This is a genomic window from Flavobacterium sp. (assembly GCF_028689845.1).
Taxonomy (GTDB): Bacteria; Bacteroidota; Bacteroidia; order Flavobacteriales; family Flavobacteriaceae; genus Flavobacterium.
In genome coordinates this window covers 1-55,252 of sequence record NZ_JAQVCH010000021.1, presented here as the reverse complement: position 1 = coordinate 55,252, position 55,252 = coordinate 1, and the positions used below count along the sequence as shown (strand labels likewise).

Genomic DNA, 55,252 nt, shown 5'->3' with positions numbered 1-55,252 from the left:
ATCCAAATCTTTTACAAAAAACTTTTAAACCAAATAATACAAGAACGTCGCCCTTAAAGCGGGTGCAAAAGTAACACTCTTTTATCGCTTTCCAAATCTTTTTTAAACTCTTTTTTAAAGTATTTTTTAAAGTGCTGATGGTGAACATGAAAGATAGCACATTTTTTTTTATTTTGGAGCATTTACTATTTAAGTGAAGAACTCAATACCTGAAATTTGAAACTAATGCTAACCACTACCTCTCTAGCCCCGGTTGAAATGGAAAGCCTTGTGCCGGATTGTTGTATTTTTTCTTGACAAAAAAAAGCAACCAACGGGAGCTCTTTTATTGACGTAGAAAAAAACAACAAAACCAACAAGCTTGGAATGGAAGACGGGATAAAGCTTCTAAAGATTATTTAACGCGAATGGTCCATTCAAAATCCATTTCAGAAACTTGTTCTCCATTTTGATTCGTACCAATTGATTTCATCCAAACGGTTTGACCTTGCCTCGTTGCTATTGCTTGTTGGACAGTTTTTTCAATTAACTGACCGTCGTGACAAGTAAAGGTAATTCTGCCCGTAGCCTTTTTTGTGAAATTTCCTTTATTATTAGCCACGAGCATGGATATTTTTTGACCACTTTTTTTAATTTGATACATGACCAGGGCTCCAGTGGTCAATTCTGCCGCCATTGCTTGAACGGCAAAATACATGGAATTAAATGGATTTTGATTAAACCAACGGTGTTTGACGGAAGCAACACAGCGATTCTCTTCAATTGACGAGACGCGAACACCACTCCAAAATGCGGAGGGCAATTTGAAAAACAAGTATTTATTCATATTTCCTGCCGTAAACTGCTTCATCGTTGCTATTTTTTGTAAATATAGTGCTAATTCAACTATTTTAAAAAGTTAAAATTATGTTAATATTCAGTACTGTGCGTTACATGATACCTTCTTTTAGCCATATATTTGCATAGGATATTATTATATACTTTTAATTATGACATCACAAAACGAAAAAACCACCGCAGCACTACTCCATTTAAGTGCCTTTGCAAAATACCTCATCCCGTTTGCAGGTATTGTTGCCCCTTTAATTATATGGCAAACAAAAAAACATGAGTCAAATTATATTGATGCAACCGGAAAATCGGTTATCAATTTTCATTTGAGTATACTTGTTTACAGTTTTATTATTGCCGTGGTTATTGCGGTATTATTTTTAGGTACTATCATCAATTATATTGAATTAGAACGTGCCGGGGGTGATATTGTTCCGGTAAACCTCATCACAATTGGCATTGTTTCATTAGTGTTTTTAGGAATATGGACTTTAATCGAATTTATCCTCATCATTCTTGGGTCGGTCAAAGCCAATGAAGGCATTATTTATCGATATCCATTGACCATTACATTTATCAAATAAGGTTTCAATCATCAATCAATCAAAAATCGAACAGTTAATTAAAAAAACAACCCATGAATTATGAACATTGAAAACACGAAAGCTCAGATGCGGAAAGGTGTTTTAGAATTCTGTATTCTTTCTGTCTTAAAAGAAAAAGAAGCCTATACCTCGGAAATTTTAGACACTTTAAAAAACGCAAAATTACTGGTTGTAGAAGGGACAATTTACCCGTTACTAACTAGGTTAAAAAACGACGGATTACTCAGTTATCGTTGGGAAGAATCCACATCGGGTCCGCCCAGAAAGTATTATGGGTTAACCGAGTTAGGAAAACAATTTTTAAACGAACTAAACAGCACTTGGGGAGAATTAGCAAGTGCCGTTGAAACCATCACCAATCAAAACTAAAAAGTCATGAATAAAACAGTCAATATAAATTTAGGAGGTTTATTTTTTCACATCGACGAAGATGCCTTTCAAAAACTAAATCGTTATTTCGATGCTATTAAGCGTTCACTTTCTAACGCTTCGGGGCAAGACGAAATCATGAAAGATATCGAAATCAGGGTGTCAGAACTTTTTTCACAAAATAAAGAGACAGACAAACAAGTCATCACGTTAAAAGACGTGGATAATATGATTTCTGTGATGGGACAACCGGAAGATTATCGTATGGATGAAGAAAACGAACCAACCTCAACAGGAAGATCGAGTTATTCTAAATCAAATAAAAAATTATATCGCGACATCGATAAGAATATTTTAGGCGGAGTTTCCGCAGGATTAGGCCATTATTTTGGCATCGATGCGTTATGGATTCGTTTAGCGTTAGTTTTAATTGTGATTGCTGGTGTTGGATTTCCAATCTTTTTATACTTTCTACTTTGGATTTTAATTCCAAAAGCACAAACAACGACCGAAAAACTTCAAATGACTGGAGAACCAGTTACTATTAGTAATATCGAGAAAAAAGTGCGGGAAGAATTTGCTTCATTTTCCAGTAAAGTAGAAAATGCCGATTATGATAAAATGGGAAACCAAGTTAAAACTGGAGCGGAAAAAGTAGGCTCTGCCGTAGGAGAAGTTTTCATGACGATTTTCAACCTATTTGCTAAAGTAATTGGAGCGTTCATTCTAATCACTTCCTTACTAATTTTAGGCTCCTTATTAATAGGTGGTTTAACTTTTGGCTCAACCACTTTTGTAGACATGCCTTGGCAAAGTTATTATGATGCCGTTATCATTAGTGAATTTCCAATTTGGTTAGTGGTTTTATTAGGAATATTAGCCATCGGAATTCCAACTTTTTTTGTAATGATTTTAGGACTGAAACTACTCATTACCAACATGAAATCGATTGGTAACATTGCCAAATACACCTTGCTTGCCTTATGGTTGATTGCTGTAGGAACCCTCATCACTTTTGGTATTAAACAAGCTACCGAAGTGGCTTATAGTGGTAAAGAAGTGCAAAAAGAAATCTTAGCCTTTACTAGTGCCGATACCTTACAGATTCAATTTAAATTCAACGATTATTATGATAAGGAATTTAGATATAATAACTTTGAAGTAACACAGGATGAAAATGGAAAAGAAATTTTGTACTCTAATGATGTCAGTATTGAATTAATGTATACGGATGAAACCACTCCTTTTTTACAAATAGAACGAAAAGCAGAAGGAAATTCGATGCTAGATGCTAAAAAAAGAGCTTCAAAAATTAAATACAATTTTAAATTTGAAGGAAATAAGTTAATTTTAGATAATTATTTCATCACCGATTTAAAAAGCAAATACCGAAGTCAAGAAGTAGAACTGTTTTTATATTTGCCAAAAGGAACTTTATTTAAAGTGGATAGTAGCGTGAAAGAATATGACGAATCAAATAATGGTTTTTTTAACTTACATTTTAGTTCCGATACATTCCTCTATAAAGTAGCCCCACAAAAAATTTATTGCTTAAACTGTCCCAACGAAGAAAACGAATACAATGACATCGTTACAGATACCATTCCAAATTCATCTACCTCTATAACGATAGATCAAAACGGAATTCAAATCAGAGAAGATAACAAACCCGTTGAAAACAAAGAATTCAAAGGTTTAAAAATTGACGAAAAAGGTATAATCATTAAAACGAATTAAGCTATGATAAAATTTATTATTTACCTCACCAAAACCATCGTGGCTCTTTTAGTTGCTTTATTAGTGAGTTCTTGTCAATATTCATTTGATTTTGGCGACTCGGTCAAAGGAAGTGGAAATGTAACGACGGAAACCCGCCAAATTTCAGAAGACTTCACCAATATAGAAGTAAGCCGAGGTATTGAAGTAGAAATTACACAAAATTCTAGTAAATCTGTGGAAGTCAAAGCGGATGACAACATCATCAACTACATCATCACGAAGGTGGAAGACGGAACCTTACTTATTACCTTAGACAAATCAATTAAAAATTCAAGTACAAAAAAAGTAATGATAACGATGCCATCGATCGAATCACTTCGTACCAGTAGCGGCAGTTCTATCGAAAGCAACAACACCTTAGTTGTTTCAAAAATAGATCTTAGAGCCAGTAGCGGAAGCGAAATTAACCTTAGTATCGAAGCGGAAGACATCAAGTGTGAAAGCAGTAGCGGAAGCGACATTACTTTGGAAGGAAAAGCTTTGAAGTTAGAAACATCCTCTTCTAGCGGAAGCGATATTGATGCTCAAAACTTATTAGCAAATGACGTAGTGGCAAAGTCGTCAAGCGGAAGTAGTATTGAAATTCATCCTATTTTAAGTTTAAATGCCAAAGCATCAAGTGGTGGCGATATCAAGTATTACAAAAATCCAAAGGTAATTAACAAAAAAACGTCTTCTGGCGGAAGCGTATATTCCAATTAATTATAGGTACAAATACCAACAAATAGTACAATATCTTCCTTAACATCCCGTTTTTAATCGGGATGTTTGTTTATATTTGTTCTCTAAAAGCTCAGAAAAATGAAAAAAACGTACTTATTACTTATTCTGATTTTAATTTCTACTGTAACTTGGAGTCAGAAAAAAGAAAAAATCAAAGCCTCTAAAATTGTCACGGTTTCTCAAAAAGAAATCGGCAATTTTGATAGCCTAGAAATTCAAGATGAAATAGATGTTTTTTTGGTAAAAGGAAGTAGTTGTGGTATTGAAATTGAAGCCGATGACAATACACATGAAGTTTTTGAATTTAAATTAAGTGGTTCTGTTTTACGAATTAGCTTAACACATGACATTTCTGGAGCTAAAAAAACTAGTGTTCGAATTACCTATACCGACGATTTTAGAATGCTAGTTGCCAAAGGAGAGGCAGACGTTACTGCACTTGCCGAAGTTAAATTGAACGACATCACCTTTAAATGTTATGACCAGGCGAGGCTGTTTTTAAACGCAGATTGTAAAAATTTCACCTTAATTGCCAATGATAAATCGAAAGTAGAAATCAATCTAAAGGCAGAAGATGCCGTAGTAGAATTGAGCAAAAACAGTAATTTAAAAGCCTTGATTAATACTACGAATCTAAAATGTGATATGTACCAAAAATCTACGGCGATAATAGAAGGCGACAGTGCCGATTTAAAATTGCGTTTGGACAATTATTCTGAATTTAATGGCAAAAAATTAAACACAAAAACAGCAAGTTTGTTGGTAGAAGCCGATTCAAAAAATAGCGTTGCCGTTAGCACAAAAATGACGTTAGAAGCATCTGGAAAATCAGAAACGAATTTATATGGCGAAGGAAAAGTAGATTTAAAAAAATTTACTGACCAAGCGGTTTTGTTTAAAAAATTAAATAAATAAAGTACAACTATTACTAGTTTGTTTTACTATTCAAAAAAGTCCTTGCTATTTACTGGCAAGGACTTTTTTGATTGCGGCATTTCTTTTTTAATCGAAAAAAAGCCACTATTTTATAAAAAAAAAGAGATTCTCACAAGGACAATCTCTTTAGTCGGGGTGGCAGGATTCGAACCTGCGGCCTCCTGCTCCCAAAGCAGGCGCGATAACCGGGCTACGCTACACCCCGAAAAACATTCAAAAAAACAATAAAACTTGTTTTTACTATTTTCCTGTTTTTTGAGGTTGCAAATATAAAACTAATTCTGGGTTTTACAACTTAAAAAGTAAAGAATATTTCAAAATTTAAAAACTGCTAAAAGTAATTTAAAATTGCAACTATTTTTCGATTAAAACTTATCTTTGCACTTCAATTTTCAATAAAATAAGTATGTCTGATACAATAGAAAAAGTAAAATGTTTAATTATTGGTTCTGGTCCAGCGGGCTATACGGCAGCTATTTATGCGGCTAGAGCAAATATGTTTCCGGTTTTATACCAAGGAACACAACCTGGTGGACAATTGACAACTACAAATGAAGTAGAAAATTGGCCAGGAAATCCAGAAGGAATAACAGGCCCAGAAATGATGATTGGAATTCAAGCACAAGCCGAGCGTTTTGGAACCGATGTCCGCGATGGATGGGTAACCAAAGTAGATTTTTCCGGACCAATTCATAAGGTTTGGGTTAATGACACAAAAGAAATTCATTGTGAAACCGTAATTATTTCTACGGGAGCTTCTGCAAAATATTTAGACATTCCTTCTGAACAACATTATTTACAAACTGGCGGTGGCGTTTCTGCCTGTGCCGTATGTGATGGTTTTTTCTACCGAAATCAAGAAGTAGTAATTGTTGGTGCTGGTGATTCCGCTTGCGAAGAAGCACATTATCTCTCTAAATTATGTAAAAAAGTAACGATGTTAGTAAGAAGCGATAAATTTAGAGCCTCTAAAATCATGGAAGCAAGAGTTCGGAAAACCGAAAACATTACTATTTTAATGCACCATGATACGGTTGAAGTGATGGGAGACGGTCAAGTGGTGACTGCAGTAAAAGCACTAAACAAAACAACGAATGAAGAAATCATAATTCCAGCCACTGGATTTTTCGTGGCGATTGGTCATAAACCAAATACCGATATTTTTAAGGCATATTTAAACTTAGACGAAACAGGTTACATCATCAATATTCCGGGAACATCCAAAACAAATGTCGAAGGCGTTTTTGTGGGTGGCGATGCTGCAGATCATGTTTACAGACAGGCCGTAACGGCAGCTGGAACAGGCTGCATGGCAGCATTAGATGCGGAACGTTATTTAGCGGCTAAAGAATAAGCTCACTTGCTCCAAAAATTATAATCCCGATTTAAATCGGGATTTTTTTTGGCTTTCTAAGAAATAAAACACGCTTTTTCATTTCTAAATTGAATCTTATTTCATGAAATCGATTTAGTTAGTAACTCCTTCAAAAAAGATTTGTTTTCCCCAAAATTACTTAGTAAATTTCCTTAAATTTGTAGAACAAAACCAATACTTTAAACCATGTTGATAATAGGGATAGCCGGCGGTACCGGAAGTGGTAAAACAACCGTTGTTCACCAAATCATGAACGAACTTCCTGACACCGAGGTGGCAGTTATTTCTCAAGACTCATATTATAAAGAAACCAATAATTTAAGCTATGAAGAGCGAACAAAAATTAATTTTGACCATCCGAGAGCCATTGATTTTGAATTATTAGTAGACCATCTCAAACAACTCAAAGCGGGCAATATCATTGAACAACCTGTTTATTCGTTTGTGACCCATAATCGAACAGACGATTCCATTGTGACACATCCTAGAAAAGTAATGATTGTAGAAGGGATTTTAATCCTTTCTAATCCTGAACTTCGCGATTTGTTCGATATTAAAGTTTTTGTCCATGCTGATTCGGATGAACGATTAATTCGTCGATTAAAACGTGATATCGCTGAACGAGGTCGCGATATGGACGAAGTACTCAATCGGTATCAAAACACCCTGAAACCGATGCATCAACAATTCATTGAACCAACGAAAGCATACGCAGATATTATCATTCCAAATGACAAATACAATACCGTAGCTATTGATGTGGTTCGTGCAGTCATTAACCAACGAATCTTATAAGTATGAATTTCTTCCAACGTTTTAAAGAAAATAATCCGTGGTTTAAATATGTTGGAAATCGATATGTTTTGGTATTGCTATTCTTTGCGGTGTGGATGCTTTTTCTGGACAATTATTCCTATATCGAACACCGTGTTTTAAACAAAGAGTTGGAAGAACTCGAAACCAATAAAGAATATTACCAAGACGAAATAAAAAAGGATTGTTTAGATATCAAACGACTGAACAATCCGGATCAAATTGAAAAATATGCTCGTGAAAAATATTATATGAAACGAGATAGCGAAGATATTTATATCATCGAATTTGACGAAGAATTGCCAAAAGAAGAAAACAATAAATCACTATAAAAATGGCAAAGCAGCTATTTGACGAATTTGATTCCATTTCTCCTAAACAATGGAAACAGCAAATTCAATACGAACTAAAAGGGGCCGATTACAATGAAACATTGGTTTGGGAAAGCCCAGAAGGAATTAAAGTAAAACCTTTTTATCATGGTGAAGAAGACAATTTAAAATTTGAGAACCTTCATGCCGATGGTTTTCAAATTATTCAAAACATTTATGTTTATGATGTAACAAAATCTAATGCTAGAGCAAATGAAACAATTCAAAGAGGTGCAGAAGCTATTCGGTTTACCCTAGAAAATGCAGAAATTAACCTTAACGAATTAATGCAAAATCTTCCGACTGAAAAAGTTACTTATTATTTTAATTTACTTTTTCTCTCTGCCGATTTTATTAAAAAAGTAGCCGCCTTTGCAACAGAAAAACATTTTATAATAGTGGTTTTAGTTGACCCCATAAGTCAGTTAGCCAAAGACGGAAATTGGTTTGAATCGTTAGAAAAAGATTTCAAGGCTTTACAAACTAGTTCGTCCTTGGGAATTCCGTTTTTAAGCTGTAAAATAGATTTATATCAAAATGCGGGAGCGACTATGGTTCAACAATTGGCCTATGCAATCGCTCAAGCGAATGAATATTTCAATCGATTAGAATCCATCAATTCGCCCATCACTTTTGAAGTGGCCGTGGGAACAAATTACTTCTTTGAAATTGCGAAACTAAGAGCTTTACGATTGCTTTTTCAATCCCTAGCAAACGAATACAATCCTGCTTTAGAATGCCACATCATCGCGATTCCTACCAAACGCAACAAAACCCTTTATGACTATAATGTCAATATGTTGCGAACAACCACCGAATGCATGAGTGCCATTTTAGGCGGAGCAAACGGCGTTTCAAACCTAGCTTACGACGCTCTTTATCATAAAGACAATGAGTTTGGAGACCGTATCGCACGCAATCAATTACTTGTTTTAAAACACGAAAGTTATTTTAACCAAGTACATAATCCAGCAGACGGAGCCTATTATATTGAAAGTTTAACCGCTCAACTCGCAGAGAAAGCTCTGGAACTTTTTAAAGATATTGAAGCTAATGGCGGATTAATTACGCAATTAATTGAAGGCACCATTCAGCGAAAAATCAATGAAAGTGCTCAAAAAGAGCAAGAATTATTTGATTCTGGCAAAGAAGTTTTATTAGGCACAAATAAATATCCGAATAAAAATGACAAGATGAATCACGAATTAGAGTTATTTCCATTCGTGAAAAACAATCCTCGTAAAACATTAATCACCCCAATTATTGAAAGAAGATTAGCAGAGAAATTAGAACAAGAACGGCTAAAAACGGAAGAATAAATGATAATTGGATTTTCTTCAATTCTCTTTTACTAGTTTACTACTAATTATTCTTATCAACTATTTTAAATTTTGTAATTTTAAGAAAAAAAACATGGAAGTAATAAGACAATTTATTAAAGTGAAAAACCATAAAATAAATATCACTTTACCCGACAATTTTACAGCCGATGAAGTTGAAGTTATCATATTTGCAAAAAATGAAAATGACTTTCAAATTACAGAAGATCAAATAAAGCTTTTGGACGATCGAGTTAATGATCCTGAATCGGAATACATTGCATCGGCAGAATCTTTAAAGAAAATTAAAGAAAAATATGGGTTTAAGATTATTGTTTCTAAAAAAGCTCAATCTGAAATTGAAAATGCAATTGAATATTATGCAGAAATAAATTCAAACCTTGCTTTAAATGAAACGTATTCTAAAATTGAAATTAATCCATTCTATTAAATAAAACTTAAAAATTATAGAGCAGTATCACTATCAAAATTTCCTTTTATATTGTTTTTTGTAATTGATGAAGATAAAAAAATTAAAATTCTATCTTGTTTTAACACCTCAAGAAATCCAAAAAAATACCCAAAATAGTTTTATAACTATGAGAAAAAATATCCAACATTTGAAATTAGTCGAAAGTCAAAAGACTAAAGTTGAAAGTAAAGAAAGCTTTCAAACTGCTGAACAAATTGAATTAAAATCAAACTATTCAAAATCTGACTCAGAAAAACTTGAACACCTCAATTTTGCCGCAGGTTTTGCACCTAATCTTCGTGGTCCGTATTCAACGATGTATGTTCGCCGACCGTGGACGGTTCGTCAATATGCAGGATTTTCAACCGCAGAAGAAAGCAACGCTTTTTATCGAAGAAATTTAGCAGCTGGTCAAAAAGGACTTTCGGTCGCTTTTGATTTGGCAACCCATCGAGGCTACGATTCTGACCATGAACGCGTGGTTGGCGATGTTGGAAAAGCAGGTGTTGCCATCGACTCAGTGGAAGATATGAAAGTGCTATTTGACCAAATTCCATTAGGTGAAATGTCGGTTTCAATGACTATGAATGGAGCAGTTTTGCCAATCATGGCTTTTTATATTGTAGCCGCCGAAGAGCAAGGCGTAGCACCCCATTTACTTTCTGGAACAATACAAAATGATATTTTAAAGGAATTTATGGTGCGAAATACCTACATTTATCCACCATCTCCTTCGATGAAAATCATTGCTGATATTTTTGAATATACCAGTAAGCACATGCCAAAATTCAATTCTATTTCTATTTCGGGTTACCACATGCAAGAAGCAGGAGCTACTGCCGATATTGAGTTGGCCTATACCCTAGCGGATGGTTTAGAATATATCCGAACAGGATTAGCAGCAGGAATGGATATTGACACCTTCGCTCCTCGCCTCTCTTTTTTCTGGGCCATTGGAATGAATCATTTTATGGAAATTGCAAAAATGCGAGCGGGGCGAATGTTATGGGCAAAACTGCTCAAACAATTCAATCCAAAAGATGCAAAATCATTGGCTCTTCGAACCCACTGTCAAACATCGGGTTGGAGTTTAACAGAACAAGATCCCTTTAATAATGTGGCTCGTACGTGTATTGAAGCGGCCGCTGCTGCTTTTGGCGGAACCCAATCGTTACATACCAATGCCTTGGATGAAGCCATTGCTTTACCAACCGACTTTTCTGCTCGAATAGCTCGGAATACACAAATCTTTTTACAAGAAGAAACTAAAATTTGCAAAACCGTCGATCCGTGGGCAGGAAGTTATTATGTAGAAAGTCTGACCAATGAAATTGCAGAAAAAGCGTGGGCTTTGATGGAAGAAGTGGAAGAATTAGGCGGAATGACCAAAGCAATAGAAGCTGGAATCCCAAAATTACGCATCGAAGAAGCTGCCGCTAGAAAACAAGCCCGAATTGACAGCAGTCAAGATATTATTGTGGGAGTGAACCACTACCGTTTGGACAAAGAAGACCCGATGGTGATTTTAGATGTGGATAATCAAATGGTTCGAAAACAACAAATCGAACTTTTAGACCAGATAAAAGCAACGCGTGATAACGAAAAAGTAAACACTTGTTTGGCAAAACTAACCGAATCAGCCAAAAACGGAACAGAAAATTTATTATCTTTAGCCATAGAAGCAGCCCGAAACAGAGCAACCTTAGGTGAAATTAGTGATGCCTTAGAAGAAGTTTTTGGTCGCTATAAAGCACAAATTAGAACCTTTAGTGGCGTGTATAGTAAAGAAATAAAAAACAACGAAAGCTTTGAAAAAGCAAAACAATTAGCAAATGACTTTGCGAAAAAAGAAGGTCGTCGTCCGCGAATTATGATTGCCAAAATGGGACAAGATGGCCATGACCGCGGAGCCAAAGTGGTGGCAACGGGCTATGCTGATGTCGGTTTTGACGTAGATATTGGTCCGTTATTTCAAACACCAGCCGAAGCAGCAAAACAAGCAGTAGAAAATGATGTCCATATTTTAGGTGTTTCCTCCTTAGCAGCCGGCCATAAAACCTTGGTGCCGCAAGTAATTGCCGAACTAAAAAAATACGGTCGAGAAGACATTATGGTTATTGTAGGTGGCGTTATTCCTCATCAAGATTATCAATTTTTATTTGATGCTGGAGCCGTAGCTGTATTTGGTCCTGGAACCAAAATTAGCGAAGCCGCAATTAGTATTTTAGAGGTTTTATTAGAAGAATAAAACATACTAAAAAGTATATTTCAAGAAGCAGTTGTAAGATTCATTTTTACAACTGCTTTTATTTTACCTAAAAAAATTTGTTTGCAAAAGGATATTTAAGTGAATTAACCATCGTGAAGTAAAGCTTTTTTTGGTATTTTTACTCAAAATCAATTGGAATGAAAATCATGATCATCAATGGTCCAAATTTAAATTTACTGGGCAGTCGAGAACCTTCTATTTATGGAAATCAATCTTTTGAAACGTACTTCAACGAATTACAATCTAAGTTTCCGCATGTTAATTTAACTTATTTTCAAAGTAATATCGAAGGAGAACTCATCGATAAATTACAAGAAACGGGTTTTGATTATGACGGCATTATTCTCAATGCAGCGGCTTATACGCATACTTCTATCGGAATAGGTGATGCCGTTAAAGCAATTGCGACGCCAGTGGTGGAAGTACATATTTCCAATACGTTTTCACGCGAAAGCTTTCGACACCAGTCCTATTTATCTGCTCATGCAAAAGGAGTCATCATCGGATTTGGTTTAAAAAGTTACGAATTAGCTCTTTTATCTTTTTTAGCCAATTAATTATTTAATATCGATTACATGAAGAATCAATTGTTCTATTTTCTTGCCTTTTTTTTGGTTGGAATTTCATTTGTTGCCAATGCCCAAGTGAAAGGTAAAATTACCGATGAAAAGGGTGAGCCATTGCCTTTTGTGAGTATTTATATTGAAAATACCTATATCGGAACGACTTCTAACGAAAATGGTTTTTATGAACTCAACGTCCAAAATAAAGAACAAGTAAAGTTAGTTTTTCAATATTTGGGCTATAAAACCCAAAAACATATCTTAAACATCACGAAATTTCCTTTCTATTTTGATATTATTTTAGAGGAAGAAAATTATAATTTGAATGAAGTAATCGTTAATTCAAAAGACAATCCCGCCAATGCCATCATTCGAAGTGCCGTGGCCAATCGGAAAAAAAATGCAGAAAAAACAGCTCGTTTTACAGCCGATTTTTATTCTCGCGGAATTTTTAGAATGAAAAACGCCCCTAAAAAAATTCTCGGACAAGAAGTCGGCGATTTTGATGGAGCGTTAGATTCGACCGGAAGTGGTATTTTATATCTCTCAGAAACGGTATCAAAAATTACATTTCAAAAACCAGACAAATTAAAAGAACGAATCATCGCCTCAAAAATTAGTGGAAAAAGCAACGGTTTTAGTTACAATACCGCTCAGGCTACTTCCTATGATTTTTATGATAATTCAGTTGAATTAGGCATCAATATGATTTCGCCAATTGCCGAAAATGCTTTTGCATACTACAAATATACCTTAGAAGGAACTTTTTATGATGACAATAAAAACCTCATCAATCGTATCAAAGTCACACCAAAACGAGATGCTGAACCTGTTTTTGAAGGCTACATTTTTATTGTAGAAGACAGTTGGGCTATTTACGGAATTGACTTAACCACCAAAGGGTATCGGATGAAGGAAGAGTTTTTAGACGATATGAATTTAAAACAGAGTTTTAGTTATAATACATCTAACGCATTGTGGGCAAAAAACTCGCAAAGTTTGACCTTTGAAGCGGGTGCTTTTGGGATTAAATTCAACGGAAAATTCACCTACGTGTATAGCAATTATGATTTTAAAGAACAGTTTGAAAAGAAAACCTTTTCACGAGAAATCCTAAGTTTTGAAGAGGAAGCCAACAAAAAAGATTCATTATATTGGAAGACGATGCGGCCTATTCCGCTTACCGAGGAAGAAAGCAACGATTATATTCGGAAAGATAGTATTCAAACCTTGCGAAAATCAAAACCCTATTTGGACTCTATCGATGCAAAAAACAACAAATTTAATCTCTTAAAAGTCTTATCCGGCTATAGCTATCAAAATTCAATGGAAGATTGGACCCTTCGCTACGACGGGGTACTCAAACTAATTCATTTCAACACCGTTCAAGGTTGGCATATTTCCACCGGACTCTCCTACATCAAACGAAACGAAGAAACACGAAAATATATGAATTTTGGTGTAAATTTTAATTACGGTTTTTCAGAAGAACGTTTTAGAACAACGGGTTTTTTTGGGATGCGATTAAACACCAAAACAAACAGCTTTCTTAACATTACCGGCGGAAGTAAAGCAGCACAATTCAACAGTTCTAATCCAATTAGCAATTTAATCAATACGATAAGCACGCTCGGATTTGAAGACAATTACATGAAATTATATGAAAGTAATTTTACGAAAGCAGCTTATCAGCAAGAAGTTATCAATGGTTTGTATGTAGTTGGCTCTTTAGAATATAGCGAGCGAAAACCACTTTTTAATACAACCGATTATGTTTTTATCAATCAATCAAAAGTGTATACGTCTAATAATCCATTAGATCCGGATGATTATTTGAATCCGGCCATTGAAAAACACAATCTTTTTAAAGCTAATTTAAATGCACGAATTAATTTCGGACAAGAATATTTGTCCCGTCCTGACGGAAAATTTAATATGCGAAATGAAAAATACCCTACTCTTTTCGTAGGCTATGAAAAAGGATTTGCAGGAAATGAAACCGGATATAACTATGATTTTATTGCAGGTCGCCTTTATTACGAAAAAACAGTGGGTAATAAAGGAAGTTTTGCCATCAACCTAAAAGGCGGAAAGTTTTTTGATGCCGAAACCATTTCGTTTGTTGATTACAGACATTTTAATGGAAACCAAACGCATGTGAGCACGGCCGACCGTTATTTAAACGAATTTAATTTGATGCCTTATTACAGTTACAGCACCAACGATTCGTATATGGAAACCCATATTGAACATAATTTTGAGGGTTTTATTATGAATAAAATTCCGTTGTTGAATAAATTGAAATCGACGATGGTTTTGGGCTATCATCAATTGGCAATTCCGCACACAAAACCGTATCAGGAATTCAGTGTTGGTTTAGACAAACTTGGTTTTGGTAAATTTAAAATGCTTCGTGTAGACTATGTCCGTTCGTATAATGGAAGTGCGTATTTGGGTGACGGAGTGATGTTTGGAATGAAGTTTTTGGGGGTTTTGGAGTAGGTTTTTCTGAGCTATGAATTATAAGTTAGGAGTTATGAGTGGCGGTGATGGAGTTAAGAATTATGAGTAGCAGGGAGCGAAAACGATAATTCGGGGCGAAACTGACCTTTTGGGTTGCGAAAATGAAATGGGTTGTTGGTTGATAATTTCCTTTCTTCTGGGGAAAAATTTTTTAGTTTCTTTTAATTTTTTTAGTTTTTTAATGAAGTGTGCCTCGTTGGAGGAGGTTACTTTGTTCCTCGCAATGACGGTATTTTTTTTTATTTTTTTGATTCATTGATTTTATTGATTGTTATGTTGGATTTTTATTTAAGTTTGAGATTTCAAAAATAACTTTCTGCCAATCGGTGGGAGGAGCTCCTTTAAATTTTTTTTATAGTTGTTTGTTGATAATAACTTTTTGACAAGTAAGCAAATTAGTTATTTCAATTTTAGGGTAAAAATAGTATTTTTGTTAATAGTGAAATCTGTGTAGAAAATAATTAATATATGATTGCCAAACCTTTTCTAAAATAGTAAGCATAGCGTTATGAATCTTGAATTCAATTTAAAATTAGCAGAAGGTTATAAAAGCAATTCACAAATTGCGAGAGTTCTAACCGAAAGTTGGGTAAAAGAGAATTCATATTGTCCGAATTGTGGTCGGTTAGCATTAAATGAATTTGAAAATAATATGCCTGTAGCAGATTTTTATTGTTTAGAATGTAAAGAAGAATTTGAATTAAAAAGTAAAAACGGAAAGTTAAGTTCTATCATTAACGATGGTGCTTATGACAGTATGATTACAAGAATTACTTCGAATACCAATCCAAATTTTTTCTTTTTGACTTATGATAAAAATTTAGTCAATAATTTTTTAATTATTCCTAAACAATTTTTCACACCAGCTATTATCATCAAACGCAAACCACTAGCAGAAACTGCTAAACGAGCGGGTTGGGTTGGATGTACTATTGATATTTCTAAAGTTCCGGATAGCGGGAGGATTTTTTTAGTTGAAAATTCTATCGTAGTTGAAAAAGAAAAAGTGCATCGAAAATTAAAAAGTACTGATTTTTTAAAATCTAAAAGCTTAGAAAAAAGAGGATGGATATTAGATATTTTAAATTGTGTTGAAGAAATTAAAAAACAATCTTTTACTTTAGATGAATTATATGCTTTTGAAAATAATTTAAAAATTAAATACCCAAATAATAATCACATTAAGGACAAAATTCGGCAACAATTACAATTTTTAAGAGATAAAGGATTAATAGAGTTTAACGGAAGAGGAAATTATAAAAAAGTGACCTTATGAAAAAATATATATTCATCTCATCTGAAGGAGCAACCGAGGCTCCTAATAATTACTACGAAGTAAACAATCTGCAAGTAATTGGTATTGTAGAAGGTGTTGCTAATGAAGACGAAGCCTTAAAAAAATTGCTAGTAGAAAATGAATGGATATTCGATGCTGAATTTAATGTAGCCGCATTTATTTGTTATGAAATTGTATAATTAGAATAATCCCGTAGGGATAAAATGTTTTTAGCCGTGGGTTTCAACCCACGGAAATTAAATACCACGAAGAACATAATCCCGTAGGGATGATATAAAATGGCAAACACCTATACACAAATCTATATTCAATTTGTTTTTGCAGTAAAATACCGCGAAGGAATTATTCATGATTTATTTAAAGAAGAATTATACCAATATATAGGAGGTATCATTAAAAACAAAAACCATAAACTTCTAGCTATTAATGGTGTAAAAGACCATCTCCATCTATTTATAGGAATGAAACCAACACAATCTATTTCTGAATTAATGCAAGACATTAAAGGAAGTTCGTCAAAATGGATTAATGATAAGAATTTTTTAAAAGTAAAATTTGAATGGCAAGAAGGTTATGGTGCGTTTTCCTATTCAAAATCTCATGTTGATGCTGTGATAAAATATATCGGTAATCAAGAGCAACATCATAAAACCAAATCTTTTCATGAGGAATATTTAGGTTTTTTGAAAGCATTTGAGATTGAATATGATAAACGTTACGTATTTAAAGAACCAATCTAATATCATCCCTAACGGGATTATGTTCTTCGTTATGGTTATTTAACCGTGGGTTGAAACCCACGGCTACCAATATGTCATCCCTACGGGATTATTTCAACAATAAAAATCTGCCTTCTATCCCAGCACTCTTTAAAGCATCTGCATTTTCTTTTCCGTAAGCAATAAATACACTCGGTGCTCCTGGTGTTCCGGCTTGAACACCAGAAACATGATAAAACTTAATTCTACCTTTTACAAATAAAACTGCATCAGCATCATTCAAAATATGTTCAAAAAAACATTTGGTTTCTGTTCTCGCAAAAATTAAGGCAATGCCATTTCCATGATGCTTTAATTTTTCTAACCACAATTCCATACCTCTTCCGTAAGGTGGATTTAAATAAATGCGTCCCTTCCACTCTAATGTTAACCCATTATTTTCAATTGTATAATTTCTTTTGGCATGAACAAATGGTGGATTTATTGGACTACATGGGTCCAAATCAAAGACTCCTAATTTTCTTACTAAGTCTGGTGGGGTTAACCATTCTACTTTCGTATTTTCACTTCTTTCAAATGAGGTATTCATGGCTTATTATTTGTCACAAATATTAGATCAAAATTTTTAAAAAACAAATGTAATATGATCATTTTCAATTTATTACATACAATAAGTGTGATTTAAAAAAACAAGTCTTCAATGAAAATAGTCTAAGCCTCTCTTAAACAAAAGTATACTAATTTTAAGAACTTTAAAAAAGCACCGAATTACTATAATTATGAGTTGATGAAACAACTCAACGGCAATAAACAAATGAAAGACGTTTGGAAATTGCCAGCCATTGCCAAATGGGAAAAATCCTGTGGCAAACACCCAACACAAAAACCATTAGCCGTTTTAACTCGAATAATTTTAGCTTCAACAAAACCCAATGCTTGGATATTAGATCCTTTTGCGGGTAGTTCTACTACTGGCACCACAGCCAATCTTTTAGGTCGTCGCTATCTAGGTATCGATATGGAAACCGAATTTCTAGAAATCAGCAAAAACAGAAAACTAGAAATCCAAAACGAAACCATCGCCGAAACCTATCGCAAAAAAATAAACGGCTTCGAAACTAAAAAACAATTGGAGCTGTACTTAACGGAAGAGCCAAAAGCAAAAGAGAAAGTTGCTCTAGGTTACATAAGAAGTAAAGATTTAGCAAAATTAAAAACACAAAACACTTTTTATTTTCATTCAACAGATAAACAGAATAATTTTTTAGAATTTCCATATGATTTATATAATGCAGAGAAATTAGTTATTTATTCTGGAGGTCGCAAGAAGGCATTTCATCTAACGACTTATTTTGGGAATATTAAATCTATAAAACATAAACATAAATCTAAGATTAAAGGAAAAGAAGATTCTAAAACTGACTATTATTTTGAAGTGAAATTAAAAGATAATTTTTCAGAAGACATTTCCATTGAAAACAACACCAACATAAAAAAATGGATGAAAGAATATAGTGATGAATATAAACTAAAATCTTTAAATTATCTTCCTGTTTTGACTTTTACGGAGAACGTTTTTTAACAAAAAACCCTGCCCCCCAAAATCTTCTATCATAGCACAATATGTCTCTGACTTCAGAGGAAAATAATTAAGGAGATTGCTTCGTGCCTCGCAAAGACAATGCGGATGCCTCGCAATGATAAACAGAACGATTAACGATTTTTAATTTTTTTGGAATAGATAAATGCATAAATGCATCTTAGTACTAGTGACAAAAAAAGCAAAAAAAAAGAGAAGTGCTACGCAGTACTTCTCTTTTTAAGTATATTTTGTGTTTGATTATTCTCTCACAATTTTGGCACCAATGGCTCGTAAACGTTCGTCGATGTTTTCATAGCCTCTGTCAATTTGTTCGATGTTTTGGATGATGCTGGTTCCTTTTGCAGATAATGCCGCAATTAATAAGGAGATTCCGGCACGGATATCTGGTGATGACATGACTGTTGCTTTTAATTCTGATTGGAAGTTATGTCCGATGACTACGGCACGATGCGGGTCACAAAGAATTATTTTTGCTCCCATGTCAATCAATTTATCAACGAAAAACAAACGGCTTTCAAACATTTTTTGGTGAATGAGTACTTCGCCTTTTGCTTGGGTGGCGACCACTAAAACAATACTCAATAAATCGGGTGTAAATCCAGGCCACGGAGCATCGGCTACTGTTAGTATCGAACCATCGATGTCTTTCTTTACTTCATATCCGTCTTTGTGTTCTGGAATAAAAATATCATCGCCTCTTCGTTCCAAAGTGATTCCTAACTTTCTAAAAACACTTGGAATCACTCCCAGGTTTTCCCAACTTACATTTTTAATGGTAATTTCACTTCGAGTCATCGCTGCTAAACCAATCCAACTACCAATTTCAACCATGTCTGGTAAAATGCGGTGGGTGCATCCGCCTAAGGTTTCAACACCTTCAATAGTCAATAAATTAGAGCCTACTCCAGTGATTTTTGCTCCCATAGAATTGAGCATTTTACAGAGTTGTTGCAAATACGGTTCACATGCCGCATTATAAATGGTCGTGATACCTTCTGCCAAAACAGCGGCCATTACAATGTTGGCAGTTCCAGTAACCGATGCTTCATCCAAAAGCATATAAGCACCTTTTAATCTTCCTTCATTTTCAACCCCATAAAAATGGTCTTCACGATTGTATCTAAACTTGGCTCCTAGATTCATAAATCCCTCAAAATGGGTATCTAATCGACGTCTTCCAATTTTATCGCCGCCTGGTTTTGGAATATATCCTTTTCCGAAACGAGCAAGTAAAGGTCCAACAATCATAATAGAGCCTCGCAAAGAACCGCCTTCTTTTTTAAACGCTTCGGTTTCGAGATAAGCAACATTGACTTCATCTGCCTGAAACGTAATGGAACCGGTGCCGTTTTGTTGAATTTTAACGCCTAAATTACCTAATAATTTAATTAATTTATTGACATCAATGATATCGGGAATATTGTTTATGGTTACTTTTTCTGCGGTAAGTAAAACGGTACATAATATTTGTAACGCTTCGTTTTTTGCTCCTTGTGGATGAATAGCTCCTTTGAGACGATGTCCGCCTTCTATCTTAAATGTTCCCATAATTGAATTCCGCGATTATTATTGTTGTTTTTTAAACGGTTTCGATTTTTGTAATTGAATTTTACTTTTCTTTTGAATTAAATTTTTCTGATTCAAAGGGATGTTTTTATTCGAAATTTTCTTGTTCGTTCGCATTAAATCAGAAGTGTTTAGTAATTCTTCTGATGAATTATGTAAATCTATTTTACCATTGGATAATTCAAAAAGATGATTAAAAATAGCTTTATCATCCACCGTATCTTTATTCCAACTTAAATAGGATTTTTTCATGTGGTTCGCAATAACTTTAACTAACGCACTTTTTAAATCACCTTCTTCCCAGCTATTAGCCACATCTATCATGTATTTAATATTGTTGCCGTAATAGCGGTATTTTGGATTTTTTTGAGGATAATCCAACCGTTCTGGCTTTAAATTAATGACTTCTCGCGTTGGAATGGGATACGGACTATCTACCTCTAATTCAAAATTAGACATGATAAAAAGTTGATCCCATAATTTATGCTGAAAATCGAGCACATCTCGCAAATGCGGATTTAAACTCCCCATCACTTTAATAATATAGCGAGCCGCTTTGTTTCGCTCCTCTCTATCTTCAATTTGTGTGGCTTGATTAATCAATTTTTGCAAATGACGCCCATATTCAGGAATCATTAAATGCGGCCGTTCGGCATTATATTCTAATTCATGCACAATAGCATGTGCTTGTTCATTATTCGTCATTTGATTATTTTTAAAGCGAAATGATTCCGTCAATAGTTGAAACTTCAAGGTATTTTTCGACTATCTGTTCTGGATTTTTCATTCGAACGTTGACAGAAATACTCGTAAACTTTCCAGTTTTAGACTGCTGCGTATTGATTACAGCACCCATATTATTAAACGCATTTTCAACAGCTATTATTTTAACTGCATCGGTTGGCACAATAAATTTATAAAGGTAAATTGAAGGCCAATCGGAAGTTTTGCGTAATTCTTCTTTTAATCGTTCATAAAATTCTTCCGTATTCTTATCCATTTGCAATTTATTATACGCAAATATACAGTATTGATTTTAGATTTTATAAAATTGAAATTAATTTTAAAATAACTTTAATCTTTCACTATCCATGATTTAAAAAAAGTAAATAGGCTCTAAATGAACTCCTTTCTAATTTGAATCACTTATAAAAGCTAAAAAAAACTATAAAGTTTGCTTTCAACCTATCAAAATGGCTAAATTTACCGCTTTATTTAATTTTTGGTGAGCAAAAACATTATCGTCATAACGGGAGGTCCTGGAACCGGAAAAACCACAATCATCGATGGATTGATTGAGCAAGGCTACACGTGTTTTTCAGAAATATCACGAGACATCATTAATGAAGCTCGAAAAAAAGGTATCGAACAACTCTTTTTAGAAAAGCCTTTACTTTTTAGCGAATTGCTTTTAGAAGGTAGAAAAAAACAATTTTTAGACGCCAGTACCATCAATGAACCTATCATTTTTTTAGACCGAGGCATTCCAGACATTTTAGCGTATATGCACTATATTGGCGATAGTTATCCTGCCTTTTTTGATGAAAACTGTAAACAAAATCGCTATACCAAAGTTTTTTTGTTACCTCCATGGGAAAGCATTTATGTAAGTGATAAAGACCGGTATGAAAACTTTGAACAAGCCAAACTAATCTATACCCACCTAAAAGAAACCTATGAAAATTATGGCTATGACTTAATTGAAGTGCCACAAGGTGATTTAAATAGCAGAATTCTTTTTATCTTAGAGGCCATAGCACAGTAATTTATGGTTAAAGCCGAAGAAATTTTAAAAAAATATTGGGGTTTTGATACCTTTCGCACCCCACAATTAGAAATTATCACCGCTGTTTTAGACGGCCATGATACGCTTGCTTTATTGCCAACCGGTGGCGGAAAATCACTGTGTTTCCAAGTTCCGGCTATGCTAAACGATGGAATTTGTTTAGTAATTTCGCCACTTATTGCTTTAATGAAAGATCAAGTGGACAATTTAAAAAAACGCGATATTAAAGCAATTGCCTTAACAGGAGGCATCTCTAGCGATGAAGTTATTACTCTATTAGACAACTGTTTATATGGGAATTACAAATTCTTATACCTTTCGCCAGAGCGATTACAACAAGATTGGGTGATTGAAAAAATTAAAAACCTTCCCATTAATCTAATTGCCGTTGATGAAGCACATTGTGTTTCGCAATGGGGTCATGATTTTCGACCTGCTTATTTAAAAATTCAAGTTTTAAAGACTTTTTTTCCAAAAGTGCCTTTTTTGGCCTTAACGGCATCGGCAACAGAACAGGTTAAAAAAGATTTAATAGTCCAATTGCAATTAGAAAATCCGCTTCTTTTTCAAAAATCATTTGCAAGAGAAAACATTGCCTATTTGGTAATTCAAGCAGAAGATAAATTGTTTAAGATGGAACAACTCTTAAAAAAAAATCCAGCACCAGCCATCATCTATGTTCGAAATCGAAAAGCGTGTTATGAAATTTCGAATCAATTAATACGTTTAGGAATTAAGGCTACTTTTTATCATGGCGGACTTACGCGTAAAGAAAAAACGAAGCACATGGAAAACTGGATGGACGAGAAATCGCTTGTGATGGTAGCTACCAATGCTTTTGGGATGGGAATTGATAAAGCCAATGTAAAAACAGTCATTCACTATCAGTTACCTGAAAACTTAGAAAATTATTACCAAGAAGCGGGAAGAGCAGGCAGAAATGGTGCTCCAGCTCAGGCAGTTTTATTCGTTGGTCCTTCTGATGTAAAATCGGTTCAAACCCAATTTTTAGCCAATTTACCAGATAAGGAGTTTTTGAAACTAGTTTATATTAAATTGTGTACGTATTTACAGATTGCTTATGGCGAAGGAATGACGCAACAATTTGCTTTTAATCTCAACCATTTTTGTGCTCAATACCATTTTCCGGTACTCAAAGCGTATATGGCTTTACAGTTTTTAGACCAACAAGGAATTATTCGGTTTGCTCAAGAGTTTTCTGAAAAAATGCAGCTGCAATTTGTGTTAGAGAGCAAAGAAGTCATTCGGTTCATCAGTTTAAATCCAGCGGATGAAGAAATAATTTTAGCTTTTTTACGCACTTATTCAGGCATTTATGATTCGCCAACTGCGGTCAACCTCTCTTTAATTGCCCGAAAAAGTCAGGTAGAAGAATCAAAAATAGAAGAAACACTTTCGCGGTTAAAAGAAAAAGGAATTGTCGATTATATAGCCAAACACAACGATGCTTTGCTGACCTTTAATGAAATTAGAGAAGATGACCGAACGATAAATCGAGTCGTAAAATATTTAGAAACTCAAAATGAGTTAAAAAAACAAAAATTGCAAGAAGTTATTCGCTATGTCAATAACACCGATCAATGCAAAAGCAGACTCATTCTACGTTATTTTGGCGAAGAAAATACATCCAATTGCGGAATATGTTCCTACTGTATACAGGTAAAAATTTCACAAAAACCAAACCAATCAATCGCTTTTTTAGTATTGGAATTACTTGGAGAAAAACCATATAGTTCTCGAGAACTTTTAAAAAACTTAGCCTTTTCTGAAGGCTTACTGATTGAAACCTTAAAAGAATTATTGGAGGATGAAAAAATAAAGATTTTACCTTCTAATCAATATACCTTAGTTTAAAATGGAAAAATTACGAATTGTATTCATGGGAACACCCTATTTTGCGGTGGGAATTTTAGATAGCCTACTGAATCAGCACTATAACGTAGTTGGCGTTGTTACGGCGGCAGACAAACCCGCTGGTAGAGGTCAGAAAATCAATTTTTCGGCTGTCAAAACCTATGCCTTAGAAAAAGGATTGACTATTCTTCAACCCACAAATTTAAAAGACGAATCTTTTATACAGGAGTTAAAAAACTTAGAAGCCAATTGTCAGGTGGTTGTTGCGTTTAGAATGTTACCCGCAGTGGTTTGGCAAATGCCTAAATTAGGAACGTTTAATTTACATGCCTCGTTATTGCCACAATACCGTGGTGCTGCACCGATTAATTGGGCAATTATTAATGGAGAAGAAAAAACAGGCGTCACAACCTTTTTTATTGATGATAAAATAGATACCGGAGCCCTTATTTTGGCGAAAGAAACCCCAATTGAACCTACAGAAAATGCGGGTCAACTGCACGACCGCTTGATGAAATTAGGCAGCGAAGCAGTTCTGGAAACCTTACAATTAATAGAAACAGGAACGGTATCCACAACAATACAAATGGAAAATACAGCCTTAAAAACGGCATCAAAACTCCATCGTGAGAATTGTAAAATTGACTGGACAAAATCAGGCGAAGAAATTCATAATTTAATTCGTGGATTAAGTCCGTATCCAGCCGCTTGGTGTATCATTCATCAAGAAGAACAAGAGTGGAATGTAAAAATTTATGAAAGCGTTTTTCATCCAGAAATACATTCGATGAACATTGGCTGTATTTTGGCTACTAAAAAAGAAATAAAAGTGGCAGTAAAAAATGGTTTTATAGAAATTAAAAATATCCAAATGCCAGGAAAGAAAAGATTGACTGCAGCAGAATTACTAAACGGAATGACATTTTTACCTTCTGCAATGGCCTTGTAAGCATTGCTATGACTGAAATCATTAAAAAAATCGATGAACAACACCGCTTTATCAACAATAAAGACTAAGTTATTAACAAAATTTACGAAAAACAACGAAAACACTTGTGCAATAAGGAATTCCTTTTAAATTTGTTATTATTAACAATAAGTATAACCAACAATTAATAACTATTATTATGAACAAATCAGAATTAATCGATGCTATCGCTGCAGATGCAGGAATTACTAAAGCAGCTGCAAAATTAGCTTTAGAATCATTTTTAGGTAACGTAGGAGCTACTTTGAAAAAAGGTGGAAGAGTTTCTTTAGTAGGTTTCGGATCATGGTCAGTTTCTAACAGAGCTGCTAGAGATGGAAGAAATCCACAAACTGGAAAAACCATCAAAATTGCTGCTAAGAATGTTGTTAAATTCAAAGCGGGTGCTGAATTAGAAGGTACAGTTAACTAGTCTACTCCAGTTAATATAAAGAAAAGTCTTCCATAATGGAAGACTTTTTTTTTATATTTTGTTAAAAAAATTAGGTTTATTGAAAAAAAAATTACTAATTTTAATAAAAATAAGAGAATTAATGATTTCAGAAAAATTGAAAAAAGGCAATTTACTCATTGCAGAACCCTCTATTTTGGGCGATTTATCTTTCAATCGTTCTGTTGTTTTATTGGCAGATCATAATTCGAGTGGTTCTGTGGGTTTTATTTTAAATAAACCACTACAATACACCGTTAATGATTTGGTACCAGAAGTAGAGGCCAACTTCACCATCTATAATGGTGGTCCGGTGGAGCAAGATAACCTTTATTTTATTCACAATATTCCAGATTTAATTCCGGATAGTGTGGAGATATCTAATGGTATTTTTTGGGGCGGCGATTTTGAAAAAACTAGAGATTTAATTAATAACGGAACCATCACAAAAGATAATATTCGTTTTTTCTTAGGATATACCGGTTGGGATGCCAATCAATTAGAATCAGAAATGAATTCTAATGCTTGGATTTTAATTGAAAACAATTATAAAAAATCGATTTTAAAGAAATCTTCTATTGATTTTTGGAAAGAGCAAATCTTAGAATTAGGAGGTGAATATTTAATTTGGTCTAATGCTCCGGAAAATCCAACGTTAAATTAAACCAAGTTTTCTTTATGATTAAGCTCTTGTAACAATTGCTTTGCAAGTGTCGATTCAAACGACTTTTTCCGATACTTAGTTATAGGTTGAATTCCCACTATGACATTGGTAATAAATAATTCATCTGCTTTTTGAAGACTAAAAGGAGAAATCACTTCTTCTACTACTTCTATATTTTCCATTTTTTGAGCAATTTCCAAAATTTGTTTACGCATGACTCCGTTTAAACAACCTTCAGACAGAGGTGGCGTTGATAACCGATTGCCAATCAGCATAAATAGATTGCCGTTAAGTGCTTCAACAATATTTTTATCTTCATTTAATAAAAGGCAGTTTTGATATCCATTTTCATCAGCAAAAATGCTTCCTACTGTTTGAATTAACCTATTCGTAGATTTTAGGGTGGAGAGCAACTGTTTAGTGACATGAAAATCTTTAAACAATTCTACTTCATAAGGCTCATTTGAAAAAATATAGCTTTTAGTTTCTTTAGGTTGAACCGTCATTAAAAAAGAAACACTCCTTGTTTTGGGTAAATAAAAGCCGCCCTCGTTTCGATAAACCGTAATTCGGATGCGACAAGAATCGGCACAACCATTACTCGCTGCTACTTGTAGAAACTGTTTTTCTAAATACTCTAGTGTAAAGTTCATCGGGATTTGCATTCTAATAATCCGCATAGAAGCCATGAGTCGAAAATAATGATCTTCCATAAAAAGCACCTTGTCATTCACCATCTTAACGGTTTCAAAAACGGCATCGCCATACAAAAAAGCACGATTTTGAGCTAAACTAGAATCGTTTGCAACTAAAGTTCCATTTAAATTTATCATAAAAAAAGCCCTGATTTTACAGGGCAAATATACATTTATTCTAACAATTAGACAGAACCAATAACATGTTTCAAATCAGCAATTTGATTTTTCCAAAGTTGTTTTGATTCTTCTACTTCATCTTCAAAAGCAAAATCGGTCACTATTAAAGAAACGTCTTTGGTAATTTCATCTTCAGAGATTTTCAACTCAAAAAAGTAATCTGTTTCTTTATCGTCTTCATCAATCCATTTGAATTTAATGCGTTCATTTGTTTTTTTCGAGGCCAAACGGGCTTTCTCTTCGGTATCGTCCCAAATAAAAGTAAACCACTCGCCTCTTGAATTAACATTGTCGGCAAACCACTCTGACAAGCCCGAAGGAGTTGAAATATATTGATATAAAAGTTGGGGTGATGAGTTCACAGCAAATTCTATTTCGTATCGTATTTTGGTATCCATAAACAAATTTTGCGGCAATATATCGAATAATAAGACAAAAAAAAAGAGATTAGATAAATAAAAATAATTTCTCATTTTATGTTTGCAAGATTGTTGTTTATTTCTATATTTGCACCCGCATTGCGGCAGATGTAATGCGAAACTTGGCGAGATAGCTCAGTAGGTTAGAGCGTTGGATTCATAACCCAAAGGTCCCGAGTTCAAATCTCGGTCTCGCTACAGTGATAATGCTTTGAAAGTAAACGGATTAAGGTTCTTAATCCGTTTTTTTTATGGCCTCTATTTTACTACTTTTACAAACAGTACACCAAAACGTACACGATTTTAAGATGAAATCTGATTATTAGAAACAGTTATCTTTTAAATCATTTTCTACATAAAAAATCTTTAATAGCAGCTTAATTAGATTTACGTTTTCCACAAAGGCACGATTTTTTAGCTGCTAATTCACAGATTACATTTTTTAACCGTTAATTACTCCGTCAGTTCTACTTTAAGACTCGCGTCACAAATAAAAAAATCCGCGAGCATCTTCTAAATCCATTAAATCCGTGTTACATCCGACAATAATTATAAAATCCGTGAGAATCAAATTAATCCATTAAATCCGTGTTCCATCCGACTATAATTATAAAATCCGCGAACATCAAATTAATCCATTAAATCCGTGTTCCATCCGACAATAATTATAAAAATCCGCGAGCATCTTCTAAATCCATTAAATCCGTGTTACATCCGACAATAATTATAAAATCCGCGAACATCAAATTAATCCATTAATTCCGTGTTCCATCCAACATTAATTATAAAAATCCGCGAGAATCAAATTAATCCATTAAATCCGTGTTCCATCCGACAATAATTAATAAAAATCCGTGTTCCATCATTCCTCTTTTACACACCACAAATTACTTCATCAGTTCGTCTTTCAGACTCGGGACGCAAATTAATTATTTTACCGCTAATTCGTAAATGAAAAAATTAATTATCAAAAATATTTGTAAGTATTTTATTCTTATTTTATAAGTTTTTATGCATTTTGTCGATTTTATCATTCACTTTATCGATATTTTGAAATTGATTCTTACTTTTGGTGAGTCAAAAATTAATACAGAAAAAAGAATAGTAACCCTTGCTAAGTATGAAAATAATACGCTACTTAAATCAAAAGAAAATAATCCTTACAATACTTGTAATGGTTTTTGTTCAGTTGTCATATAGTCAAACTGCTTCACAAACATTTAATACCTCATCAACTTTTACCATCCCAACTGGTGTTACACAACTTACTGTAAATGCATGGGGCGGTGGTGGAAGAGGTGGCTCAAGAGTTTCAAGTAACGGAACAACAGGCGGCGGCGGCGGCGGAGCTTTTGCAAGTGGAACGATAAACGTAATACCAGGAAAAACATATACTATAACCGTGGGTTCTGGCAGTAACACTAATAGCATTGACGGTGGTGATTCTTGGTTTGACAATGAAACTGTAATTTTTGCAAAAGGAGGAAATACCGTTGCAAACAATTCAACCACTGGAGCATTGGGCGGAAGTGCAAGCGATTGTATCGGAACCATTCGTCGTTCTGGCGGAAATGGGGCTAATGGAGCCTCATCTTATGGTGGTGGCGGTGGGTCATCAGCTTCAGATGTTGCTAATGGTAATAATGCCACAAACCGATATGGAGCCACAATTGCAAATGGTGGAAATGGTGGCAACGGAAGAAACTCATCAAGCGGAAACGGAAGTAGTGCTTCTAGTCCAGGCGGTGGCGGTGGCGGTGCATTACGTACGAGCTCTGGATCTTCATTAGGTGGAAATGGTGGAAGCGGAAGAATTGAATTAATTTATGCCGCTCCAGCTGAAATCACTGTAGTCGGAAATGGAAATTCAATTGCAGATGGCGACACGACTCCATCCACGAGCGATTGGACAGATTACGGAACCACTTCATTAGGTTTAGCAGTTACAAGAACCTATACCATTCAAAACACAGGATTTGCTACGTTATATTTAAGTAATTTTTCTTTATCAGGTTCAGATTTCTTCCTTACAAGTAGTTTTCCTACGAGTATTGCAGGTGGAACTTCATCTACGTTTAATGTGTCGTTTATGCCAAGTACTACTGGGACAAAAACAGCCACCCTATCTTTTATAAATAGTGATTCAGATGAAAGCAACTTTAATTTTACTATTCGTGGAATAGGGTCTACAGCAGGAACACAAATCATCAATGTAACTGGTAATGACTTTATCATTCCGCAAGGAAGTTCAACAACCATAACGACTAACAATACTAATTTTGGAGCAACGAATTTGAGTACTACGGTCACACGGACCTTCAAAATAAAAAATACCGGGGGAAGTAATCTAACCTTAACGGGAACTCCAAAGGTACAGATTTCTGGGACACATGCATCTGAATTTATCGTAACAGTACAACCCAACACAACGGTTGCGGCTGGAACAACAACAACTTTTCAAATAACCTTTACGCCTACTTCTACCGGGTCAAAGTTTGCCAATGTAAGTATTGCGAGTAATCACGCGGCTTTAAGTCCGTATACATTCCGAATTAGTGGTGTTTCTATTCAAGCATTTTATGATACCGATGGCGATGGCATATTCAATAATGCAGATGCAGATGACGATAATGACGGTATTCCCGATACGGTAGAACAATCAAACGCCAGTGTTTCGTCTTTATCAAAAAACGTACAAGTAACCTTATTAAATGAAACATTTGGCAGTGGCTCTAGTAGAGAACAAATTAATTTTAATGTGCCTACTGCTTCTACAACATATTGTTATGAAGATGGGTTGAACGTGATGAATGAATTTGAATGTGATACCAATAGTGACTTAAATGACGGACAATATACAGTTTCTAATACCGCACAAATTGCCTCTTGGGCTTCTCAATATTGGTATACTGGTCCAGACCATACCGCAGATACGAATGGCAGAATGGCCTTATTTAATGCTGAAACGGATATTACCGATGAATTTTACAGAACCATCATTCATGGTGTGACTGCCAATGCTCCTCTAACCTATAGTTTTTGGGTAATTAACTTAGACCGCTCTAATGCACCCGGAATTGGTTCAAGAAACAGACCGAATATTACAGTTGAATTTAGAGATTTGAATAATAACTTATTAACGTCTTTAAATACAGGTGATATTGCTCCAACCAATCATTTAAATCCAACAGGCGATTGGTATAATTTTAGTGCGTCTTTTACACCTACTTCCAGTAGTATTTCAGTTATTTTTAGAAATAATCAACCCGGAGGCTTAGGAAACGATTTAGGATTAGACGATATTTTAATTAAACAAATCTTAAAAGACAGAGACGGTGATGGTATTGCCGATGTGTATGATTTAGATTCAGACAATGATGGTATTGGTGGAATCGTAGAAGATGGATGGGGACATTTAAGCAATGGAAAAGACACCATGAGTCTTACTGCCTCTTGGGTAGATGCAAATGGCAATGGTTGGCATGATGCTGCCGAAGCGGCTTATGCAGCTTCTGGTAACAAAGCTTTAGATTTTGATGGCGATTTAGTGCCTAACTATTTAGACTTAGATAGTGATAACGATACTCGTTTTGATGTTGATGAAGCTAGTCTTTTTAATGGCGATGGCGATATAAATGGCGATGGTTTAGGCGATGGTGGAGACAGTGATAACGACGGAATTTTAGATATTTTTGATAACTATGTTGGTTTCGGAAACTCGGGAAAATCACTGCCACAAAACACCTTGGGCTCGGGCAATCCTGATTATCTTAAATTAATTTCTTTGTCTACTGGAGTATATGATATTGCAACAACCTTGTATGCCAATTTAGATGCAAACAATGACGGGATTATTGATGAAACAGCCGATTTGGACAAAGACGGAATTCGTGATAATTTTGATACAAACAATAACCGAATTGGTTCACCACGTGATTTAAACAGAAAATTATTTTTAGAGTTTGATGGACGAAATGATTATGCGGAAGCCGCACCTGTTTTGGGTGGACTTTCCAATGCTACCTTAATGGCATGGGTAAATCTAGCACCCGGATTTAACTCTACAGGAGTTGTAGTAGGACAAAATAATTTCCATTTAAGAATAACAAGCTCCAGAGCAATTACGGCTAGTTGTAATGGCACAAGCATCGGCTATAGTGATATTGACCCGATAAGTTCTTCGCAATGGTTTCATGTTGCAATGACCTATGATGGGATAAATTTGAAACTGTTCATTAACGGAAAACAGATGGCTAATATCAATAAAACAGGAGCTATAAATACAGACACAACACCGCTTACCATCGGAAAACGACCTGGAAGCAATACCCAATATTTTAAAGGAAAAATTGATGAAGTGCGTCTGTTTAACGTTGCTTTAACAGCAAATCAACTGCGACGAATGGTTTACCAAGAAATTCAAAACAATAACGGAGAAGTTCGAGGTGCAATCATTCCTAAAAATATTGGTAATCTTCCTTTTGCAAACCTATTGCGTTATTACCGAATGGATACGTATAAAGATGACATCATCGATGATATAACTACACCAAGCATCGATGTGTCAACAGGTATGAAAATGTATAACCATAAAAATATTTATGCCCAACAAGCTCCAATGCCGTTTATTACGGAAAGAGTGGGCGATTTTGCTACAGCAGTCGATAGTCCATCCAATGAAGTACGAGGCCTTGATGTAACGGAGAATGACTATGCTATTATTCGTGTAAAACACGACATTAACGAAACTGCAAACCATACCAATATCGGAATGTTTGTAGACAATGGTGTGACTGTAATGATGAATAACGACACCAAATTACAAAATGATTGGTATGTAAAATTAGATGGAAAAATTGATTTAACAGACCGTTCTCAGTTTATTCAAACCTCAGAAAGTGATTTAGAACCAACCAGTTTGGGCTCTTTAGAACGTGATCAACAAGGACAGAGCAATAAATTTAATTACAATTATTGGTCATCCCCGGTAAGTTCAATCAATAATAGCACCATCAACCATGGTTTTACCGTGGCAGGAGTTATGAAAGACGGAGCAACTCCAACTAATCCTAGAAATATAAATTGGGTAACGGGCATCAATAACCCGTTAACTAGCAACCCTATTACCTTAAGCAGCTACTGGATTTTTAAATTCCAAGATTTAACCCCTATATATGCCAATTGGGCTAGTGTTGGACAAAATGGGCTGTTACAAGCAGGTCAAGGGTATACCATGAAAGGAAGTGGAGCAACCGCCACCTCTACTCAAAACTATGTTTTTGTGGGTAAACCAAATAACGGATTGATTACTTCAAACGTTTCTGCCACCAACTTAAATTTATCAGGAAATCCTTATCCATCAGCTTTAGATTCCCAAAAATTTATTCAAGATAATATAGGTGTGATGAATGGAACTTTATATTTCTGGGAACATTTCTCAACCAACAACACCCATACCTTGGCGGGTTACCAAGGGGGTTATGCGGCTCGAACCATGGTGGGAGGAACTGCTCCAGTTTCACCAGCTGGAATTAGTGGCTTAGGAACAAGTACTCGAATTCCAGGTCGCTTTATTCCGGTAGGACAAGGCTTTTTTGTAACTGGAAATGCCATTGGGGGAACAATTAAATTTGACAACAGCCAACGATTGTTTGTAAAAGAAGATCACACTAGTTCAAATGTATTATTCCGAAATACAACACCAACAACACAAAACGCAAGCAATATCGAAGATTATTTTGAAGAAGATTTATTTATGAAAATTCGTATCGGATTCAATTCCTACGATCATTTTCACAGACAATTACTAATCGGATTCATGGACGACTTAGCCACAGAAGAAATCGACCCAGGCTATGATGCTATTCATATTGATAATCAACAAAATGATATGTATTTTTTACATAATCAAACCAAATTGACTATTCAAGGGGCTGCTGCTTTTGAAACAACTAAAACCTATCCAATAGGCGTAAAAACCTTTGCGGCAGGCGAAGTGCAATTCACACTCGACGGAACAGAAAACGTAGAAACAGCACAACCTATCTATATTCATGATATGGAAACTGGTTTATATCACGATATTCGGGAAGGGCATTTTTCGGTGAATTTACCGCAAGGAGAAATCCACAATCGGTTTGAACTAACTTTTCAAAACGGAACTTTAACTGCTCCTGATTATGAATTGCAAAATCAAATTGGAATAGCTCATACGCTTAACAATAACCTACTTACAATAAAAAATACCACCTCAGACACTACTGTAGAAACAGTAAGTCTATATACGATCCTGGGTCAGACCCTTGCGACTTGGAATGTTGAAAACCAAACCCAAAACAACATTAATTTACCAATGAGCAACGTCGGTTCTGGCACCTATATTGTTCGCGTGCAAACGTCACGTGGAACAATTAGCAAAAAAATCATTATTAAATAGGGTTTTGATAATTGATTTTTGACACCGCAAAAGCCCCTCACACGTTGAGGGGCTTTTCATTTTTATTCGCTACGGTTTTAATTGATTATTTTGTTAGCTCATACGCTTGTTCTGCCATTTCAAGTTCTTCATTCGTAGGGATAACTAAAATAGGCACACGGGAATCTAAAGTACCCACATTTCTAATTTCTTTACTTCGAATGGCATTAATAGCGGAGTCGATTGTAATTCCGAAAAAATCTAATTCTTGACAAATTAATTCCCGCATAAAACCACTATTCTCTCCTATTCCTGCAGTAAAAACCAAAGCATCCAATCCGTTTAAAACGGCCACATAAGAACCAATGACTTTCTTTACCCGATAGGCATTCATGTCTAAAGCTAATTGACACATTTTATTGCCTAAAAGGGCTTGCTCTTCAATTTCACGCAAATCTGAAAAACCTGTCAAGCCTTTCATTCCACTCTCTTTTTGGAGCAATTCTTGTACTTCTTTGGAAGAATACCCTAAATTATCCATCATATAAAAAATGATAGCCTGATCGATATCGCCACTACGAGTGCCCATAATCAACCCATTTATCGGACCATAACCCATAGAATGATCTATACTTTTACCATCTTTTACTGCAGTCATGCTGCAACCATTTCCTAAATGGATAGTGATGATTTTAGAACTTTTTAAACCCAAATGAGAAATCGCTTGTTGCGATACATATTTGTGACTCGTTCCATGAAATCCATACTGTCTTATTTTTTCTAATTCATAAAACCGAGCTGGAATGGCATACCGATATGCTTTTTCTGGAATAGTTTGATGAAATGCCGTATCAAAAATAGCAATTTGATTCGAGTGAGGAAAAACCAATTCTGAAACCTCAATACAGGCTAAATTGGCAGGATTATGAAGCGGAGCCAAGGCACTCAATTCGCTAATTTTAGCTTTAACTTCTTTTGTGATAAAAGTCGTACTCGAAAACTGTTCTCCACCATGAACTACCCGATGAGCAACGGTATCGATGGTTCTTCCTAAATCTTGAATGATTGTGGCAATGGCCAATAGGGCTTCTTTGTGATTGATAAAAGAAACCAATTCACTTTTTTTTACACCTTGTCGTTCATAATGAAATTGGGTTTGGTCTAACCCAATACGTTCTACTATTCCGCTTAGAAAAACAGCTCCCGAAGACATTTCTAACACTTGAAATTTTAACGAAGAACTTCCGGCATTGATAACTAATACATTCATTTTGATATTATATTTCTTGGGCTTGTATAGCCGTAATAATTATGGTATTATAAACATCCTCCACCGTACAACCGCGACTTAAATCATTCACGGGTTTATTGAGTCCTTGCAACATAGGACCAATAGCAATGGCTCCCGTTTCTCTTTGCACCGCTTTATAGGTGTTATTCCCTGTATTCAAATCAGGAAAAATGAGCACACTCGCTTGTCCTGCCACTAAGGAATCAGGCATTTTGCTTTTTCCAACCGTTTTATCAACGGCCGCATCATATTGAATAGGTCCTTCTATTTGTAAATCAGGTCGTAACGTTTTTACTAATTGAGTCGCTTCTCGAACACGCTCAACATCTTGCCCTGTTCCAGAACTTCCTGAAGAATAAGACAACATCGCAATTTTAGGTTCAATACCAAACGCCAAACTACTTTCTGCAGAAGAAATGGCAATTTGTGCCAATTCAGCTGCTGTGGGATTTGGATTAATCGCACAGTCACCAAAAACAGCAATGCGATCTTCCAAAAGCATAAAAAAGACAGAAGAAACTACCGAAATTCCTTTTTTAGTTTTGATGATTTGTAAAGCAGGTCGAATGGTATGTTGCGTTGTATGAATGGCTCCCGAAACCATGCCATCGGCTAATCCTTTGTAAACCATCATCGTGGCAAAATAGGAAACATCACACATTAAATCTTTGGCAATATCAAGGTTGACATTTTTATGCTTTCGCAATTCATAAAATGTTTCTACAAAATCTTCATAATAGGCTGATTGAATCGGATCAATAATCGTGATTTTATCTAAAGGAAGTAAAATCCCCGCTTGTAAAATGGCTTTTTCAATGTTCGCCCGAACGCCCAATAAGGTAATATCCACTACCTCAGCCGCCACTAAACGAGCAGTAGCCTCTAAAATTCTTGGGTCTTCCGATTCTGGCAAAACAATATGTTTCTTGCTACTTTTGGCTTTTCGAAGTAAGTTATACTGAAACATTTTTGGTGTGATTCCTTTCGAAATAAAATTAGTCACTTGCTGAATCAACACATCAGCATCAATATATTGATGAAATGTTTCTAAAGATAATTGTATTTTGAGATGATCACTGGGACGAATTTTACAATTAATTCTTCCAATTTTATTGGCTGCTTTAAAAGTGTTTTCTTGAACGCTAATAATAGGAATAATATGATCCAATCCTTCAATCAATCGCATGATAGAAGGCTCTGGTTGTAACCCGCCAGTTAAAATGATTCCCACCATTTTGGGATAATGAATTGATTTATCCGCCTGCAAAACGCCTAAGATAATATCGGCCCGATCACCCGGTGTAATCACTAAATTATTTTGTCCAATATGCATTAAATAATTGGGCAATTGCATCGCTCCTACACTAAAACTACCCACAAATCCATCGAGTAAATGCTCGCCAAAAAGGACTTTTCCATTCAACGCATCAGCAACTTCTCGTACACTTGGCTGACTTAATAATTCATTAACAGGAATGGCAAATTTTTGCACTTCTTTTCCCGCAAATTTTTCAATTCCAGCCAATATTTCAGCACGGTTTTCTTCTTTAATTTTATTGGTGACAATCGCCATGACGCTGACTTCTTTTTCTAAAAAAGAGTTGTAAGCCAACTCTAAATTCTGAATTAAATCTGCAATCAAATTTTCACCGGAAGCATTAATTAAAACTGGCAAACCAAGGTTTTTAGCAATTTGTAAATTGATTTCAAATTCAAAAACCGACACCTCATCTTCAAAATCACTTCCTTCTACTAATACAAAATCATACGCTTCTTCTAACCGTTTATAATCCTTGACAATTTTTTCGATGACTTCGCCTTTTTTACCCAAATTGACCAGCTGAATCATTTGCTGTTTCGTATAGGAATAGGCCGAAGAATAGGTTTCTTTAAAATCAAATGTTTGCAAAATTAATTGCAAATGATTATCCACTTTTGATTTTTTCCCTTCGTTAATAATCGGTCGGTAATAAGCTACTTTGGCCATTCTACTTAAAAGTCCATCCATTAAACCCAAACTGATGAGCGATTTTCCACTTCGGGGTTCAATGGTGGCAATATATAATCCTTTATTCATGTCTTTTTAGGGTAACTTGCTTTAAATAATACAAAATATATTTTAAATCAAAGTCGCAAAAGCAACTTGATTCGGCTTTCTAAATGTAAGACTTTTAACTTAACAAGGCCGCTTTTAATCCTTCAAAATCAAGTTTGATTTGTTCGCCTGTTTGTAAATTTTTCAAACCAAACTCCAATCGTTCCATTTCAGATTGTCCTGCTAAAACAGCAAATGGAATTCCGCGTTTGTCAGCATGCTTAAATTGTTTGTCTAATTTGGCCGCATCGGGATATAATTCTACTTTAATTCCTGCTTGGCGTAATTGTGAAATGGCTTTCATCGCATAAAAACTTTCGCGAGTGCCATAATTCATAAAAAGAGCTTGGGTTGTGGCGGTAACCGTATCGGGAAATAGGCTTAATTCGTCTAAAACCAAATAAATTCGGTCTAAACCAAATGAAATTCCCACACCACTCATATTTTTTAATCCAAAAATACCAGTCAAATCATCATAACGACCACCACCACCAATAGAACCCATGGCCACATGCGGAGCAACGACTTCAAAAATGGCTCCCGTGTAGTAATTTAATCCTCGAGCCAAGGTTACATCCAAATCTAAAATAGCAGTTTGCAAACCTAATTCCTGTATCGCTTCAGTGATAAAACGAAGTTCTTCCACTCCTTTTTGACCTTCTTCCGACGATTGTAATAAAACCTGCAACTTATCGATTTTCTCCGACACACTTCCCGTAAAATGAAAGAGTGGTTGAATTTTAGCAATGGCTTCGGCAGAAATTCCTTTTTCAAGCATTTCGTTCTTCACCCCTTCCTCGCCAATTTTATCTAATTTATCTAAAGCAACCGTAAAATCGATTAATTTATCTTGAGCTCCAATCACTTCTGCAATGCCAGATAATATTTTGCGGTTATTGATTTTTATCGTCGTTCCGCCCAATCCCAATTGGGTAAAAACCGCATCATACAATTGAACTAATTCTACTTCTTGCCAAAGCGAATTTGAACCCACCACATCGGCGTCACATTGATAAAACTCTCTAAAACGTCCTTTTTGCGGACGATCGGCTCGCCAAACCGGTTGAATCTGATATCGCTTAAACGGAAATTCAATCTCGTTTTGATGTTGAACCACATACCGAGCAAACGGAACCGTTAAATCATAACGAAGTGCTTTTTCTGAGATTTTACTCGCTAATTTTTTATAGTCTTTTTGCGTGAGTTCTGCTTCAGACACTTTATCTAAATAATCTCCTGAATTCAATATTTTAAAAATCAACCGATCTCCTTCTTCTCCATATTTCCCCATTAAGGTATCCGAATTTTCAAAAGACGGGGTTTCAATCGGCTGAAAACCAAAAACCTCAAAATGATGTTTCATAATCGAGCTGATGTAATTTCGTTTTGCCACCTCTGTCGGTGAAAAATCTCTCGTTCCTTTTGGAATACTTGGTTTTTGAGCCATTATACTATTTATTAGATTCTGTTTTCATTTTTTTCCTGCTTTGCAGGAGATTCCTATTTCGCCTTCATCATCTTTCGGAATGACAAAAAAGAATTGCCTTTTAACTTTGCAGTTGAATTTTGATATTGAAATTGCATTTTGACCTTGCAAATATCTTACTTTTTAAAGAAAATAAAGAAACCTTGTAACAATTATTGTAATTTCGTGTCAAATAAGGAATATGGCACGATTAGTTAAAGAAAATATCAAAATTGCATTAGGTTCAATTAAAACCCAATTGCTTCGTACGATTTTGACCATCGTTATTATTGCAATTGGAATTACGGCTTTAGTCAGTATTTTAACGGTGGTTTCAGCTTTAGAAAACACGGTTTCTTCTAATTTTGCTTCGATGGGAGCCAACACTTTCAACATTCGCCAGTATGAATTGGAAGTCCGCGTTGGCAATAGTAGTCGCAACAACGACCGCGAAATCAATAATCCGATTATTTCCTATCCTGAAGCAAAAGCCTTTCAAGAAAAATACACCTATCCATTTACGCATGCCTCTTTATCGTTTACGGCCACTTCTGGAGCAGAAGTAAAATATGAAAATCAAAAAACAGATCCTGAAATTCAAATTTTAGGTGTGGATGATTATTTTTTAACCAACTCTGGCTTAGAACTCGCAGACGGACGAAACTTTACAGGTTTTGATATTGAAAATAATACGTTTGTTTGTGTCGTGGGTTCCGATTTTGCTAATGGCTTATTAAAAGATGTTAATCCCGTTGGAAAAACCATCTCCATTCGGGGAGCCAAATTTAAAGTGATTGGTATTTTAAAGGAAAAAGGGTCGACTTTTGGAAACAGTCAGGATTTACGAGTAATGATTCCGATTCAAGTAGCCCGTTCGCTTTTTTCGCAACCCAATATCAATTATAATTTAAGTGTATTGGTCGAGAAAAAAGAATTGCTAGAAGCCGCCATTGACCAAGCCATTATCACGATGCGACAAGTGAGAAAACAAAACCCGGTGGAAGAAAGCAATTTCGGCATCGTGCGAAGTGATGAATTAATCAATCAAATTTTATCGCTTACCTCTGTTTTAAGTGTTTCTGCTTGGATTATTGGCATCATTACTATTTTTGGTTCTTCGATTGCACTGATGAATATTATGTTGGTTTCTGTCACCGAACGAACTCGTGAAATTGGCGTTCGCAAAGCATTAGGAGCGACAAAGAATACGATTGCATTTCAGTTCTTTACTGAAACCATTGTCATCGGACAACTAGGTGGACTTTTAGGAATTATTTTAGGAATTACGATTGGTTCTGTTTTTGCCGCTTTACTTGAATTTCAATTCATCATTCCGTGGATGGCAATAATCGCGGCAGTCATCACTAGTTTTTTTGTAGCCTTAATTTCGGGTTTATATCCAGCCATCAAAGCATCACGACTAGACCCAATTGAAGCCTTGCGTTATGAATAAACCGTTATTTATTTAGGTTTTATTGCTTTAATCATACGGTCATTTCCATAAACATCTTTTCGCAATTCAACGGACTGAAATCCTTGATTGGAGAGTAAATCCAGCATGGCTTGCCCTAAGTATTGATTGATTTCAAAATATAAAAATCCGTTAGGAGTTAAGTTTTTCCAAGCTAAAGCAGCTATTTTTTCGTAAAAAATAAGCGGATTTTCATCAAAAACAAATAACGCAAGCGAAGGTTCAAAATCCAACACATTTTTAGCCATTGCTTCTTTTTCCGAGTAGCGAACATACGGCGGATTGGAAACAATCACGTCATACGATTTTGAAAAAGCAGTGATTTCTAAAATATTTTGATTCAGAAAAGTAATCATCACGTGGTTTTGTACTGCATTGGCTTGAGCAACCAATAAAGCTTCTTCCGAAACATCCAAAGCATCCACTTGAAGCAACTCGTTATTTTTTTTAAGAGAAATAGGAATACAACCCGTTCCAGTTCCAATATCCAACACCTTTAGCGGAGAAGTTGCCGATTGTAAATCAGCTAAAATCCAAGCAACTAATTCTTCGGTTTCCGGACGTGGAATTAAAGTATGTTCATTGACCGTAAAGGGAAGTCCGTAAAAAGAAGTTTCACCTAGGATGTATTGTATCGGCCGTTGCTCTTTTAAATCAGCTAGAATCAACTGCCATTTTTTTTCATCGGCTATTGCCAGCTGCAAAGAAGGATTCAACGCCAAATCGATGCGTTTAAGTTGGTGTAATTTTTCTAAAATCAGATAAAAAAAGCTATCAATTTCCATGGCATCATAAAAAGAAGCTAATTCGGAACGAAAAAAAGTTTGATAGTGTTTAAAAGTCATGAAAAGAAAATTTAAAGTGTTTTCAACATCCAAACCGGACAAGAAGTATGTCCTGTGCAACCCATTGGCTCTTTAATATAAGCAAAACCAACTTTTTTATATAAGTGCTGAGCCTCCAACATATTGGGCATGGTTTCTAAATAACACTGTTGATAGCCAAAAGAAAGGGCCGCTTCCAAACAAGTTGTCATCATTTGCTGTCCGAGCCCAATGCCTCTTGCTTCAGGTAAAAAATACATTTTTTGCAATTCGCAAAGCGAAGCGGCTTCATTTTCTAAGGGACTAATTCCGGCACCACCAATAATTTTTCCGTCTTGTTCCACCACAAAATAAGCACTTCTAGGTTTTGAATAGGTTTCAAACATACAATCTAACGAAATATCCGCATACGCCGTTCCCACTTTTGGCACTTGATGTTCCACTAAAACGGAACGGATTACAGTGGCAAGTTCTTGGTTATCGGACAATTGGATTGGTCGAATAAAAGGCATGGAATTCAGATTTACTTGTTGAAAACGTAAAAGTAAAACTATTTCTACTTTATTTCTCAAAAAGTGTAAATTTGTGAAACGATGAAACCAGAAATTTACATGCAACGTTGTTTGCAGTTGGCTAAAAATGGCTTTGGCAAAACCTATCCTAACCCGATGGTAGGCTGTGTAATTGTATCTAATAACCAAATTATTGGCGAAGGTTGGCATCAAAAAGCGGGTGAAGCACATGCCGAAGTTCATGCGATTAATGCTGTTAAAGACAGATCGCAATTAAAAAAAGCAACCTTATATGTGAGTTTAGAACCATGTAGCCATCACGGAAAAACACCTCCGTGTAGCGATTTAATTCTCAAATACAGCATCCCAAAAGTAGTTATTGGCACGGTTGATCCGCATAGTAAAGTAGCTGGAAAAGGAATTGAAAAACTTCAAAAAGCAGGTGTTTCTGTTGATGTAGGTGTTTTAGAAAAAGAATGCAGAGAACTGAACAAACGTTTTTTTACTTTTCATCAAAAAAAGCGTCCGTATATTATTCTAAAGTGGGCAGAAAGTGCCGATGGTTTTTTATCTCCAACACACAAAGAGACTTGCCAACCTGTTTGGATTACCAATAGCTATTCTCGGCAGTTAGTCCATAAATGGCGAACGGAAGAACAAGCTATTTTAGCTGGAACAACTACCGTTTTAGTCGATAACCCAAGTTTAGATGCACGAGATTGGAAAGGCACAAACCCTGTTAGAATTATTTTAGACCGTTTTGGAAAAATCCCATCTGATTTTACCGTTAAAAATAAAGCCCAAAAAACAATTATTTTTACGGAGCAAGAAATTTTTTCGAAAGATGAAAATTGTATTTATGAAAATATTATCTTTGATAGTCAACTTATTGAACGAATTTGTGCTTTTCTATATTCCTTAGAAATTCAATCTGTGCTTGTAGAAGGCGGAGCGAAAACCTTAACTAGCTTTATCGAGGCGGGTTTATGGGATGAAGCAAGGGTTTTTAAAGGAGCAATGATGTTTAAAGAAGGGACAAAAGCACCTTCCATAAACGGTATTTTAGAATTAATAAAAAACAGCAACAACGACGAACTTTTAATCTTGACCAAGCCATGATAAACACGATTATTTTTGATTTTGGAAATATTTTCATCGATTTGAATATGCCCGGACTAGAAAAAGCATTTAAGGATTTAGGCTTAACAGAATGGAACGAGGAGTTAGATGAACTAAACAAACGATTTGAAATTGGAAAAATCTCAGAAACTGAGTTTATTCAAGGTTTTCAAAAACAGTTGCCCGATGCTACGGTAGACGAAATCAGAGCTGCGTGGAATGCAATCTTGGGCGTTTTTCCTTTGGAAAGAGTAGAGTTTTTACAAAATTTAAAAGGAAAGTATCGGTTGTTTTTATTAACCAATACAGATATGATTCACATTGACCATTTTGAACACAAAGAAGGCATGTCTATGACGCGTGATTTTTATAACTGTTTTGAAAAAGTATATTATTCCTATGAATTAGGAATGCGAAAACCGGACGTAGAAATTTTTAAATTTCTAATTAACAAACACGAATTATCGCCAAAACGAACACTGTTTGTGGATGATAAAAAAGAAAATACCGATGCAGCGGCTTCGCTAGGCTTAGTAGTTTGGAATTTGAAAGTGGGAGAAGAAGTAGTAACCGATTTATTTGCCAAAAAAATTATTAGTTTGTGATTTATATTCTTCTGAGTGTTATTTTCAACACCTTATTATTTATTATTCTAAAATTATTTTCACGCTTTAACATTAACATCATTCAGGCTCTGGTTGTGAATTACTTAGTTGCTTTTGCAATGGGTTTATGGCGGAGTGAAACAGCCTTTCAACTTTCTGAAATCAGTCAGAAACCATGGTGGTTTGGCAGTGTTTTTTTGGGATTTTTATTCATTAGTGTCTTCTATGTAACGGCTTTAACCACACAACGAAACGGACTATCAGTAGCTACAGTAGCATCTAAAATGTCAGTCATTATCCCGATTGCAGCTGGTTTTATTCTATTTGAAGATGAGATGGGCTTTCTAAAAATAATAGGAATATTATTGGCTCTAGCGGCTGTTTATTTTACCTCGAAAAAAGCAGACGGAAACTCAAAATCGACAGGCAATATCACCTTACCGCTCTTGGTTTTTTTAGGAGCAGGAACCATTGATACAACGCTAAAAATTCTAGAACATCATTATTTACCTGTTTCAGAAATTCCGCTATTTTCTTCACACACGTTCTTAGTTGCTTTTGGGTTAGGAATAATAATCATTGGTTACCTTACTTGGAAGCACTACCAAAAAATAGAAGGTAAAAATATAGTAGCGGGAATCATTTTAGGCGTTCCTAATTATTTTGCTTTATATTATGTAATCAAAATGCTTTCTAGTAAGGTTTTTGAAAGCTCTACTATCTTTACTATAAATAACGTGGCTATTGTATTGCTTTCTTCGCTTACTGGATTAATTTTCTTTCAAGAAAAAATAAATAAACGAAATGGTTTTGGAATCGGGTTGGCTATTTTAGCTTTAGTATTAGTAAGTAAATAAGGTATGAATGAATTCAAGGATACATATAAAACCATCGAAACGGCTTCGGAAGAAGTCTTATTTAAAGAAAAGAATAGTAAGTTCTTTGGATATGCCTATTCTGTAACGACTGAAGAGGAAGTTAAAACCCATCTCGAACAGCTCAAAAAACAACACTTTTCGGCACGTCACTGGTGTTATGCCTATCAAATAGGTATAGAACAACTTAGTTTTAGAGCAAATGACGACGGCGAACCAAATAATAGTGCAGGAATGCCTATTTACGGCCAAATCCAATCGTTTGAAGTCACCAATATTCTAGTAGTCGTGGTTCGTTATTTTGGAGGTGTAAAATTAGGCGTAGGCGGATTAATATCGGCCTATAAAACAACAGCACAAATGGCATTGGAAAATGCAACAATCGTAGAAAAAACAATTGATGTTACTTTTATACTCACTTTTGATTATAAAAACATAAATAAGGTGATGCGAATTATCAAAGAAAAAAAAATCGAAATCATCGCTCAAAAAATGGAACTGAATTGTGAAATTCAAATTGCAATCCGAAAAAAAAATGCCGACACGATTGCCGACATTTTTGCTTCACTCTTTGAAATAACAATCAAAAAAGCGGATTAATTTTCAGATAATTCCATCCGATCAATAATTGCTTTGATGTTTGCTGGTGGAAGAATTGGTTTACCGGTATGAATATCCACAAAAACCAAAATAAAATCGGCCGTTGTTAATAACTCTCCTTTTTCATTTAAAATTTTACATTCAAATTCTATCTTCACAGAGCTTTGATTTTTAAATTTAGTCACTACGGTAAGTAAGTCGTCATAACGTGCTGGTTTTTTGTAACTTATATTTATATTAACAATTGGAAGAGCGACACCGTTTTCTTCCATGCTTTTATAGGAAATACCCTGATTTCTAAGCCATTCGACTCTACCAACCTCAAAATAAGGCAAATAATTCCCGTGATACACCACACCCATTTGGTCTGTTTCCGAATAGCGAACGCGTAATTCTAATTGTTGTTCTTTCATACTTTTCTGTAATTTTTTTCTTATATAATGATTTAACCCTTAATCCATCTTTACAACATTATTTCAATATAACCAATAGCAATTTATTTTTTTTTAAGTTTTTTTGTTCACATATTTGTTAACCCAAAAGTTAGTGAGAAAATAGTCTATTTTCTTAACAGAATAACCTTTAGTAAACAATATAATTTTTAGAATTTATGAGCAAAACTGCGGAATCGGTATGGGAAAACTGTCTAGCGTTTATAAAAGACAATATTCAGGAGCAAGCCTATAAAACTTGGTTCGAACCTATTCGTTCAGTGGAACTCACAGACAATGCTTTATACATTCAAGTACCAAGCAAATTTTTCTATGAATGGTTAGAGGAACACTATGTTAAATTACTCAAAGTGGCCTTAACCAAAGAACTTGGAAAAAATGCAAAGTTACTGTATAAAATCAAAATGGAAAACACTTATGGCAATAAACAACCGTTTACGGAACAATTGCCAAGTACACACCGCAGTCCTGTTAAGCCACAAGATGTCGATGCTCCACTGAAAAACATCAGTCCTGAGCTAAAAAACCCATTTGTAATTCCTGGTATTCGCAATTTAAAAATTGAATCTCAGCTGAATGCAAATTATAGTTTTGATAATTTCCTTGAAGGTGACTCCAATCGCTTGGCTCGCTCTGCTGGAATGGCAGTGGCCAATAAACCAGGCGGAACTTCCTTCAATCCCCTTTTAATTTTTGGCGGAGTTGGATTAGGAAAAACCCACTTGGCTCATGCAATTGGTGTTGAAATTAAAGATAAATATCCAGACAAAACAGTGTTGTACATCTCTGCAGAAGTATTTACACAACAATATATCGATTCGGTTAAGAAAAACACACGAAATGATTTTATTCATTTTTATCAATTAATTGATGTTTTAATTATTGATGATGTGCAATTCCTTTCCGGAAAATCTGGAACACAAGATGTGTTTTTCCACATTTTCAATTACTTACATCAAAACGGTAAACAAGTCATTTTGACTTCAGACAAAGCACCGGTAGATATGCAAGATATCGAACAGCGGTTGTTATCTCGTTTCAAATGGGGATTATCCGCAGAATTGCACCAACCCGATTATGAAACCCGTATTTCTATTTTGAAAAACATTTTATATCGCGATGGTGTCGAAATTCCTGAAGAAATCATTGAATATGTCGCTCGAAATATCAAATCGAATGTTCGCGAATTAGAAGGAGCTATTATTTCATTAATTGCTCAATCGTCTTTCAATAAAAAAGAAGTTAATTTAGAATTGGCTAAAAGCGTTGTTGAAAAATTTGTCAAGAATATCAAACGAGAAATATCTATTGATTATATTCAAAAAGTAGTCTCTGATTATTTTCAATTAGATTTAGATACCTTACAATCCAAAACACGGAAACGACATGTCGTTCAAGCTCGTCAGCTAGCAATGTTCTTTGCTAAGAAATTTACCAAAGCCTCATTGGCTAATATTGGTTCACAAATTGGCGACCGAGATCATGCCACGGTACTCCATGCTTGTAAAACAGTGGATAATTTGGTTACAACAGATAAACAGTTTAGAAAGTTTGTAGATGATATTCACAAAAAATTATCACTATAAGTTATTTTTAAAATTAAACTACTTGATTGAATAAGCGTTTTTTATATTTTTTTTGAGTATATGCCTATTAAAATAATAATGGTTTGTTTGGGAAATATTTGCCGTTCTCCTTTGGCAGAAGGGATTTTGGCATCCAAACTTTCCGCCGATGATTTTTTGGTTGATTCTGCTGGAACAGGCCATTGGCACGTTGGCAATTCACCCGACAAACGATCCATCCTAACGGCCGAAAAAAACGGTATTGACATTTCTAAACAAAGAGGAAAACTCTTTACGCCCGCTTTGTTTGAAAAGTTTGATTACATTTATGTAATGGACATATCTAATTATGCCGATGTACTTGAAATGGCTCCAAACGAAGAAGCTAAGAAAAAAGTAACCCTAATTTTAGAAGAAATTTTTCCAGGTGAAAAAGTAGATGTGCCAGACCCCTATCACGGATTACAAAGCAATTTTGATCAAGTTTACGAAATGCTCGACGAAGCGTGTGAAAGTATTGCCAATAAATTGATTGAAAAACATTCAAAAAAATGAAACCCGTCACTTTTTTAGGAAAATTATATTTGATTCCCACCACACTTGGCGAAGTCGCCCCGGATGATGTGTTGCCACAAACCGTCAAAAGAGCTATCGATTTCATTCAGGATTATGTAGTAGAAAATGAAAAAACGGCCAGAAAGTTTATCAAATCAATTAATCCAGAAAAAATACAAGCCAATTTACGCCTTCACGTTCTAAATAAACATACCGAAACAAGTGTATACAATGAAATGCTAAAACCTTGCTTAAACGGCTTGCATGTCGGTTTAATGAGCGAAGCAGGTTGTCCTGGCGTAGCAGACCCGGGTGCGGTGATTGTAAAATTAGCTCATGAAAAAGGAATTCAAGTTGTTCCGCTAGTAGGTCCTTCTTCTATCCTACTTGCTTTAATGGGTTCTGGAATGAACGGTCAAAGTTTTGCGTTCAATGGTTATTTACCTATTGACAAAGGCGAAAAGAAAGCCAGTTTAAAAAACTTAGAACGCCTTTCATTCGAAAAAAATCAGGCACAACTATTTATTGAAACGCCTTATCGGAACAACAAATTGTTAGAAGACATTCTTCAAACCTTACAAAATGCGACGCAACTTTGCATTGCAACAGACATCACCTTACCAACTGAATTCATCAAAACGATGCCAATCAGCGAATGGAAAAAAACAAAGGCCGATTTACACAATCGACCTACTATCTTTATAATTCAAAAATCTTAACTAATTATTTTGCTTTCGCTCTTCCATTAGCAACAATATGCGAAGTATCATATCCGCCAAATTGTTTGATATAACTTTTTAAGGAAGTTCCGTATCCATCTTTAATTCCTCTAGTTCCGTTACTTTTCAAGAATTTTTTAACAGAACCTGCTCCGCCTAAATGGGCAGCGGCTAATAATCCAGATTCAGTAATTTTTACACCACTAATTACCTGACCCTCAAATTGTTTGATTTCTTCCTTCAAAATATGCTTATTGATAGACAAAAGTGCTCTAAACGCCTTTTCTTGTAGTTTAGGCGAATTCATAAAAGCGGTACTATCGGTAATTCCAAGTGTTCGTAAAGTTCCAATTCCAAATTGGTATTTACCCATATAACCCAATGTATTCACTAAGTGATATTTTCCTTGCGATTCCTTAAAACTCAAAGCTTGTTTAAAACCAGCAAATGATTTTCCTGTTTGAGGAATATTGATAGCAACATAGGCTAAATCATCTTCAGAAGGAACAGTATAATTTAATTTTTCTACCGCATGATCGACATAAAACCAATTCAATTTCTCTAATTGATACGGTTTAAAACCGGAGCTAATTATTAAGACAACCAGGGCAATACTAGAATAAAAATACCATTTTTTCGACATAAACGTTTATTTCTCAAGTGCTGTCACCATCTTGAATTACCGCGGGCAAATATACGTTTTAAAATTATAAATTTAACAATCAAGTAGTTAATATTTTCTAAAAGTAAAAGAAATAGAATTTCGAATTTCCGGAGGTGTTGATTTCAAACGTTGGAGCAGGAATCTTAACCATATTAAAAACGGAGAAAAGAGTCTTTAAAAAGTAAGAATTAGATTTAATTTTTGTCAAATCCACATCCAAACTAAGGTAAAATTGTCGGTAACGCTCTTGATTTTGTGTATCGATTGCAGAAGTCATTCCATCTGCTCCATATCCTAAAGCAAGATTTGCCCATTTGGGGATAGCAGTTGTTTTAAAAAAGGAAGCCACATTAGCAGAAAGCCAATAGGTTTGTCCGTTGTAATCTTTTAAAATTTGCTCACTCAACGAACTTCCAAGTAGTTCGGGTCGTTGATTAGCATAGGAGGTGGTATGAAAAGAAAACTTAGGAATGATACGTTGTTCCTTCCAAAGCATTTCTTGAGAAACGTAAAGCGAGGTTCCCACGGCATTAGAGAAGATATCGCCCCACGAAAAACCCCATTCGGCAGAATATCCATCAAAAACCTCCACTGCTGTTAAAAAAGCAAAACCGTATCCAGCTCCATATAAAAGTTGATCTTTTTTAGAAACACCAGACCATTGGAGCATTTCTGCACTAAATCGACCTAAATGATAAGCCGAATATACATGCCCTAATTTATCCATTTGCATCCAATTGGAATTATCATTCACCGTATGAAAGTTAGATTTTGGATAATCAGCATACCAAAGCTGGTTCAATCCTACCAATGCGGTGGCTGTTAAAACAGATTCTGAAATAACAACTGCATTTCTTCTGGCTTGGTGGAGCGTATCCGAAGGCTTAAAAAAAGCATCAAAACCCGCTTGCGAATAAACTGAACTCAACCAAAAGAAGTTGAAAAAAACGGAGGCTATGCGAAGAGTATTTCTCAATTAATTAGGGTGCCGTTTGGCTATTTAACCAATTGGCATAATTACGGGCATTGACATTATGCTGAGCTAAAGTCGATGCAAATTCATGATAACCAAATCGGGTAACACTGGCACAGAAATAAATAAAATCGTGTTGTTCTGGATTTAAAACAGCATCAATGGCATTGACATCGGGCATAAAAATTGGTCCCGGTGGTAGTCCACCATATTTATAGGTATTATAAGGTGAATCAATTTCCAAATGTTTATGATAAACGCGTTTAATCACTTGACTAAAGTCTTGATTGACCATTTTATAGGCAAAAATAACGGTAGGATCAGCTTGTAAAGGCATTCCCATTTTCAATCGATTCAAATAAACTTGGGCAACGCGGGGTCTTTCGTCTACTTTTGCTGTTTCTTTTTGAACAATCGAAGCTAGAATAGAAACCTCAACGGGTGTTAATCCTAAAGCAGTAGCTTTCGCTTTTCGCTCCTCATTCCAAAATCGATAATATTCTTTGGCCATTTGATTTCTGAATTTCTCGGCCGAAGTATTCCAATAAAACTCAAAAGTATTCGGCAGCAAAATGGTAAAGACATTTTCTTCTGTAAAACCATTTTCAGCAAGAAAAGCAGGGTTTTTAAAGGCTTGCAATACAGCCAAACTGTCAGTTTCTAACTGTGAGCCAATTCTTCCTGCAAAATCTTCTAAACGTTCTTGGTTATTAAAAGTCACGCGAACAGGTACAGGCAATCGCATGGCAGAAACAATTGCATGGGTATTCATCCCTTTCGTTAATTCAAATTTCCCCGCTTTAATAGCTGTTGCATACCCTCGTTGCTCGGCTAACGTCACAAATTTGCTCATATCTGCAAGATAAGGTTCGAGTAGTGTTTGCACTTCTTCAAAAGTAGCTGTGGTTGGAACATAGATGGCTACTTTATTTTCTGAAAAACGCGTGTTAGGAGTAAATAGAACTTGATACATTTTAAATCCGAAATAGGCCAAAACAACTACGATTAAAGCCGAAAAATATAAAATAAACTTTTTAAAAGTCATAAACTTACTAAATTAAGAAGAACTAATTAATTGATACAAACCTTCATCGGAAAATTGTCCTTTGTTAAAATTCCAATCTTTTTTAATTCCAACACATTGAAAACCAAAAGTAGTAAAAAGAGCAATACTAGCATGATTATCTGTCGAAATAGTCGCATATAATTGATGTAACGCTAGCACTTCAAAACTATATTGAATAAGTAAAGCTACTGCCTGATGACCATATCCTTGATTTCTATGGTTTGGATGCTGAATTAAAATGCCAATACCAGCCCGTTGATTCTTTGGATCAAAGTCAAATAAATCAATCAAACCAATTGCTTCAAAACTGTCGTTTTTACAAATTGCTAACCGCAATTGTTTGGCTTCAAAAATATCTTGTTGTGCATTTTCTAAGTATTGACGGATTAAAAACCTACTGTAGGGCGTTTGCGTTTGGCTAATTTCCCAAATAGAAGTGTCATTTTCTAATTCATAGACAAATTCTAAATCCTCAGGTTCTAAAGCACGAAGGTAAATATGTTGGCCTTTTAATGTTGTCATACGTTCTAATCTAACCTATTAATTTTTCCTTGAAATACGAAAGTAGCGGGGCCAATTAAAAAAATATCATGGTAAGATGAACCACTATTTTGAAATTTAACCTGAAGTTGTCCGCCTTCGGTCAATAACGTAATTTGATTAGCGTTTGTTTTACCCATAAAATGCATCGCGATAGCAACCGCGGTAACACCCGTTCCGCAAGATAAGGTTTCATCTTCTACGCCTCTTTCATAGGTTCGTACGGCAAAAGTATTCGCATTTAATTGAGAAACAAAATTCACATTACTACCTGCATTCCCATATAAATTTGAATAACGAATTTTGCTGCCTTCTTCTTTTACCTTATAATGTGCTAAATTTTCCACTAGTTCAACATGATGAGGAGAACCCGTATTTAAAAATACAAATTCAGGCTCCATTTTAATTTGATCTACCTCTTTCATCTGCAAAGACACCAATCCGTTTTCGTCAATGGTGGCCTGATGCAAACCATCAGTTGCAATAAATAAGGTTTGATGGGAGATTAATCCGAGTTGTTTTGCAAAAGCAACAATACAGCGACCACCATTGCCACACATAGAGCTTTCATTTCCATCTGAATTATAGTATACCATTCTAAAATCTGAATCTTTGTCAGGTTCTAATAAAATTAAGCCATCTGCACCTATCCCGAAACGACGGTCACACAACTTTTCTATGAATTTGGTATTGTTTTTGGGAAAAAGATGCAGGCGGTTATCCACCATTATAAAATCATTTCCTGTTCCTTGGTATTTATAAAATGAATCGTTCATTTTGAAATATTTAATAGCACAAAAATACAATTATTTTAAAGAAAAGTTAAAGATAGTTAAGGTTCGTTAAACAATTATAAAAACGCTTGTAATGTTATATTTTTACGTTATATTTATTAAATTTAGATGTTCATTATGAAAAACACAACCAATTTATTTCTAGTTTCAATTTTAAGTGGTGTAATCACTTTGGGAGCTTATAAGTTGTTCATCGAAGAGCCTACCTCTTCCAAAGACATCTTAACCACTGCTCCATCCTTATTAACCAAAAATGTTGGTCTTTCTGCCGAAACGGTTGATTTTACTGATGCCGCCGAAATGGTTTTGCACCAAGTAGTCCACGTTAAAAACGTTTCTTATCGTACGGTTTCCAATCCGATGATGGAATTTATGTACGGCTACAAAGGCGGACAACAGCAACAAATTGGAACCGGTTCGGGCGTGATTATCTCTGAAGACGGTTATATTGTTACAAATAACCACGTAATTAAGGATGCTCAAGAAATTGAAATCACCTTAAATAATAGAAAAACGTATAAAGCAAAACTAATTGGCACCGATTCAAAAATGGATATTGCTTTGCTAAAAGTGGATGCAGAAGAGAAATTAGCTTATGCCGTTTTTGCAGATTCAGACCATGTAAAAGTGGGTGAATGGGTTTTGGCAGTAGGAAATCCGTATAATCTAAATTCAACCGTGACAGCAGGAATTATTTCTGCAAAAGCACGCAATCTTGATTCGGGTGGCATTCAATCGTTTCTTCAAACCGATGCCGTGGTTAATCCAGGAAATAGCGGTGGAGCGTTAGTAAATACCAACGGTGAATTAGTGGGAATCAACACAATGATTTCCTCAAATACAGGAAGTTATGTCGGCTATTCCTTTGCGGTTCCTTCCAACATTACCCGTAAAATCATAGAAGATATAATGGAGTATGGAAATGTACAACGTGGAATCTTAGGAATCGAAGGCTACGAGCTCAATGGAAATGCCGCAAGAGAATTAAAGCTAGAGGAATCGCAAGGATTCTATGTCAATAAAGTAAGTAAAAATTCGGGAGCTGAAAAAGCAGGAATACAAGCTGGTGATGTGATTACGCGATTAGACAATCAAAACATTACTTCCTTTGCAGAATTGTCGGGTTATGTCAATACGAAACGACCTAATGACGAAATTAAGGTGTTGCTTAATCGAGATGGAAAAACTTTATTGGTCCCCGTTAAATTAACTAAAAAAGAATTGATTAATTATGAATTCTACGGATTAGAATTAGAAGACATTGAAGCTGCAGATAAAAAACACTTCGGTATTAAAAACGGAGTAAAAATTAAAGACATTACTAATGAAAAATTGATTCCTTATAGTGAAGAATTAAAAGGAAGCATCATTCTAAGCATTGATGGCGTAAAAGCAATAGATGTGGAGAGCGTTTCTAGAAATCTAGGAAGTCGGTCTGAAAAACAAGGTGTTCGAGTAGAATTACTTTTAAAAAATGGACAAGTCATGCGAATTATCATCTAAAAAACGGGGTTAATTTGAGTTAAATCCTGCAAGTACAACTAAAATTGAACTTGCAGGGTTTTATTCTTTAAATAATTCTTAAAATGCTGTTCGAAAACGTTTGAAATCAATACTTTTGCACCAAATTTTGACAACACTAACTATTTATACGCATGAAAAACAATCCATCTTTATACGAAAAAGAACTTTCGTTTCAAGCTGACCGAAGGAGAGCCGGAGTAGAATTCATTAAATTCATCAGTGATTTATGGTATGAAAAATCCATAGAAGTCGTTTTGTTTAGAAATCAGTTGATTGACAAAAATGTTTCTGAAATTCTAAACCTTCATGAATATGCTGGAGAGTTTGTTGGTAAACCTATTTCGATTTTTGATTCGGTAGAAATTGCTCGCGAAATGCTATCGCTAGATTTACCACCCTCAAAATTAGATATTGGAAAACTAACCTTTGAATACCATCTAGAAGACGACAAATATCGAAACACAAAATCGTTTGTTATTGATAAATTAAAAAAAGCAAAAGAGTCTGAAAGCATCCAACCCAAAGATGTCATTTTATATGGTTTTGGTAGAATCGGAAGATTATTAGCCCGTGAATTAATGTCGAAAACCGGAAAAGGAAATCAATTACGCCTTCGTGCTATTGTGACGCGAGACAAAAACGACATTTCTATTTTAGAAAAAAGAGCTTCGCTTTTACGATATGATTCGGTTCACGGAGATTTTCAAGGTTCAGTGACTGCAGATTTAGAAAACAATGCTTTAATTATTAATGGAACAACTGTACATATTATTTCTGCCAATAGTCCAGAAGAAATTGATTATACACAATACGGAATTAATGACGCTTTAGTAATTGATAATTCTGGAGCATTTACTTCAGAAGAAGCTTTAAAAAGACATTTAGTGTCTAAAGGAGTTTCAAAAGTGCTACTAACTGCCCCTGGAAAAGGGGTGCCCAATATTGTATATGGAGTAAATCACAAAGAATACAATCCAGACGAAATAGCCATTTTTTCGGCTGCTTCTTGTACAACTAACGCCATCACGCCTGTTTTAAAAGCCATCGAAGATACGTTAGGAGTAGTAAAAGGACATTTAGAAACTATTCACGCCTATACCAATGACCAAAACTTAGTAGACAATATGCACCGAAAATACCGAAGAGGTCGTGCTGCAGCTTTAAATATGGTCATTACAGAAACGGGAGCAGGCAGTGCTGTGGCAAAAGCTTTACCCTCATTAACAGGAAAATTAACGTCAAATGCCATTCGTGTTCCGGTGCCAAATGGTTCTTTAGCCGTGTTGAATTTAGAAGTAAGCAAAGAAACTTCCATTCAAGAAGTGAACAACATCATGAAAAAATATGCTTTGGAAGGTGAATTGGTAGAACAAATTAAATATTCATTAAACAATGAATTGGTTTCTTCCGATATCGTGGGAACAAATGCACCAGCAATTTATGATAGTAATGCAACGATTGTTTCTGCTGACGGAAAAAACATTGTCTTATATGTTTGGTATGATAATGAATTTGGATACAGCCATCAAGTAGTTCGTCTAGCAAAATATATTGCAAAAGTAAGACGTTATGCTTATTACTAAAATAGACTAACCCAACCTGAAAGTCCGTTTCAATTTAGTTTGAAGCGGATTTTTTTTGTTTAAAATAAAAAAGTTCACACCAAATAAAAAACTCCCGAAAATTTCGGGAGTTTTGTTATAAAAATTGAACTAAAATTAAGCTTCAGCAGCGATTAAATTCAAGGCAGAACCAGCAATAAACCAGCCAATTTGGCTTGCATTATAAGTATGATTAGCCATGATAATGTCTTTTGAACCATCGGCATGAACAAACTCCAAAGTAAGCGGCTTACCAGGTGTAAAGCTCACTAAATCAATGAAGTTAATCGTATCATCTTCTTGAATTAAATCATAATCTGCTTCATTAGCAAATGTTAAACCTAACATTCCTTGTTT

At 35.1% G+C, this 55,252-nt stretch carries 50 protein-coding genes, 2 tRNA genes and 2 pseudogenes; 34 read left to right on the top strand and 20 right to left on the bottom strand.

Annotation, left to right across the window (positions count from 1 at the left end; genetic code table 11):
* Window positions 1-394: 394 nt before the first annotated feature.
* The gene (locus PHR76_RS09260; RefSeq protein WP_300061398.1) at window positions 395-850 is read right to left on the bottom strand and encodes a DUF4442 domain-containing protein; all 456 of its coding nucleotides are present in this window, start codon (window positions 848-850) and stop codon (window positions 395-397) included.
* 139 nt (window positions 851-989) lie between these two features.
* Here PHR76_RS09260 and PHR76_RS09255 point away from each other — a divergent pair, with 139 nt between their 5' ends.
* The 5 genes from PHR76_RS09255 (at window position 990) to PHR76_RS09235 (ending at window position 5,222) form a co-directional block, all read left to right on the top strand.
* Complete coding sequence (locus PHR76_RS09255) at window positions 990-1,415, top strand: DUF4870 domain-containing protein (RefSeq protein ID WP_300061395.1); 426 nt, start codon at window positions 990-992, stop codon at window positions 1,413-1,415.
* Between the two features lie 60 nt (window positions 1,416-1,475).
* On the top strand, window positions 1,476-1,805 hold the full coding sequence (locus tag PHR76_RS09250) for a PadR family transcriptional regulator (RefSeq protein WP_300061392.1): 330 nt from the start codon (window positions 1,476-1,478) through the stop codon (window positions 1,803-1,805).
* Between the two features lie 6 nt (window positions 1,806-1,811).
* Window positions 1,812-3,542: a PspC domain-containing protein gene (locus tag PHR76_RS09245; RefSeq protein WP_300061390.1), complete on the top strand. Its 1,731-nt coding sequence runs from the start codon at window positions 1,812-1,814 to the stop codon at window positions 3,540-3,542.
* 3 nt (window positions 3,543-3,545) lie between these two features.
* Window positions 3,546-4,286: a head GIN domain-containing protein gene (locus PHR76_RS09240; RefSeq protein ID WP_300061387.1), complete on the top strand. Its 741-nt coding sequence runs from the start codon at window positions 3,546-3,548 to the stop codon at window positions 4,284-4,286.
* A 99-nt stretch (window positions 4,287-4,385) separates the two neighbouring features.
* Window positions 4,386-5,222 carry a DUF2807 domain-containing protein gene (locus PHR76_RS09235; RefSeq protein ID WP_300061384.1) on the top strand — a complete coding sequence of 279 codons (837 nt, stop codon included), beginning with the start codon at window positions 4,386-4,388 and terminating at the stop codon, window positions 5,220-5,222.
* A gap of 151 nt (window positions 5,223-5,373) precedes the next feature.
* On the opposite strand, the gene PHR76_RS09230 is transcribed toward PHR76_RS09235, so the two are convergent.
* A tRNA-Pro gene (locus tag PHR76_RS09230) sits at window positions 5,374-5,448 on the bottom strand.
* Between the two features lie 201 nt (window positions 5,449-5,649).
* Between PHR76_RS09230 and trxB the strand changes: the two genes are divergently transcribed.
* From trxB to tnpA, 11 genes are all read left to right on the top strand, one after another.
* Window positions 5,650-6,597, top strand: coding sequence for a thioredoxin-disulfide reductase (gene trxB / locus PHR76_RS09225; RefSeq protein WP_300061381.1), 948 nt, complete (start codon window positions 5,650-5,652; stop codon window positions 6,595-6,597).
* 207 nt (window positions 6,598-6,804) lie between these two features.
* Window positions 6,805-7,413: a uridine kinase gene (udk, locus tag PHR76_RS09220; RefSeq protein WP_300061378.1), complete on the top strand. Its 609-nt coding sequence runs from the start codon at window positions 6,805-6,807 to the stop codon at window positions 7,411-7,413.
* A gap of 2 nt (window positions 7,414-7,415) precedes the next feature.
* Entirely contained in the window at window positions 7,416-7,763 is a 348-nt protein-coding gene (locus tag PHR76_RS09215) for a septum formation initiator family protein (protein ID WP_300061374.1), read from the top strand.
* Window positions 7,764-7,765: 2 nt separating this feature from the next.
* Window positions 7,766-9,121, top strand: coding sequence for a methylmalonyl-CoA mutase subunit beta (locus PHR76_RS09210; protein ID WP_300061372.1), 1,356 nt, complete (start codon window positions 7,766-7,768; stop codon window positions 9,119-9,121).
* A gap of 94 nt (window positions 9,122-9,215) precedes the next feature.
* A complete protein-coding gene (locus tag PHR76_RS09205; RefSeq protein WP_300061370.1) occupies window positions 9,216-9,572 on the top strand; it encodes a hypothetical protein in 357 nt (118 codons plus the stop codon).
* Between the two features lie 67 nt (window positions 9,573-9,639).
* Window positions 9,640-11,841, top strand: coding sequence for a methylmalonyl-CoA mutase (gene scpA / locus PHR76_RS09200; protein ID WP_300061367.1), 2,202 nt, complete (start codon window positions 9,640-9,642; stop codon window positions 11,839-11,841).
* 158 nt (window positions 11,842-11,999) lie between these two features.
* Window positions 12,000-12,419: a type II 3-dehydroquinate dehydratase gene (gene aroQ / locus PHR76_RS09195; protein ID WP_300061365.1), complete on the top strand. Its 420-nt coding sequence runs from the start codon at window positions 12,000-12,002 to the stop codon at window positions 12,417-12,419.
* Window positions 12,420-12,437: 18 nt separating this feature from the next.
* Window positions 12,438-14,927: a DUF5686 and carboxypeptidase regulatory-like domain-containing protein gene (locus PHR76_RS09190; protein WP_300061363.1), complete on the top strand. Its 2,490-nt coding sequence runs from the start codon at window positions 12,438-12,440 to the stop codon at window positions 14,925-14,927.
* 529 nt (window positions 14,928-15,456) lie between these two features.
* Window positions 15,457-16,224, top strand: coding sequence for a DpnI domain-containing protein (locus PHR76_RS09185; RefSeq protein ID WP_300061361.1), 768 nt, complete (start codon window positions 15,457-15,459; stop codon window positions 16,222-16,224).
* Window positions 16,221-16,424 carry a hypothetical protein gene (locus tag PHR76_RS09180; RefSeq protein WP_300061358.1) on the top strand — a complete coding sequence of 68 codons (204 nt, stop codon included), beginning with the start codon at window positions 16,221-16,223 and terminating at the stop codon, window positions 16,422-16,424. Before PHR76_RS09185 ends, PHR76_RS09180 begins: the two co-directional genes overlap by 4 nt.
* 99 nt (window positions 16,425-16,523) lie before the next feature.
* The gene (gene tnpA / locus PHR76_RS09175) at window positions 16,524-16,985 is read left to right on the top strand and encodes an IS200/IS605 family transposase (RefSeq protein ID WP_300061355.1); all 462 of its coding nucleotides are present in this window, start codon (window positions 16,524-16,526) and stop codon (window positions 16,983-16,985) included.
* 88 nt (window positions 16,986-17,073) lie between these two features.
* Here the strand turns inward: tnpA and PHR76_RS09170 are convergent, their stop codons facing one another.
* Window positions 17,074-17,553: a DNA N-6-adenine-methyltransferase gene (locus PHR76_RS09170; RefSeq protein WP_300061352.1), complete on the bottom strand. Its 480-nt coding sequence runs from the start codon at window positions 17,551-17,553 to the stop codon at window positions 17,074-17,076.
* A gap of 156 nt (window positions 17,554-17,709) precedes the next feature.
* Here PHR76_RS09170 and PHR76_RS09165 point away from each other — a divergent pair.
* Window positions 17,710-18,069: pseudogene (locus PHR76_RS09165) on the top strand (site-specific DNA-methyltransferase); the annotation flags it as partial.
* 735 nt (window positions 18,070-18,804) lie between these two features.
* Here PHR76_RS09165 and murA read toward each other — a convergent pair.
* Genes murA through PHR76_RS09150 form a run of 3 tightly spaced genes read right to left on the bottom strand, consistent with a single transcriptional unit; the run spans window position 18,805 to window position 21,133 of the window.
* On the bottom strand, window positions 18,805-20,115 hold the full coding sequence (gene murA, locus PHR76_RS09160) for a UDP-N-acetylglucosamine 1-carboxyvinyltransferase (RefSeq protein WP_300061349.1): 1,311 nt from the start codon (window positions 20,113-20,115) through the stop codon (window positions 18,805-18,807).
* Between the two features lie 18 nt (window positions 20,116-20,133).
* Window positions 20,134-20,838, bottom strand: coding sequence for a DUF4290 domain-containing protein (locus PHR76_RS09155; RefSeq protein ID WP_300061346.1), 705 nt, complete (start codon window positions 20,836-20,838; stop codon window positions 20,134-20,136).
* A gap of 10 nt (window positions 20,839-20,848) precedes the next feature.
* Window positions 20,849-21,133 (bottom strand): DUF493 family protein, encoded by a 285-nt coding sequence (locus PHR76_RS09150; protein ID WP_300061342.1) that lies wholly within the window; start codon window positions 21,131-21,133, stop codon window positions 20,849-20,851.
* Between the two features lie 225 nt (window positions 21,134-21,358).
* Between PHR76_RS09150 and PHR76_RS09145 the strand changes: the two genes are divergently transcribed.
* The 5 genes from PHR76_RS09145 (at window position 21,359) to PHR76_RS09125 (ending at window position 25,876) form a co-directional block, all read left to right on the top strand.
* Window positions 21,359-21,898, top strand: coding sequence for an ATP-binding protein (locus PHR76_RS09145; protein WP_300061339.1), 540 nt, complete (start codon window positions 21,359-21,361; stop codon window positions 21,896-21,898).
* Window positions 21,899-21,901: 3 nt separating this feature from the next.
* Complete coding sequence (locus PHR76_RS09140) at window positions 21,902-23,794, top strand: ATP-dependent DNA helicase RecQ (RefSeq protein ID WP_300061336.1); 1,893 nt, start codon at window positions 21,902-21,904, stop codon at window positions 23,792-23,794.
* A 1-nt stretch (window position 23,795) separates the two neighbouring features.
* Window positions 23,796-24,743 carry a methionyl-tRNA formyltransferase gene (fmt, locus tag PHR76_RS09135; protein WP_300061334.1) on the top strand — a complete coding sequence of 316 codons (948 nt, stop codon included), beginning with the start codon at window positions 23,796-23,798 and terminating at the stop codon, window positions 24,741-24,743.
* A 178-nt stretch (window positions 24,744-24,921) separates the two neighbouring features.
* A complete protein-coding gene (locus PHR76_RS09130) occupies window positions 24,922-25,194 on the top strand; it encodes an HU family DNA-binding protein (protein ID WP_300061330.1) in 273 nt (90 codons plus the stop codon).
* Window positions 25,195-25,315: 121 nt separating this feature from the next.
* Window positions 25,316-25,876, top strand: a complete 561-nt coding sequence (locus PHR76_RS09125) for a YqgE/AlgH family protein (RefSeq protein ID WP_300061327.1) — start codon at window positions 25,316-25,318, stop codon at window positions 25,874-25,876.
* Here PHR76_RS09125 and PHR76_RS09120 read toward each other — a convergent pair.
* Window positions 25,873-26,709 carry an aminotransferase class IV gene (locus tag PHR76_RS09120; RefSeq protein ID WP_300061324.1) on the bottom strand — a complete coding sequence of 279 codons (837 nt, stop codon included), beginning with the start codon at window positions 26,707-26,709 and terminating at the stop codon, window positions 25,873-25,875. The genes PHR76_RS09125 and PHR76_RS09120 overlap by 4 nt on opposite strands.
* A 47-nt stretch (window positions 26,710-26,756) precedes the next feature.
* Window positions 26,757-27,149 (bottom strand): START-like domain-containing protein, encoded by a 393-nt coding sequence (locus PHR76_RS09115; protein WP_300061321.1) that lies wholly within the window; start codon window positions 27,147-27,149, stop codon window positions 26,757-26,759.
* A 145-nt stretch (window positions 27,150-27,294) separates the two neighbouring features.
* Between PHR76_RS09115 and PHR76_RS09110 the strand changes: the two genes are divergently transcribed.
* Together PHR76_RS09110 and PHR76_RS09105 are read left to right on the top strand one after the other, a co-directional pair.
* A tRNA-Met gene (locus PHR76_RS09110) sits at window positions 27,295-27,368 on the top strand.
* Window positions 27,369-28,290: 922 nt separating this feature from the next.
* On the top strand, window positions 28,291-33,606 hold the full coding sequence (locus PHR76_RS09105; protein WP_300061318.1) for a choice-of-anchor D domain-containing protein: 5,316 nt from the start codon (window positions 28,291-28,293) through the stop codon (window positions 33,604-33,606).
* 85 nt (window positions 33,607-33,691) lie between these two features.
* Here PHR76_RS09105 and PHR76_RS09100 read toward each other — a convergent pair whose 3' ends face one another.
* The 3 genes from PHR76_RS09100 to hisS all read right to left on the bottom strand — a co-directional run bounded on the left by PHR76_RS09100 (window position 33,692) and on the right by hisS (window position 38,418).
* Complete coding sequence (locus tag PHR76_RS09100; protein ID WP_300061315.1) at window positions 33,692-34,855, bottom strand: acetate kinase; 1,164 nt, start codon at window positions 34,853-34,855, stop codon at window positions 33,692-33,694.
* Between the two features lie 7 nt (window positions 34,856-34,862).
* Entirely contained in the window at window positions 34,863-36,953 is a 2,091-nt protein-coding gene (gene pta / locus PHR76_RS09095) for a phosphate acetyltransferase (RefSeq protein WP_300061312.1), read from the bottom strand.
* A 94-nt stretch (window positions 36,954-37,047) separates the two neighbouring features.
* On the bottom strand, window positions 37,048-38,418 hold the full coding sequence (hisS, locus tag PHR76_RS09090; RefSeq protein ID WP_300061309.1) for a histidine--tRNA ligase: 1,371 nt from the start codon (window positions 38,416-38,418) through the stop codon (window positions 37,048-37,050).
* A gap of 220 nt (window positions 38,419-38,638) precedes the next feature.
* Here hisS and PHR76_RS09085 point away from each other — a divergent pair, with 220 nt between their 5' ends.
* Window positions 38,639-39,889, top strand: a complete 1,251-nt coding sequence (locus PHR76_RS09085; protein WP_300061306.1) for an ABC transporter permease — start codon at window positions 38,639-38,641, stop codon at window positions 39,887-39,889.
* Between the two features lie 8 nt (window positions 39,890-39,897).
* Here the strand turns inward: PHR76_RS09085 and prmC are convergent, their stop codons facing one another.
* Window positions 39,898-40,752: a peptide chain release factor N(5)-glutamine methyltransferase gene (prmC, locus tag PHR76_RS09080; protein ID WP_300061303.1), complete on the bottom strand. Its 855-nt coding sequence runs from the start codon at window positions 40,750-40,752 to the stop codon at window positions 39,898-39,900.
* An 11-nt stretch (window positions 40,753-40,763) separates the two neighbouring features.
* Window positions 40,764-41,243, bottom strand: coding sequence for a GNAT family N-acetyltransferase (locus tag PHR76_RS09075; protein ID WP_300061401.1), 480 nt, complete (start codon window positions 41,241-41,243; stop codon window positions 40,764-40,766).
* Between the two features lie 81 nt (window positions 41,244-41,324).
* Here PHR76_RS09075 and ribD point away from each other — a divergent pair, with 81 nt between their 5' ends.
* The 4 genes from ribD to PHR76_RS09055 are packed head-to-tail and all read left to right on the top strand — an operon-like array spanning window position 41,325 to window position 44,442.
* Entirely contained in the window at window positions 41,325-42,362 is a 1,038-nt protein-coding gene (gene ribD / locus PHR76_RS09070; protein ID WP_300061300.1) for a bifunctional diaminohydroxyphosphoribosylaminopyrimidine deaminase/5-amino-6-(5-phosphoribosylamino)uracil reductase RibD, read from the top strand.
* Window positions 42,359-42,967: an HAD family phosphatase gene (locus PHR76_RS09065; protein WP_300061297.1), complete on the top strand. Its 609-nt coding sequence runs from the start codon at window positions 42,359-42,361 to the stop codon at window positions 42,965-42,967. Before ribD ends, PHR76_RS09065 begins: the two co-directional genes overlap by 4 nt.
* Window positions 42,964-43,824, top strand: a complete 861-nt coding sequence (locus PHR76_RS09060; protein ID WP_300061295.1) for a DMT family transporter — start codon at window positions 42,964-42,966, stop codon at window positions 43,822-43,824. The genes PHR76_RS09065 and PHR76_RS09060 overlap by 4 nt, the downstream gene beginning before the upstream one ends.
* Window positions 43,825-43,827: 3 nt before the next feature.
* The gene (locus PHR76_RS09055) at window positions 43,828-44,442 is read left to right on the top strand and encodes a YigZ family protein (RefSeq protein WP_300061291.1); all 615 of its coding nucleotides are present in this window, start codon (window positions 43,828-43,830) and stop codon (window positions 44,440-44,442) included.
* On the opposite strand, the gene PHR76_RS09050 is transcribed toward PHR76_RS09055, so the two are convergent.
* Window positions 44,439-44,855 carry a thioesterase family protein gene (locus PHR76_RS09050; protein WP_300061288.1) on the bottom strand — a complete coding sequence of 139 codons (417 nt, stop codon included), beginning with the start codon at window positions 44,853-44,855 and terminating at the stop codon, window positions 44,439-44,441. The two genes, PHR76_RS09055 and PHR76_RS09050, sit on opposite strands and share 4 nt — an antisense overlap.
* A 197-nt stretch (window positions 44,856-45,052) precedes the next feature.
* On the opposite strand from PHR76_RS09050, the gene dnaA reads away from it, so the two are divergent.
* Genes dnaA through PHR76_RS09035 form a run of 3 tightly spaced genes read left to right on the top strand, consistent with a single transcriptional unit; the run spans window position 45,053 to window position 47,733 of the window.
* Window positions 45,053-46,480, top strand: a complete 1,428-nt coding sequence (dnaA, locus tag PHR76_RS09045; RefSeq protein WP_300061285.1) for a chromosomal replication initiator protein DnaA — start codon at window positions 45,053-45,055, stop codon at window positions 46,478-46,480.
* 60 nt (window positions 46,481-46,540) lie between these two features.
* Window positions 46,541-47,014 (top strand): low molecular weight protein-tyrosine-phosphatase, encoded by a 474-nt coding sequence (locus PHR76_RS09040; RefSeq protein ID WP_300061282.1) that lies wholly within the window; start codon window positions 46,541-46,543, stop codon window positions 47,012-47,014.
* Window positions 47,011-47,733 carry an SAM-dependent methyltransferase gene (locus PHR76_RS09035; RefSeq protein WP_300061279.1) on the top strand — a complete coding sequence of 241 codons (723 nt, stop codon included), beginning with the start codon at window positions 47,011-47,013 and terminating at the stop codon, window positions 47,731-47,733. Before PHR76_RS09040 ends, PHR76_RS09035 begins: the two co-directional genes overlap by 4 nt.
* A gap of 4 nt (window positions 47,734-47,737) precedes the next feature.
* Here the strand turns inward: PHR76_RS09035 and PHR76_RS09030 are convergent, their stop codons facing one another.
* From PHR76_RS09030 to dapF, 5 genes are all read right to left on the bottom strand, one after another.
* Window positions 47,738-48,376, bottom strand: a complete 639-nt coding sequence (locus PHR76_RS09030; RefSeq protein ID WP_300061276.1) for a peptidoglycan-binding protein LysM — start codon at window positions 48,374-48,376, stop codon at window positions 47,738-47,740.
* Between the two features lie 97 nt (window positions 48,377-48,473).
* Complete coding sequence (locus tag PHR76_RS09025) at window positions 48,474-49,325, bottom strand: DUF2279 domain-containing protein (RefSeq protein ID WP_300061273.1); 852 nt, start codon at window positions 49,323-49,325, stop codon at window positions 48,474-48,476.
* Between the two features lie 52 nt (window positions 49,326-49,377).
* Entirely contained in the window at window positions 49,378-50,415 is a 1,038-nt protein-coding gene (mltG, locus tag PHR76_RS09020; protein WP_300061270.1) for an endolytic transglycosylase MltG, read from the bottom strand.
* A gap of 12 nt (window positions 50,416-50,427) precedes the next feature.
* Window positions 50,428-50,958: a GNAT family N-acetyltransferase gene (locus tag PHR76_RS09015; RefSeq protein WP_300061267.1), complete on the bottom strand. Its 531-nt coding sequence runs from the start codon at window positions 50,956-50,958 to the stop codon at window positions 50,428-50,430.
* 5 nt (window positions 50,959-50,963) lie between these two features.
* Window positions 50,964-51,752 carry a diaminopimelate epimerase gene (dapF, locus tag PHR76_RS09010; protein WP_300061264.1) on the bottom strand — a complete coding sequence of 263 codons (789 nt, stop codon included), beginning with the start codon at window positions 51,750-51,752 and terminating at the stop codon, window positions 50,964-50,966.
* 135 nt (window positions 51,753-51,887) lie between these two features.
* Between dapF and PHR76_RS09005 the strand changes: the two genes are divergently transcribed.
* Together PHR76_RS09005 and PHR76_RS09000 are read left to right on the top strand one after the other, a co-directional pair.
* Entirely contained in the window at window positions 51,888-53,273 is a 1,386-nt protein-coding gene (locus PHR76_RS09005) for a trypsin-like peptidase domain-containing protein (protein ID WP_300061261.1), read from the top strand.
* Window positions 53,274-53,425: 152 nt separating this feature from the next.
* Window positions 53,426-54,877, top strand: a complete 1,452-nt coding sequence (locus PHR76_RS09000) for a glyceraldehyde-3-phosphate dehydrogenase (protein ID WP_300061258.1) — start codon at window positions 53,426-53,428, stop codon at window positions 54,875-54,877.
* 135 nt (window positions 54,878-55,012) lie between these two features.
* Here the strand turns inward: PHR76_RS09000 and PHR76_RS08995 are convergent.
* A pseudogene (locus PHR76_RS08995) lies at window positions 55,013-55,252 on the bottom strand (aconitate hydratase); the annotation flags it as partial.

Excerpts from the sequence above, each read along its gene's own strand:
- PHR76_RS09260 (WP_300061398.1), bottom strand. The coding sequence starts at position 850 with ATGAAGCAGTTTACGGCAGGAAATATGAATAAATACTTGTTTTTCAAA.
- PHR76_RS09255 (WP_300061395.1), top strand. The coding sequence starts at position 990 with ATGACATCACAAAACGAAAAAACCACCGCAGCACTACTCCATTTAAGT.
- PHR76_RS09250 (WP_300061392.1), top strand. The coding sequence starts at position 1,476 with ATGAACATTGAAAACACGAAAGCTCAGATGCGGAAAGGTGTTTTAGAA.
- PHR76_RS09245 (WP_300061390.1), top strand. The coding sequence starts at position 1,812 with ATGAATAAAACAGTCAATATAAATTTAGGAGGTTTATTTTTTCACATC.
- PHR76_RS09240 (WP_300061387.1), top strand. The coding sequence starts at position 3,546 with ATGATAAAATTTATTATTTACCTCACCAAAACCATCGTGGCTCTTTTA.
- PHR76_RS09235 (WP_300061384.1), top strand. The coding sequence starts at position 4,386 with ATGAAAAAAACGTACTTATTACTTATTCTGATTTTAATTTCTACTGTA.
- trxB (WP_300061381.1), top strand. The coding sequence starts at position 5,650 with ATGTCTGATACAATAGAAAAAGTAAAATGTTTAATTATTGGTTCTGGT.
- udk (WP_300061378.1), top strand. The coding sequence starts at position 6,805 with ATGTTGATAATAGGGATAGCCGGCGGTACCGGAAGTGGTAAAACAACC.
- PHR76_RS09215 (WP_300061374.1), top strand. The coding sequence starts at position 7,416 with ATGAATTTCTTCCAACGTTTTAAAGAAAATAATCCGTGGTTTAAATAT.
- PHR76_RS09210 (WP_300061372.1), top strand. The coding sequence starts at position 7,766 with ATGGCAAAGCAGCTATTTGACGAATTTGATTCCATTTCTCCTAAACAA.
- PHR76_RS09205 (WP_300061370.1), top strand. The coding sequence starts at position 9,216 with ATGGAAGTAATAAGACAATTTATTAAAGTGAAAAACCATAAAATAAAT.
- scpA (WP_300061367.1), top strand. The coding sequence starts at position 9,640 with ATGAAGATAAAAAAATTAAAATTCTATCTTGTTTTAACACCTCAAGAA.
- aroQ (WP_300061365.1), top strand. The coding sequence starts at position 12,000 with ATGAAAATCATGATCATCAATGGTCCAAATTTAAATTTACTGGGCAGT.
- PHR76_RS09190 (WP_300061363.1), top strand. The coding sequence starts at position 12,438 with ATGAAGAATCAATTGTTCTATTTTCTTGCCTTTTTTTTGGTTGGAATT.
- PHR76_RS09185 (WP_300061361.1), top strand. The coding sequence starts at position 15,457 with ATGAATCTTGAATTCAATTTAAAATTAGCAGAAGGTTATAAAAGCAAT.
- PHR76_RS09180 (WP_300061358.1), top strand. The coding sequence starts at position 16,221 with ATGAAAAAATATATATTCATCTCATCTGAAGGAGCAACCGAGGCTCCT.
- tnpA (WP_300061355.1), top strand. The coding sequence starts at position 16,524 with ATGGCAAACACCTATACACAAATCTATATTCAATTTGTTTTTGCAGTA.
- PHR76_RS09170 (WP_300061352.1), bottom strand. The coding sequence starts at position 17,553 with ATGAATACCTCATTTGAAAGAAGTGAAAATACGAAAGTAGAATGGTTA.
- murA (WP_300061349.1), bottom strand. The coding sequence starts at position 20,115 with ATGGGAACATTTAAGATAGAAGGCGGACATCGTCTCAAAGGAGCTATT.
- PHR76_RS09155 (WP_300061346.1), bottom strand. The coding sequence starts at position 20,838 with ATGACGAATAATGAACAAGCACATGCTATTGTGCATGAATTAGAATAT.
- PHR76_RS09150 (WP_300061342.1), bottom strand. The coding sequence starts at position 21,133 with ATGGATAAGAATACGGAAGAATTTTATGAACGATTAAAAGAAGAATTA.
- PHR76_RS09140 (WP_300061336.1), top strand. The coding sequence starts at position 21,902 with ATGGTTAAAGCCGAAGAAATTTTAAAAAAATATTGGGGTTTTGATACC.
- fmt (WP_300061334.1), top strand. The coding sequence starts at position 23,796 with ATGGAAAAATTACGAATTGTATTCATGGGAACACCCTATTTTGCGGTG.
- PHR76_RS09130 (WP_300061330.1), top strand. The coding sequence starts at position 24,922 with ATGAACAAATCAGAATTAATCGATGCTATCGCTGCAGATGCAGGAATT.
- PHR76_RS09125 (WP_300061327.1), top strand. The coding sequence starts at position 25,316 with ATGATTTCAGAAAAATTGAAAAAAGGCAATTTACTCATTGCAGAACCC.
- PHR76_RS09120 (WP_300061324.1), bottom strand. The coding sequence starts at position 26,709 with ATGATAAATTTAAATGGAACTTTAGTTGCAAACGATTCTAGTTTAGCT.
- PHR76_RS09115 (WP_300061321.1), bottom strand. The coding sequence starts at position 27,149 with ATGGATACCAAAATACGATACGAAATAGAATTTGCTGTGAACTCATCA.
- PHR76_RS09105 (WP_300061318.1), top strand. The coding sequence starts at position 28,291 with ATGAAAATAATACGCTACTTAAATCAAAAGAAAATAATCCTTACAATA.
- PHR76_RS09100 (WP_300061315.1), bottom strand. The coding sequence starts at position 34,855 with ATGAATGTATTAGTTATCAATGCCGGAAGTTCTTCGTTAAAATTTCAA.
- pta (WP_300061312.1), bottom strand. The coding sequence starts at position 36,953 with ATGAATAAAGGATTATATATTGCCACCATTGAACCCCGAAGTGGAAAA.
- hisS (WP_300061309.1), bottom strand. The coding sequence starts at position 38,418 with ATGGCTCAAAAACCAAGTATTCCAAAAGGAACGAGAGATTTTTCACCG.
- PHR76_RS09085 (WP_300061306.1), top strand. The coding sequence starts at position 38,639 with ATGGCACGATTAGTTAAAGAAAATATCAAAATTGCATTAGGTTCAATT.
- prmC (WP_300061303.1), bottom strand. The coding sequence starts at position 40,752 with ATGACTTTTAAACACTATCAAACTTTTTTTCGTTCCGAATTAGCTTCT.
- PHR76_RS09075 (WP_300061401.1), bottom strand. The coding sequence starts at position 41,243 with ATGCCTTTTATTCGACCAATCCAATTGTCCGATAACCAAGAACTTGCC.
- ribD (WP_300061300.1), top strand. The coding sequence starts at position 41,325 with ATGAAACCAGAAATTTACATGCAACGTTGTTTGCAGTTGGCTAAAAAT.
- PHR76_RS09065 (WP_300061297.1), top strand. The coding sequence starts at position 42,359 with ATGATAAACACGATTATTTTTGATTTTGGAAATATTTTCATCGATTTG.
- PHR76_RS09055 (WP_300061291.1), top strand. The coding sequence starts at position 43,828 with ATGAATGAATTCAAGGATACATATAAAACCATCGAAACGGCTTCGGAA.
- PHR76_RS09050 (WP_300061288.1), bottom strand. The coding sequence starts at position 44,855 with ATGAAAGAACAACAATTAGAATTACGCGTTCGCTATTCGGAAACAGAC.
- dnaA (WP_300061285.1), top strand. The coding sequence starts at position 45,053 with ATGAGCAAAACTGCGGAATCGGTATGGGAAAACTGTCTAGCGTTTATA.
- PHR76_RS09040 (WP_300061282.1), top strand. The coding sequence starts at position 46,541 with ATGCCTATTAAAATAATAATGGTTTGTTTGGGAAATATTTGCCGTTCT.
- PHR76_RS09035 (WP_300061279.1), top strand. The coding sequence starts at position 47,011 with ATGAAACCCGTCACTTTTTTAGGAAAATTATATTTGATTCCCACCACA.
- PHR76_RS09030 (WP_300061276.1), bottom strand. The coding sequence starts at position 48,376 with ATGTCGAAAAAATGGTATTTTTATTCTAGTATTGCCCTGGTTGTCTTA.
- mltG (WP_300061270.1), bottom strand. The coding sequence starts at position 50,415 with ATGACTTTTAAAAAGTTTATTTTATATTTTTCGGCTTTAATCGTAGTT.
- PHR76_RS09015 (WP_300061267.1), bottom strand. The coding sequence starts at position 50,958 with ATGACAACATTAAAAGGCCAACATATTTACCTTCGTGCTTTAGAACCT.
- dapF (WP_300061264.1), bottom strand. The coding sequence starts at position 51,752 with ATGAACGATTCATTTTATAAATACCAAGGAACAGGAAATGATTTTATA.
- PHR76_RS09005 (WP_300061261.1), top strand. The coding sequence starts at position 51,888 with ATGAAAAACACAACCAATTTATTTCTAGTTTCAATTTTAAGTGGTGTA.
- PHR76_RS09000 (WP_300061258.1), top strand. The coding sequence starts at position 53,426 with ATGAAAAACAATCCATCTTTATACGAAAAAGAACTTTCGTTTCAAGCT.